This is a genomic window from Rhizobium ecuadorense (assembly GCF_001187535.1).
GTDB lineage: Bacteria > Pseudomonadota > Alphaproteobacteria > Rhizobiales > Rhizobiaceae > Rhizobium > Rhizobium ecuadorense.
This window is the reverse complement of the sequence record NZ_LFIO01000637.1, coordinates 1-41572: the sequence shown is the minus strand read 5'-3', so window position 1 is coordinate 41572 and position 41572 is coordinate 1. Positions and strand designations below refer to the sequence as shown.

The following is a 41572-nucleotide window of genomic DNA, read 5'->3' as shown; positions in this document are numbered from 1 at the left end:
TGCGGCTCGCTACGTCACCTCACATTCGATTCATCGATCGCAGGACCTGCTCTAGCAGCGGTAACCTGTGCTGCCGAACATCCGCCAGCCAGAGGCCCGCTGCCGCGAGAATACCTGGGATGACCGACACGGCGATGAAGACGAGGTCAAGTGAAGCGGGTGCTCCGAAATCGTCGTCTACGTAAAGCGCCCGGCCAAACTCCATCACCACAGGCATGAAGGCCGCAAACGCGATAGACAGGATCAGCACACAGATAATGCGAATACGCACGGGTCCGTTCCCAAGCTACCGAGCTTCGACAATTGCGGCAATCATACGATCAATTGGCTTCGCTGCCATGGGCTTGCACGCCGAGTTAATTTCGAAGTTAATAATCCATCTATCGAGCTGCAGGACCGTTTGGCCCTGACCTGCTGCTCGCCGGCGAAATCGAGCGGCCAGGCGAGCTTGCCCTGGAGATGATCGTAGGCCGTGCCCGACACCACCACCCCGCCCGGCTCGGCCAAATGCTCCGGCCGCGCGGCGACATTCACCCCGTCCCCATAGACATCGCCATCCACCAAGGCGACATCGCCCAGATTGATCCCGACGCGGAATATGGTTGGTCCGGAGGGAGCGTCCACCATCCCTTAAAAGCCGGGCTTCTAGGGCAGCCAGAAGATACGATGTCCCCTCTTTTTACGTCTTCTGCATTGCACACGATAACCGGGCAGCCACCAGACATGAGTATCCATTTCGCGGACGGAAGTGTCGACGTCTAAAAATCTCGATACGAATGGGAGATACGAAAGGTGCCCTAGCAGGAGGCGTTTCCTGAGATCAAGGCATTGCAAACTAAGGGCTCTGCGGGCAGTCAGTGAAACACGTTGTCCTGACCTCAACGTACCACCCTCATACAAGCATGCTGCAATACGGTATGGGTTGCCTGAATCCTCGTAACATCCTACTTTACAACGGAAAAGAGGGTGATCAATAATGAGTCTCCCTAAGCCCCCGTGATTGGTCGTATCCCGCTTTGAGGCTCAGCAGTGGCACGAATTAACCTAAGAAAATTTATTGCAGAGCATTACAAGGGCGGTGTCACGGCTAGGGATGTAATTCGGGAAGCAGTCACAAACTCAATCCATGCAGGTGGAACAGAAATCACCGTTGATCTTCGTTTTTCAGACAGGCAAGCTGAAATGTTCAGCGAAAGTTCAGAGCGTGTGGTTTTGGAGGGAATATCCATCACGGATAACGGGGAAGGCTTTACGACCGAGAACCTAAATTACTTTGACGAAATTTGCACCGGCCACAAGGACCACCTCGGAGGCAAGGGTGTAGGGCGGTTATCTTTTTTGAAATATGCAAAGCAGGTGAGCGTTCGCAGCCAACTGGAAGGTGAGCTTGTTCAGTTCTTTTACACGCCCGACTTCAAGCTTTCAGACGTCAACCGGGATGCGATCAGCGGAAGAAGGGAAACCGTCATCGCGCTCAGCGAACTGCGAGAGCAAATCAATAGCCAAGTACGAAATCTTATCACGTCTCTTTGCGATGATCTTCGATTGCTTGTGTTTCTTAAGCACCAAGGCGGTCAAAGTATAACCCTTACGTTTCATCACAACTCTGGGCAACCATTTGAGGAAACCTTCAAATTGGTTGGTTCAGATATTAAGACAGAGAAAGAGCAAAGTTTTCAGATAAATTCTGAAATTTTTGACTGCTATCTTTTCAAAGATGCTCCGCCATCAAAGGGTATTGTGGCGATGCTTTGTGCTGATGAGCTCTGTATTGAAGAATATACTATAAGCAAAAGATTCGACAGCTGCCGCTATCAAATCTCGGTTACATCGAAATATTTCAACATGCGGTCAAATATTGAGAGAAAGAGACTCGAGATTCCTAAGACGGACGAGGAAGTCGATTTGGCGTCCCCAATCAGCCGCGATAATCTTCTGCGACGCATCCATGAGGAATGCATGGCTATGATTAACGCAGCCGATGAAGGCGAGGTCGATGCATTTAAGAATGGAAATATTGAAAAGTTAAAGCGGTACTATCCGTTCATCGACGTTTCGTCGCTCGGTGGAAACGCCGCGCTCCTTGACGCAGATGAAATTGTGAGGACCTACCGCGCTCAGCAATCGCGCAGAGAAGATCAACTTGTTGATGCGCTGCAACACGGGAAGGCCGTGTCGTGGGATGATGTTTCCCATCTCGCCAGCGACGACCTCGCTCGATTTATTGTGCACCGTGCGTTGGTAATCGACTCTTTAGCGAAGATGCCAAGCAACGAGGCGGAAAATGCTATTCACAACGCTATTTTACCTAAAAGGAGCGATGGCAGGGATATTAGAGAAAACAACATCTGGCTTGTCGATGACAAATTTCTCTCTTACTCAAGTGTCTTTAGTGACAACACGCTTTCGAGAATAATTGGTGAAGTAAATCAGAGCGTCGAACGCAATCAGAATCGAAAGCCAGACGTAGCGGCGTTCTTTTCTAAAGACAACAATAATCGGCCGAACAAGCTTGTTATTATTGAGTTCAAGAAGCCTGGTGCTGATTTGTTTGATAACAATAAAGCACTAGTTCAATGCAGGCTTTATGCAAATGAGCTTGTTGCTAAGATTGAAACGGTTCGGGAGGTATTCGCGTTCTCAATAGTTGATATAGACGACGAATTCTATCGCGATATGAAGCAGACCGGTTTCAAGGACGTATTTTCGCTGAGTGATCGGGTTGTATACAATGATTTTGTGGCGGGGAGTGGCAGCGGCGTTCCACTTCATATGTATGTAATGCCCGCGTCTGCCCTCATTAAAGATGCAAAGGCTCGAAACAAAGTATTCGAAGAAGTGTTGCGTTTTAGTGTCGAAGAAATGATGAAGGAGGCGTCGTAGGCCCCCTCAGCAGAAGGTGTAAGAGTTACCGTATGCGTATACTGACCCAGTTCCGTCCGTGTTGAGCTGTAGGGAATTAACAGAACATGGTTTTAACTCGGAGAGATAGGCGCCCGTTTTTCATGCAGAATCTAATCCGAGTTCAAGCTTCTGTTCGCCGGACAACCCATGAAGAATTTTGCCCTTAGCCGCCTTCGAGAAGGAGTGCCAAAATTCTTGCGCCACGGTACATAGAAACAGACGCTTTACTATCTCCATCACCTCAGTAAAAACCACTATAGCCTCATCGCAAACTTTCTGATTGTACGAGATATCAGAAACCGCCGTGTACGTTACCCATTTTCCAGGGATCTGGCCATGTATTACGGCTGAAAGTTGACTGTAGGTAGTCTCGAGTCTGCTGATGACGCCTAATTTTCTTTCTCTCACTACAAAATTTGGAGTATGCTCCTTATGAAAAACAAGAATTTCTTTCTTTTCTACATAAAATCCTTCTTCCCTTGCAAGGGTAGCTAACTCCACGTGATGAGAGCGAAAGTAGGTGTAATACATTGAGCCCTCTAAAATCGCGCGCATAGAGGCTGCCGCTGGCTTATACAAACCCAGTGGTATTAACACTGCTGTGTTGTGCGCGGCATTTTGCATCTCTCTGATAAAGCACAAAGCAGGGTTCCGCTCGTCAGTCTGCTCTAGTTGTTTCGACCAAATCGCCAAATGCAAGGTCGCCGCTGTAATGGTCTCCTGCCGCTCGCTAGCTGCCATCATGGTTGAGATGTTTTGCTCCCAATCTACCTGAGCTAGGGCAGCAGAAAGCTTGCTGGTGGACACTGAAAGGCCCTCACTTTCGATTCATGATACCTGAGAGATAGGGATCTTCACTGTCGTTTCCGTTGAGCAATGAGTAAAGCATTTGAATCTGAGAAGGCTCCGCCAACTCTAAAAAATGCATAATCATTTCCCTCGTTGTCATATCTGTAGATACACCCCCGTACCTAAATCCATCAACTTGGTGCATCCGCTCAAAAAGAGCTTTCTTGGTCATCCTTTTGCGTTGCACGAGTTCAAACAAATCGTCGTCTTGAGGCTCCGCGGTTTTAAATTCTTCCTGCCGGCTAAGCTGATGGTAAAATCCTTCCAGAAGATAATTGAGGTCCTCACCGAGGCTGCCGAATCTTATATCGTAGCCGATGTCGCGCAAGTCTGACGGAGAGAAGTCGGAAGCAATCAACTGGGAAGCTATCAATCGGAGTGCTTTTTGTCTTACTCTAGCCTTCATATCAGCCTCCAATTCTTGTAAATAATTCTCTGGAAACCCTGACCAGGTTGTTTAAAGCCTCGGTGCTATATGCTTTGCCACTTGACCAAACGAAATTTTTTCCAGCTTCAGGTTCGGTAAAAGCTTTAAATTTTTTGAGGGTATTGGTCATGCAGTGCGCCGCAAATTTTTTATCCGCTCGGATCGTCGCTTCTTCGGAGGAGACACCGATTCGAGGGACATTGTTGAAAAGAATGTGGGGCGTCGCAGGTTGTTTTCCTACACTTTTAGCCCCGATAAATTCCATCATCAGACCGATACCGCGAACTGAATATCTTTGCGGAACAACAGGTATGACAACATGATCGGAATGTCGAAGCGACGTTTGAGTGAATATCGATCCTGCTGGGTGGCAGTCAATTAATATTATATCGTAGAGGCTCCGCGCCTCTTCTATAAATTTAGTGAATCGCTCCTCGATTGGCTTTACGTTCAAATTTGCCTCTCCTAGCGCGACGTACATCAAATCCAAGGTGGAGGCGATCAAGTCGAGCCCACCGCCTTTTTTGCTGCCGTTAAAAATTGGAGTTGATAAACTACCGACGCTGGGCGGTTTCAAGTTTCCGGGGACCTGTATCTTAAACGGATCAAGATCGCTTTCGTCCTCAACTAATACGGAAAGCACTGTCTTATTCTGTTTCTCGAGCGCAAAATAATCTTTGGCTGGAAGAAGTGCTTGAGATAGATTGAATTGTGGATCGTAGTCTATTGCCAGCACCTTCGTTGGCTTTGAGCCGTAAGCGTGCCACCTTCCAAGAACGCCTGCTAGATGCATTGTAACCGTAGTTTTTCCAACGCCACCTTTCATATTCATAACCGTCACAACTTTAGCCACTATTCACCCTACCCATGGTTGCTTTGGCGCATTCAGCTACATTAAGCTGGGTAAATCAAGCTGCTCCAGCATGTATTCAAGCTTATTGCTGTCCATTTACGCGTATCCTTTTTAGAAATCTTTACGAAAATTTTGGCGAAGGGTATTCAAGCCCATCCATGCTGCCGTTTCCCCCGCGCGATGCGGGCTGTATGGCGGCATTAAACCGTGCCCACCGCCGTGTACGGTCTCTCCGATCCAGCCTTTCGCCAAAAAAATTTGAGCACATAAGGGGGTGGTCTGTCCGAAGGAGTTTGCGCACATCAGGCTTATCCCGTTTGCGTATCCCACCGGGTTAAATGCTCAATTGGACAATCGGCATACGATTGGGCCGCGGCGGGATCGAGTTGGCGGTGTAATATGCCGCCATCTCGGCGCGGGTGACGGCCTTCGCCTGCATGCAGAAGGATTTATCGATCTTCACCGCGCCGTTGGCAACGCCGAGCATGCCGCCGAGTCCCTTCATCGAGGCGGTCATCAGCCATCTCCAGCGAATAACTCCCCGCCGGCACGGTCTCGAAGGCAAGGGTCGGCGAAACCGGGCAGAAGCCGCGCGCCGAGAGCGCCTCGAGATCGGCGAGGATCGGCTTGTAGGCGACGACTGCGAGCTTATAGGCCTCCGCGCTGTAACGACCGTCGGCCTCGACCATCACTAGCCAAACCGTTCCACCAGGAAATCGATCACCGTCCGCAACATCGCTGTCGGCCGGCGGTTCGGCGCGTAGACGAGGGACATCGGAACAGGCTTGTAGGACCATTCCGGCAGCACCTGTTCAAGCCGTCCTTCGGCAATATCAGCGGCGAGCAGCAGTTCCGGCTGCAGCACAATTCCGGCACCGCTGAGCGCTGCCATGCGAAGGGCTGCCCCCTGGTTGGTGGAGAATTTTCCGGAAATCAACACATCCCGCATTTCGCCTCTCGGCCCGACCAGGTGCCAGCGATCCTGCATGCGCCAATAGGAGTGGCCGAGACAGAGATGGTTCGTCAGAGCCTCAGGCGAGGCCGGCCGGCCATGGCGGGCGAGATAATCAGGCGAGGCAGCGAGAATCCGCCGGTAGGGCGTCAGCGGGCGCGCGACCAGGCTGTCGTCGGATAGCGGGCCGATGTGGATACCGAGTTCGAACCCCTCGCCGACGAGGTCATGGACATTATTGTCGAGCGATAGCTCGATGCTGACGTCGGGATAGGCGTTCTGGTAATCGATCAGCGCCGGCACCAGGACCTGCGTCCCGAAGCTGACGGGTGCCACCACGCGAAGCCGGCCGCGCGGCGCCGATTGCAGCTCGTTCGCCGAAGCCTCGGCCAGCGCCACTTCGGAAAGCGCGCGTTTGCAGCGCTCGTAATAGAGCTGGCCAACCTCCGTCAGCTGATGGCGTCGCGTGGTGCGATGGATCAGCTTCGCCCCGAGCCGGGTCTCGATGGTCTTGATGTGCTTGGCAACCATGGCAGGCGACACTTGCGCGATCTCCGCGGCCGCCGCGAAACTGCCATTGTCGATGACCCTGACGAACATCGCCATGCCGGCCAGCTTGTCCATGATTGCCTACCTCTTGGTTTTGAATGACGATACCGGGAGCTTATTTATCAACCGCAGCATTTACAACACAGTGGTCACGTCCGCGCCAGGCGACGGATATTGCCAACATGACCAAGGAGAAAACATGCCTATTCTTCACCTGCAGATGCATCCCGGCCGCACCGACGATCGGAAGCGCGCCTTCGCCCGCGAAGCGACCAAGGCCGCCGTCGAAACGCTGGCGTGCCCGCCGGAATCGGTGGAAATCCTGATCACCGAGATCGCCAAGGATGCCTGGGCGGTCGGCGGCAAGCTGAAATCCGAGGCCTGAGAAAACGCCCCGCAGGCGATGGAAGGAGCGAAGGGCGATAGCGAAAGTCGTGCCCTGCGGCCCCCTCATCCGACCCTGCGGGCCACCTTCTCCCCGCTGGGCTATGGCATTCACACATTTAGAATTGCCTATGGAATTGGGTTCTGATTCTCTTGCTGCAAGCAGGAGAATTGAGCGATGGGTGATTTGAGCCTGGGGCGGTTTGGCGACCGTCGCCTGGAAAAAGGGGGGCGTTCTTGCTGGAGCGCCTTGTCGCGACGGCCGGCCAGGGAATGCGGGTGCGCAAGCTCGGCGGCAATCGGGCCGGAGAGATCCGCTTGACCCGGTTTTTGCGCAATGGAGCGGTCGATCCGCAGGCGATGATCGATGAGGCGGCCTTGCGCACGGCCGGCCGCTGCGCGGATCGGCATATCCTGGCCATTCAGGATACGACGGTGGTCCGCTCCAGCGGCGGTGGCGGCCTTTATCTGCATGCGATGATCGGGGTCGACGCCGACGATGGCGCGATCGTCGGGGCGATCCACGGGCAGTTTCTAAGCCGGGACCAGGGCAAGCGCGGCACCCAGCGCGCGCGTCCGATCGAGGAGAAGGAGAGCTATCGCTGGCTGGAGGGCGCCGACCGGGCGGCAGAAGTTTGCGCCGCCGCGCGCCACATCACCGTCATTGCCGACCGCGAAAGCGATATCTATGAGGCCTTCACCCGAAGGCCTGCCAATGTCGACCTTGTCGTGCGCGCCGCCAAAGACCGCAGTTTCGGCAAAGACCAGCCGTCGCTGTTTGCCATGGCCGATGCCTTGCCGGTTGCGGCAAACCTTGCCTTCACCCTGCCGGCCAAGCCGGGCCGCAAGGAGCGCGACACGCAATTGGCGATCCGCTTCAGCGCGGTGACATTGCCGCACCCGAAGAACGGCATCTACAAGAAGACCCCGGATGAGGTGCGCCTTTATCTGGTGGATGTGCGCGAGACCGTCACACCACCGGGCGAGGCACCGATCCATTGGCGGCTGCTGACGACCTACGCGGTGTCGGATGTGGACCAAGCGGCGGCTGTCATCGCCCTTTATCGCCGCCGCTGGACGATCGAGCAATTGTTCCGCACCCTGAAGACCCAGGGCTTCGATATCGAAGGCCTGGGCATCGAGGACGAGGGGGCACTGAGCAATCTGGTGACGGCCGCCTTCGTCGCGTTGTCATCGTGCAGCAACTGGTTCATGCCCGCGACGGCGCTCCGCCCGGCGACACCTTGCGTCCCATCGAAGACGCCTTCGAGCCGAGCGACCGGCCGCTGCTGGAAGCCTTCTGCGCCAAGCTCGAGGGCAACACCGCCAAACAGAAGAACCCGCATCCCAAAGGGTCGCTGGCCTACGCCGCCTGGGTCTGCGCCCGCCTCGGCGGCTGGACCGGCTACTATGGCAAGCCTGGGCCAATCGTCATGCTCGACGGATGGCAGCAGTTCCAGGCGGCCAAACGCGGCGTAGGCCTCCTCTTATCCGCTTTCGACAATGTGTGAATCTGATAGCCCCGCTGGGGAGAAGAGGGAGGCTCCCGGTTCGCCAACGACTCCATTGAAGGAAGTGCCTTTGGAGAGGTAGGTTCGTTTGGGCAGTGTCGGTGCGTCTTGCTCCCTCTTCTCCCCTCGGGGAGAAGGTGGCCCGCAGGGTCGGATGAGGGGGCCGCAGGCACGGCACCAACGACGGTTAGTCTGTCCATGGATGTCTGCTACTGGTGCGAACAGGCCAAGGCGAGACCGAACTGGCGCAGTGATGCGGCCCTTATCCACGTCGGTCTGATCTTCAGCCGGCGGTCGCGCCCCAGACCGGCCTGATATTGCCTCGCCGATGACAATAATCTTGTGAAAAATTCAATATTAGGGCACAATTTTTGAACGCATCGGAAGTTGCGGCGCAATCTCACACCCGGCCGTTTGGCGCCGGGTGACAGTTGGCGCCGGAGGGTCGGCGTCGATGGATCAGGGGTTCTTTCTTCTGTTCGCTACGGTGTCCGTGATCACCGCCTTGACGCTGGTCATGGCGCGCAATCCGGTTCACAGCGCATTGGCGTTGATGGCGTGCTTCCTGCAGATATCGGCAATCTTCGTCCTGCTCGAGGCGCCGCTGCTCGCGGTCATCCAGATCTTCGTCTATGTCGGCGCGATCATGGTCCTGTTCGTCTTCGTGATCATGATGATCGATGTGCGCGAAGCGGTCTTGCAACGCTTCTTGCCGGGCGGCAACATGCCGGCTCTGGTGCTGCTTGTCCTGCTTGGGATCGAGATGCTTGCGCTGGTGCTCTGGAGCGGCCGCTTTTCTCTGACGGAGCCTGTCACCGTCAGCGGTGGCGATCAGGTCAGGCAGCTCGGCACAACACTGTTCGCCGACTATCTCCTGCCGTTCGAAGTTGCGTCCGTCATCCTGCTGGCCGCGCTCGTCGGGGCCATCGTGCTGGCGCAGAAGGAGCAGGGATGATGGTTCCGCTCTGGTGGTACATTTTGCTCGGAGTGGCGCTGTTCGTGATCGGAGCGGCGGGCGTGCTGCTCCGGCGCAATATTCTGGTCGTGCTGATGTCGCTGGAGCTGATGCTCAACTCGGTCAACGTCAATTTCATCGCTTTCGGACGTTACCACGCCGATTTCCGCGGGCAGATTTTCGCGATCTTCGTCATCGCAATCACCGCTGCGGAGGTTGCCGTCGCCCTCGGCATCCTGGTCGCCCTCGTGAGGAACAAATCCACCCTCAAGGTCGACGACGTGACCATGATGAAAGGATAGTGGCTTGGACCCGGTGATATCGATCCGGCCGCTGCTTGCCGTCGCCGTCGCCGGCCTGGCGGTCCTTGCCGTTCTGCTTCTGAACAAGCGCGAGAAACTCCGCGATATCGTCTCGCCGTTGGCGGCAATCGCCATGTTCGCAATTGTCGTGTCGATGGCACCAACGGTGCTGGCGGGCGGGACGGTCGAATTGCGCCTGTTTGCGGTTCTGCCGGGGATCGACTTCGCTTTCCGGGTCGATGCGCTCGGCATGGTGTTTGCCACCGTCTCGTCGCTGCTGTGGATTGTCGCGGCGATCTATTCCATCGGCTACATGCGGCACTTGAACGAGCACGCGCAGACCCGGTTCTTCGCCTGCTTTGCCGCCAGTCTCGCGGCGGCGGTCGGCGGCGCCTTCGCCGCCAATCTGTTCACGCTGGTGATCTTCTACGAGATGCTCACCCTCGTGACCTATCCGCTCGTTTACCACCACGAAGACGAAGAGGGATGGACGGGCAGCCGCAAGTACCTCGTCTATTTGATGGGGGCGTCAAAAAGCGTGCTTCTCGCCGCGCTGGCGCTGACCTACCACATTGCGGGATCGCTCGACTTTGTGCCGGGCGGCCTGCTGGCAGGCAGCGATGCTTCGGCGGCGCTGCTGACAGTCGTCTATTTCTGCTACCTGTTCGGCTTCGCCAAGGCTGCGGTGATGCCAATGCACGCATGGCTGCCTGCCGCGATGGTGGCGCCGACGCCGGTCAGTGCGCTCCTGCATGCGGTGGCCGTGGTCAAGATGGGCGTGTTCTGCGTGCTGCGGCTGGTGTTCCATGTCTTCGGCACGGGGCTGGTGGACGGGCTGGGACTTGGCATCGCCACGGCCTATCTGGTCTCGTTCACGATCCTGATGGCGTCGGTCTACGCCCTGACGCGGGACGACCTGAAGGCGCGGCTCGCCTATTCGACGGTCAGCCAGCTCTCCTACATCGTGCTGGGCGCGGTTCTGCTCTCGCCGGTCGCGATGGTCGGCGGGATCATCCACATCGCGGCGCACGCATTCTCGAAGATCACCCTGTTTTTCTGCGCCGGCTCGATCTATTGCGCGTCCGGCAAGCGCAACATCAGCGACATGGCCGGTATCGGCCGCAGGCTGCCCTGGACGATGGGGGCGTTCTTCGTCGGCTCACTCAGCATGATCGGCGTGCCGCCGACGGCGGGGTTCGTCAGCAAGTGGTATCTGGCGCGAGGCGCGGTGGAGGCGGGGGAAATCGCGTTCCTGATCGTGCTCCTGGCGAGTTCGGTCCTCAACGCCGCCTATTTCCTGCCGGTCAGCTATGTCGCCTTTTTCGGGACGGAGGCGCAAGGCAGCCCGGCGACGATCCGTGAAATTCCGATGATGACGATCCCGCTGGTTGCGACCGCCATCCTGTCGGTGGCGATGGGCATCTTCCCCGACTATTTCGTCGCCTTGGCGGAAGGAGTTGTCAGATGATAAAGCGCGTGGTCGATTTCTTCGGCGACGGAAACCATGCGACCGAACGGCGTCGGCTGTTCTATCTGGTGCTCGTGCTGATCGTCATCGCCGACTTCCTGGTGCCGCGCGAACACGCCGAATACCTGTGGGACCGCCTGCCGGGCTGGTCGGCCGTCTACGGCTTCTTCTCCTGCGTGCTGCTGATCTTCGTTTCCAAGTTCCTCGGTCATCGGGCCGGGCTCATGCGGCGCGAGGACTATTATGACTGACTTCGTCCACCCCGCCCTGCTGTTCATTCTCGGCGCCCTGCCGATCCCCTTTCTGAACGGGTCGATCCGCAAGGCCTATCTGCTGCTGATCCCGATACTGGCGATCCTCACCGTGTTGACGATGCAGCCGGGCAGCTACGGCGCGGCATCGTTCATCGGGCAGGAAATCCTCATCGCGAAGGTCGACAAGCTGAGCATCGTCTTCGCAACGGTTTTCACCATCATGGCGCTGATCGGAACGGTCTACGCTCTGCACCTGACGCGCCCCGGCCAGCATGTCGCTGCGTTCGTCTATGTCGGCAGCGCGCTTGGCGTGGTTTTCGCCGGCGACTACCTGACCCTCTACCTGTTCTGGGAAGGCATGGCGTTCGCCTCTGCCTATCTGGTCTTCGCCCAGGGCGGCCGGCAGGCGGTTGCCGCCGGTTTCCGCTATCTCATGGTCCACATCACCGGCGGCGTCGTTCTGCTCGGTGGTCTCATTCTCCACGGGCTCGCCACGGGTTCGCTGCTCGTCGGCCCGATCGAGGGGGGGATGGGCGCCGGCGCCTACCTGATCCTTGCCGGCTTCATGCTCAACGCCGCAGTGCCGCCGCTGAACGCCTGGCTGACCGATGCTTACCCGGAGGCGACTGTCACCGGGGCGGTGTTCATGAGCGCCTTCACCACCAAGACCGCCGTCTATGTCCTGGCGCGGACGTTTCCGGGGACCGAGCTTCTGGTCTGGCTCGGCACCGCAATGGCGCTTTACGGTGTCATCTACGCGGTGCTGGAGAACGACTGCCGGCGGCTGCTCGCCTATCATATCGTCAGCCAGGTGGGTTACATGGTGGCGGGTATCGGCATCGGCACCGAGATGGCCGTGAACGGCGCCTCCAGCCACGCCTTCGCGCATATCCTCTACAAGGCACTGCTGTTCATGGGCGCAGGAGCGGTGATCCACGTCACCGGCCGCCGTAAGCTCACCGAGCTTGGCGGGCTCTACAGGACCATGCCGATAACGGTGGCGCTCTATATGGTCGGCGCCCTGGCAATCTCGGCGTTTCCGTTCTTCTCCGGCTTTGTCACCAAATCGATGGTGATTGCCGCCGCCGGACAGGATCATCGGGCGCTGGTGGTGCTGGCGCTGACGATGGCGTCGTCGGGGACGTTCCTGCACACCGGCCTGAAGCTCCCCTATTACATGTTTTTCGGCGTGGACCGGAAACTGGAGGCGCGGGAGCCGCCGCGCAACATGCTGGTTGCGATGGGCATGGCGGCGGTGCTCTGCATTGCGATCGGGGTATTCCCGCAGCCGCTTTACGCGCTTCTCCCTTATCCGGTCGACTTCGAACCCTATACGGGCGTCCATCTCACCGAGAGCCTTAGCTTGTTGATGTTCACCGCACTGGGATTCGTGATCTTCCTCCGGGCGCTCGACCCCGAGAACACGATCAGCATCGACACCGACTGGTTCTACCGCAAGGGGGCGCGGCTCTTCATGTGGTTCGCCGAAAAACCGCTGGCGCGCTATGAGAAGGCGGTCAGCAACGTGTCCGAGACAGCCGCCCTACCCTTTCTGCACGGGACGGCACGGGCGGGATTGTGGATCGATCTCACCGGCGTGGACGCCGTCGTGAACGGCGTCGCCCGCTCGATCCTGCGCGGTGGCGGGCGGCTCCGGCGGCTCCAGACCGGCGTCGTGACCCATTATGCGCTGGCGATGATCGCGGGTGTGATCGCAGCCACCGTGGTCTTCGCCGTGGTATGGCGGTAGGGGGCGCGATGGGATTGCCGCTGCTCAGCCTCATCATTTTCACGCCCGTCGCCGGGGCAGCGGTTCTGATGTTTCTGCGCGGCGACGATGCGGTGCGCTGGACGGCGCTTGCTGTCACCATCCTCGACCTCGCCCTCTGCATCGCCATGCTGGCCGGATTCGACACCACGACCCACGCGATGCAGTTCACGGAGAAGCGCCCCTGGGTGCCGGCGCTCGGGATCACTTATGCGCTTGGCATCGACGGGATAAGCGCGCTCTTCGTGTTCCTGACCGCGTTGCTGGGTTCGATCTGCGTGCTCGCCTCGTGGGTTGCGATCGACCGCAAGGTGAAGACGTTCATGGTCAGTCTGCTCTCCATGCAGGCGCTGATGCTGGGGGTGTTCTGCGCGCTCGACCTGTTCCTGTTCTACGTCTTCTGGGAAGCGATGCTGATCCCGATGTACCTGATCATCGGCGTCTGGGGCGGCGACGGCCGGGTCTATGCGGCGTTCAAGTTCTTCCTCTACACTCTGGCGGGCAGCGTGCTGTTCCTGGTCGGTGTCATCGTGCTCTATTTCAACGGCGGCGAGACCTTCGACATCCTCGCCCTCACCGCCCAGGATTTGCCGTTCCGGGTCCAATCCTGGCTGTTCTTCGCCTTCCTGATCGCCTTCGCGGTCAAGGTGCCGATGGTCCCGGTCCATACCTGGCTGCCGGACGCCCATGTACAGGCGCCGACCGCAGGCAGCATCATCCTCGCGGGCGTGCTGCTGAAGATGGGCGCCTATGGGTTCCTGCGGTTCTCGCTGCCGATGCTGCCAGAGGCGTCGCTATATTATTCGACACTGATGCTTTCGCTTTCAGCGCTGGCGATCGTCTATGGCGGGTTGCTGGCGCTGGCACAGGACGATCTGAAAAAGCTGGTGGCCTATTCCAGCATCAGCCACATGGGCTTCGTGACCATGGGGATTTTTGCGCTGAACCTCCGCGGGCTCCAGGGAGGCATCCTGCAAATGTTCAATCATGGCGTGACGACGGGCGCCCTGTTCCTGTTCGTCGGCCTGATCTACGAGCGGACCCATAGCCGCAGCATCGCTGATTATGGCGGGCTGATGAAGTCGGCACCCGTCTATACCGCGTTTCTTGCGCTGTTCACCCTGGCGTCGATGGCGCTGCCGGGAACGAATTCGTTCGTCGGCGAATTGCTGGTCCTGTCGGGCGGGTTTGCGGCCAACCTGGCCGTCGGCGCGGCCGCCGTTTTCGGCGCGTTGCTGGGCGCGGCCTATCTGCTTAACATGTATGGGAAAGTCGCGCTTGGTCCGGCCAGCGTCGGCGTCCGGTTCAAGATACGCGACCTGAACGCCCGCGAGCTGGCAGCGACCCTGCCGCTGGCCGTCTTCGTGCTGTGGGTCGGGCTCTATCCGAAGCCCTTTCTCGCTATCATCGACGCTTCGGTGGAACATCTGCTGGTGCAGGTGCACGCCAAGGGGAGCGGCCAATGACCGCCGCCGCACTTTTCCAGTCGGCTCTCGCAAGCCTGCCCGAGATCGTGGTGGTCACCGGAGCCTGCATCCTGCTGATCCTGGGACAGTTTTTGCGCAAGGGGCAGGCGTATTTGCTTGTCTGGGCTTCCGTCGCGGTCGTGCTGATTGCCGCCTTGGCGACACTCATGCTGGCGGGAGACGTGCGGCCGGCCTATACGGGCATGTTCATCGCCGACCGCTTCGCGGTCTTCTTCAAGTTGGTGTTCTACCTCGCCACCATTCTGACATTCCTGCTTTCGCGGAAATATGCCGAAATCGAAGGGATCGGCAGCAGCGAATACTATGTCCTGCTGCTTTTTTCCCTTTCGGGAATGATGATCATGGCCTCGGCGACCGATCTCCTGTCGATCTACGTGGGCCTCGAGCTGATGGTGCTTTGCACCTACGTGCTGACCGGCTTTCTCAGGCGTGAGCGGCGGTCGAACGAAGCGGCGCTGAAATACGTCATCCTTGGTGCGGTCTCCACCGGAATTTTCCTCTACGGCGTTTCGCTGATCTACGGGCTCACCGGCACGACGCAATTGGCCGCGATGGCTGCGGCCGTGACCGGCGATCCGCGCGATCCCGGCTTGCTGCTGGCGGTGGTCTTCATCGTCGCGGGGCTGGTCTTCAAGGTCGGCGCGGTGCCGTTCCACATGTGGGTGCCTGATGTCTATGAAGGCGCGCCGACGACGATCACCGCCTTCATGTCGGTGGGGCCCAAGGCGGCGGGGTTCGCGGTGATCCTGCGGGTGTTCCTCAACCCTCTGGTCGCAACCTCCAATGTCTGGATCATCGTCGCGGTCATTGCCGTGGTGACGATGGCGCTAGGGAGTTTCGTTGCGCTGGTGCAGGATAATTTCAAGCGCCTGCTGGCCTATTCCAGCATCGCCCATGCCGGGTTCGCTCTGTTCGGCGTGGTGGCCGGCGGCGCGGACGGCATCGCCAGCGTGATGATCTATCTGCTGATCTACTCGCTGATGAATCTCGGCATTTTCGGCATCGTCATCCTGATGCGGAACGGCGATTTTTCCGGCGAGGTGATCGAAGATTATGCGGGTCTCGCCAAGTCGCATCCGGGGCTGGCATTGCTGATGCTGCTCTATCTGTTCTCGCTGGCCGGCATTCCGCCAACGGCCGGGTTCTTCGCCAAGTTCTACGTGCTGGTCGCGCTGGTCGAGCGAGGGTTCGTCATGCTGGCGGTGATCGCAGTGCTGCTGAGTGCGGTTGCCGCCTATTTTTATATCCGCATCGTCATGGTGATCTACATGCGCGAGCCGGAAAGGACGTTCGACCCGGCGCTGACGCCCCTGGTGCGCGCGACGCTCGCCTTCACGGCTGCCGGCACCATCGGCATCGGCCTGTTTCCCGCGTGGTTTCTGAGACTTGCCCAGCATTCCGTGTTTGGCGGCTGAGCGATTGAATTTGCAATGATCTGTCCGACGGACTAAACTCGAAGCTCGAGAAAGGATTGCCCAAGTCGCTTCCCGGGCGACCGCATGACGGCCCTGAACAGGACGGTCGCGGCCTGAGGAAAGCGCTCAGTGGGCAACCGGTGCAGTGCGATATGGCTGCAATGGAATTCCTGCCGGTTCTTTTTATGATCGCCGGAGTCGCTCTGGTGACGGGGGCGACGCTTTTTGTCTCCTCGCTGCTGCGCCCGTCCAATCCCTATCCCGAAAAGAACATGCCCTATGAGTGCGGCATGGACGCGGCCGGCGAGGCCGCCGGGGGTCGCATGAGGGTGCAGTTCTTTGTCCTTGCGATCCTGCTGGTCGTCTTCGATGTCGAGACGATGTTCCTCTTTCCCTGGGCCGTCGTCCTGAAAGACATCGGGCTGGTCGGCTTTGTCGAGATGTTCGTCTTCATCGTGCTGCTTCTCGTGGGCTTCGCCTACGCCTGGCTGAAGGGAGCGTTGGAATGGGAGGCGTAAACAACGCGATCCGCGACAGCGTGCTGTTCACCACGGCCGAGAGCGTTATCAACTGGAGCCGAAGCTCGGCGCTGTGGCCCGAAACGTTCGGAATTGCCTGCTGCGCCATCGAGATGATCTCGGCCGGTTGCGCCCGCTATGATCTCGACCGGTTCGGCGTGGTGTTCCGGCCATCGCCCCGCCAGTCCGATGTGATGATCATCGCCGGCACGGTAACGCGGAAGTTCGCGCCCGTGGTGCGCCGGCTCTATGACCAGATGCCGGAGCCCCGCTGGGTCATCGCCATGGGCACCTGCGCTATCTCGGGCGGGGTCTACAACACCTATGCGGTGGTGCAGGGATCGGAAACCTTCGTGCCGGTGGATGTGCATGTGCCCGGCTGCCCGCCGCGGCCCGAGGCGCTGATGCACGGCTTCCTGCTGCTTCAAGAAAAGATCAAGCGGTCCCGCGCGCTGGCCGGGACGCCGCTGGATCGGGTTGCCGTGCCATGAGTGCGGAGCCGTCTCTCTATCGCGCTCTGATCATCGAGCGTTTCGGGGAAGCAATCGAGGACCTCGGCGCCGCGCACGGCATTCACGCCTTTGCTGTTCCGCCTGAGAAGATCGTCGCGTTCTGCCGGTTTCTGAAAGAGCATCCGGCGCTGCAGTTCAATTTCCTGTCGGACATCTGCGGCGTTGATCATTACCCCGAAACGCCGCGCTACGAGGCGGTGTACCACCTCTATTCGCTGCCGAACAAATGGCGCATCCGTATCAAGTGCCGGCTTGGCGATCCCCCGCAGGTTCCCTCGGTCACGGAGGTCTGGCGCACCGCCAACTGGCATGAGCGCGAGGCCTTTGACATGTATGGCATCCGGTTCGACGGGCATCCCGATCTGCGCCGGATCTACATGTGGGAAGGCTTCGAGGGCTTTCCCCAGCGCAAGGATTTTCCATTGCGGGGCTACAAGGACGAGTTGAATCCCTTCGGTGCCGAAGGTCCGCCGCCAACACGGCCCGATCTTGCCACTAAAGATATCCCGGGAGGCCGTTCTACGCTGGAAAGTTGAGATGACCGAAGTCACCGAACTCTGCAGGCCAGAGAGCGAAGCGCTCAATACCAAGGACGTGCTTCTCAACCTCGGCCCACAGCACCCCAGTACGCATGGGGTTCTTCGGCTCGTCCTTGAGCTGGACGGCGAATACGTCAAGCGCGTCGACCCGCATATCGGCTACCTGCACCGCGGCACCGAAAAGCTGGCGGAGAGCTTCACCTATACCCAGATTTTCCCGCTGACGGACCGGCTCGACTATCTCTGTCCGCCGTCGAACAACCTGGCCTTCGCGCTGGCGGTGGAGAAACTCCTCGGCATAGAAGCGCCGATCCGCGCGCAATATATCCGCGTGCTGATGGCCGAGCTGGCGCGAATCTCCGGCCATGTCCTGATTACCGGCGCGCTGCCGATGGACCTCGGCGCCATGACCGCCCTGCTCTACGTCATGCGGGAGCGCGAAATGATCATGGACCTGCTGGAGATGATCAGCGGGGCGAGGATGCACACGTCCTTCTGCCGGGTCGGCGGTGTGCGCGAGGATCTGCCCGACGGGTTCCTCCCCAAGATCCGGGAGTTCTGCGACATCTTCCCCAACCGGATCCGCGACTACGAGCGATTGCTCGAAAACAACCGGGTGTTCCTGAAGCGCACACAGGGGATCGGCGTGATCTCCGCCGAGGACGCCATCGATCTCGGACTGAGCGGCCCGAACCTGCGCGCCTCGGGCGTCGACTGGGACATCCGCCGCGACGAGCCCTATGAGATTTACGACCGGCTCGACTTCAACGTCGTCACCCGCGACGAGGGCGACTGCTATGCGCGCTGGCAATGCCGCGTCGAGGAGATGCGCGAGAGCATCCGGATCATCGAGCAATGCCTCGACCAGATGCCCGAAGGGCCGTTCCAGATCGACATGCCGACGATCGCCTTTCCGGTGGACAAGCATCGGGTGCATTGCTCGATGGAGGCGCTGATCCAGCATTTCGACCTCTCAGCCTATGGCTTCGACGTGCCGAAGGGCGAGGTCTATTCGGCGATCGAGGCGCCCAAGGGCGAGCTCGGCTTCTACATCATCAGCGACGGGTCGCCAAAACCGTTTCGCATGAAGGTGCGGGCCCCCTCGTTCGTCAACCTTCAGGGGCTGTTCGGGGTCACCAACGCCCGCTATCTGGCGGACATGATCGCCGTGCTCGGCAGCCTCGACCCGGTGATGGCCGAGGTGGACAAATAGCGGGAGATTTGGACGCGATGACCATGCGCGAAAAGATCGAAGAGGCAGCAGCACGCTATCCCGACCAGCGCTCGGCGATCATGCCGGCACTTCTGATCGCGCAGAGGGAGCATGGCCATCTGCCGGGTCCGGTGCTGGAAGAGGTCGCCGACATTCTCCGGGTCGAACGGATCTGGGTTTACGAGCTGGCGACCTTCTACACGCTCTTCCATACCGAGCCGGTCGGCACGTTCCACCTGCAGCTCTGCGACAATGTTTCCTGCATGCTCTGCGGAGCCGAGACCCTGCTGAAGCATCTGGAAACGGCGCTGGGGATCAGCAAGGGCGAGACCACGCCGGACAGGCTGTTCACGCTTTCGACCGTGGAGTGCCTCGGTGCCTGCGAGATGGCTCCGGTGATGCAGGTCGGCGACGATTACCACGGCGCCCTTGATGTCGCGCGTATCGACGCGCTTCTGGACAGGCTGCGGACCGAGGCGGGGCAAGCGACCGGTGCCGATCTCGCCGCCGCCGCACCGCCCGGAGCGTAGCGCCATGTTCGAGCCGGTTCTTCTCAAGAATATCGACGTGCCGGGCGGTCATTTGCTGTCGACCTACGAAGCCGGCGGAGGCTACCGGGCGCTGGCGAAGGTGCTGCGCGAATACACGCCCGACGAGGTCATCGAGCTCGTCAAACGGTCCAATCTGCGCGGTCGAGGCGGCGCCGGATTCCCGACGGGCATGAAATGGAGTTTCGTGCCGAAGCAGACGGGCAAGCCGAAATATCTCTGCTGCAACGCCGATGAGGGCGAGCCGGGCACCTTCAAGGACCGGATCCTCATGGAGCGCGATCCGCACCAGCTCATCGAGGGGCTGGCGGTAAGCGCTTACGCGATCGGGGCCGAAACCGCCTATGTCTACATCCGTGGAGAATATGTGGCGGCGATCCGTCACCTTGAGCAGGCGATCGCCGCGGCTCACGCAAAGGGTTATCTGGGATCGCGCATTCTAGGCTCGGATTTCAATTTCACCGTCCACATCCATTGCGGCGCCGGCGCCTATATCTGTGGCGAGGAGACCGCGATGCTCGAGTCGCTCGAGGGCAAGCGGGCGCAGCCGCGATTGAAGCCGCCCTTTCCGGCCGTGGCCGGGCTCTACGCCAGCCCCACAGTGATCAACAATGTCGAGACGCTCGCTTGTGTGCCGCATATCGTTGTGCGGGGGCCGGACTGGTTTCGCGACATCGGCCCGGAGAAGAGCCCCGGCCCGAAGCTCTACTGCGTCAGCGGGCAGGTGCGCAAACCCGGCCTCTACGAGTTGCCGATGGGAATACCGCTGCACGAACTGGTCGATCACGCCGGCGGCCCCCCCTTGGGGCGCAGGATCAAAGCGGTGATCCCCGGCGGTGTATCGGCACCGGTCATCCCGGAGCACGGGCTGGACGTGGGTATGGATTTCGACTCGCTGGCTGCTGCCGGCTCGATGCTCGGTTCGGCCGGCGTTATCGTGATCGACAACTCCACCTGCATGGTCAAGGTCGCCACCCGGATCATCGAGTTCTTCCACCATGAGTCCTGCGGCAAGTGCACGCCCTGCCGGGAAGGATTGAACTGGGTCGTGAAGATCTTGCGCCGGATCGAGGCCGGGGAAGGTGCCGCCGGCGATCTGGAGCAGTTGGACATGCTCTGCAAAGGCATTTTCGGCAATACGTTTTGTGCTTTGGGTGACGGCGCCGCGATGGGATTGCGGGCCGCCCTCAAGCATTTCCGCGAAGAGTTCGTCGCCCATATCGAGGAACGAAGGTGTCCGTTTCACTGAAGGATTGCGTGGCACAGACTGCGAGGAAGCATGGTTAGCGTTACGATCGATGGGCAAATACTGGAAGTCGAGCCCGGTTCGACGGTGCTGCAGGCTGCCCAGCGTTTGAGTATCGATATCCCGACCTTCTGCTATATGAAGCGCCTGCCGGCGCTGGCCTCCTGCCGCATGTGTCTGGTCGAGATCGAGGGGCTGCGGCGGTTGCAGCCGTCCTGCGCCACCGCGGTCACCGACGGTATGGTGGTGCGGACGAACACGCCTCAGATCGAGGAAACGCGCTCTTCCATGCTCGACATGCTGCTCGCCAACCACCCCCTCGACTGCCCGATCTGCGACAAGGGCGGCGAATGCGAGCTTCAGGACATGGTGATGGCCTACGGACCCCGCACAAGCCAGTTCCACGACCCCAAGCGTGTCTTCCACTCGCAGGACATCCGTCTCAGCCCCGTCATCATCATGAACGTCAACCGCTGCATCCAATGCCAGCGCTGTGTGCGGATGTGCGAGGAGGTCGTCGGCGCGGTGGCGCTGGGCACCGTCGAAAAAGGCATGGATACCGCCGTCACCGGCTTCGAGGGCAGTCTCGCAAGTTGCGATCAGTGCGGCAACTGCGTCGAGGTCTGCCCGGTCGGCGCGCTGATGAGCTTCCCCTATCGCTACAAGGCACGCCCCTGGGATCTCACCGAGACCGACACGGTCTGCCCGCATTGTGGCACCGGTTGCCAGCTGACGGTGGGCACGCGCAAGGGTGAGTTCATGCGGGTGCACTCGAAGTGGGACGAGGGTGTGAACCGCGAAACGCTCTGCGTACGGGGACGCTTCGGTCTCGATTTCGTCACCAGCCGGGACCGGATCAAGCGGCCGATGATCCGTCGTGACGGCGCCCTGGTGCCGGTTTCCTGGGACGAAGCCGGCGACTATCTGCGCCGGCGGCTATCGGCCGTCGAGGGCAAGGCAGCCGGCGGGCTGGCCTCGCCGCGACTGCCCAACGAGGTGCTCTATCAGTTCCAGAAGCTGTTGCGGACGGTGTTCCGGACCAACAACATCGATTGCTCTTCTCGCTGGTCCGCGCCCTTCGATACGCTCGGCCCGCTGCTCGGAGGGTTTTACAGCCGCGCACCGCTTGGCGAGGTGATCGGCAACGACTGTATACTCATCGTCGGCGGAAACGTGACCGAGGAGAACCCGGTCACCGAATACCTGTTGCGGGACGCTGCGCGGCGGCGCCAGGCCGGATTGCTCATGCTCTCGGCGCGGCCATCCCGTCTGGACGCCGATGCCAGAATGGTGGTTCGCGCACCGCCGGGCGGAGAGGCGGCGAGTATTGCGGCGGTGGTCGCCGGGCTCGCGACAGCGGCCGGTCAGGCCTTGCCTGGCAACGCGCTTGCGGCCATCGAAGCGACAATCGGGAGGTCAGCGGCGGATGCCGGCAGCGATGGGCCGGGTCGTCTGGCGACCGCGCTCAAGGAGGCCGGCAGCGTCACCGTGCTTGTCAGCGTCGATCTCCTGAGATCACCCGACGCGCGCATGACGCTGCAGCAGATCAACAACCTGCTGCAGCTTCTCCGCCTGCTCGGCAAAGGCCCGGCGATGCAGTTCCTCTTCGACCGGGCCAACCAGATGGGCGCCTGGGACATGGGGGGTCTGCCGGCGGCTCTGCCGGGGCTGCGGCCGGTCGCCGATGATGCGGCGCGCGCAACTCTTGCACGGAACTGGGGCGTCGAAATCCCGTCTGAACCGGGCGCGGGTCTCGATGCCATGCTGGAACTTTGCGTCGGCGGGCGGATGGGTGCGCTCTACATTGCCGGAACCGACCCCCTGATCAGCTATCCCGACCGGGCGTTCGTACAGCGGGCGCTTGGCGCCGCCGATCTCCTGATCGTCCAGGACGCCTTTCTTACCGACACGGCCGGGCTGGCCGAGGTCGTCCTGCCCGCGGCGGCTTACGGCGAAGAGCCCGGCACGTTCACCAACAACGAGGGCCGGATCCAGAAGGTGCGCAAATTCCGGGAGCTGGTTTTCGAGGCGCGAGGCAATCTGGCGATCTTCGACTTCATCGCAGCGCTCCGCAATCAGGGGCTGCAGCCTTCGACGCAAGGCGAAATTTTCGATGAGATTGCCCGACTGGTTCCGCTCTGTCAGGGATTGACTGAGGACGGGCTTGGCGCCGACGGCGCATTCACCAAGGCAGTGCCAACAGCACCGACCGGCCTGTTCCCTGCGCCGCCGCCCGTCCCGACAGCCGCCGACCGGCTCATGCTGATCACCGGCGACTGCCTGTTCCACAACGGATATCTTTCCGAACGGTCGGACATCCTGAACACGGTCGCCAACGATCCCTATGTCGCGATGAGCGCAGAGGATGCCGCAGAGCTTGGCCTTTCGGATGGCGATCAGGTGATCGTGCGTTCAGCCCAGGGCGAACTGACGGCACAGCTCAAGGTCGACAGGCGGTTTCCCAAAGGCCTCGTCTTCGTTCCGGAAAACTACAGAGTCTTGCGTCTCAACAGCCTGATGCGGCGGGGCGAATACCCATGCCCGGTGGAGATCCAGAAGGATCATACCGCTCTTGAGATCGACCGCACGGACCGGATCTGGCGTGGGGTCTGAAGATTTCCATCGCAAGGCTCCCGGCAAGCCGCCGTGTCCCGGTGTCTTACATCGATCTGGCGACGTCAGTGATACCTGGTCCCGCAGATGTAATCCTGCAGATCCTGCTCTGTGCGCTGCGCTTCCTCGAGCCTGTGTTTAACCACGTCGCCGATACTGACCACGCCGGCAACGTCGCCTCCGTCCATGACCAGCACATGACGCGTCCGTCGATTGGTCATGATCCCCATCGCCACCGGTAGCAAATCGTGGGTCGAACAGGTCGCCACACTGCGGTTCATGACATCAGCGGCCCGCATCATCGCCGCCTCGGCCCCGTATTCCGCCACCGCATTGCAGCAATCCCGCTCCGACAGCGTTCCCAGGTAGTCGTCGTTCGACTGGCTGACAACGACGAAGCCGATATTGTTGTCTCGAAACAACCTCAGAACTTCCACCATCGTCTGATCGGGAGCGACCGTGATGACACCGACACCTTTGTTTTTCATTATATCGCCGACAAACATCTAAACCTCCTGTCCGAGCGCTTCTGTCTGACAGCTGGCGCGCGCTCACGTTCTGCGGATATTCCGCCACCAGTTGTAGCCTTGCGTTACTTTCGTTTCGACGAGCACGTCCTTCTTCGTATTCAGGCGCGCGGCAACCACGCCGCCGCCGGTTGCCGCCTTCCCAGGCTTGGCGAGCAGATCGTCTCGTCCGATCACCAGGTCGGCTGAGGAAAAACTCGAGAATTCGTACTGCTGGCCAAGCGCGATTGCATCCGCCGGGCAAGCGTCCTCGCACAGGCCGCAGAACAGGCAGCGAGCCGTGTCGATCTCGAACTTGGCCGGGTGCCGGTTGCCCTTCTCGTCCTCGTAGGGAACGACTTCAATGCAGTCGCAGGGACAGATCCGCGCGCAGAGTTCGCAGGCCACGCATTTGATCTCACCCTCTTCGTCACGCGTCAGGAAGTGGTGCCCGCGATAGCGGGAATAGGGCAACCACTTTTCCTTGTCCGGATACTGCATGGTGACCGGCTTAGAGAGCATGTAGCCGAATGTCAGAGCCAAGCCGTTCGCCAGATCGGCGAAGAACGCCCAGCCAATCCATGTTCCAACTTTGTCCTGTGCGCGCGACATCGCCGCCTCGCTACGGAGCCGCCATGGCCCCTAAAAGTACACCGGTTACAATTATGTTCGCCATCGACAGAGGAAGCAAGACTTTCCATCCGATCGCCATCAGTTGGTCGTAGCGGTAGCGGGGGAAAGTGAAGCGGAACCAGATAAACACATAGACGAAGAACGCGACCTTGAGCAGAAACCACAGCAACGGTGGCAAGGGGATCAGAACTCCGTTCCAGCCGCCGAAGAACAGGATCACCACCAGGACCGACACAAGGAGGACGATGGCATATTCGCTGACCATGAAGAAAGCGAAGCGGATACCGCTGTATTCGGTATGGAACCCGGCCCCCAGATCGCCTTCCGCCTCCGCCAGGTCGAAGGGAATGCGCTGCGCTTCCGCCAGTCCGGCGACGAAGAACACGAAGAAGCCGACCGGCTGGTAGACGACGTTCCAGACATCGGCTTGCGCCCGCACGATGTCGAGCAAGCTCATGGATTGCGCCAGCATGACCACGCCGATGACCGCAAACCCCATCGGGATCTCATAGCTGATCATCTGCGCGCAGGTCCTCAGGCTGCCGAGGACCGCGTATTTGCTGTTGGCGGCCCAGCCGCCGAAGATGACGCCGTAGACTTCGATCCCGATCACCGCGAAGACGAAAAGCAGCGCCACATTCATGTTCGAGGCGTAAAGCGTGATCTCCGCGCCCGGCACCGAGACGGTTTCGCCGAAAGGGATTGCGACGAACACCACAAAGGGCGGGGCAAGCGCCAGGATCGGCGCCAGTTTGAACAGGAAGCGGTCGGCCTCGGCCGGGATGTGGTCCTCTTTGGTCAGGAGTTTGATCCCGTCCGCCACCGGCTGCAGCAGCCCGTGCCACCCCACGCGCATCGGTCCCATCCGCTGCTGGATATGCCCGGCGATCTTGCGCTCCAGCCAAGTGAGCGGCAAGGGCAACAGCAGCAGGATCGCGATCAGCAACGCGACCTTGAAGACGATCAGCCCAAGAGTGACAATAAGCTCCATGATCCGCGGCTACTTCACCGGTGAAACGCGCGGCCGAACGTTGGCTCTGGCTATACTTGAACATTCTGCGCGCGTGTTATCCCCACATGGTACAACGGCGACACACCTTGCACAATGCCGGCATCGGCGCTCCACATACATGAAGGAAAACGGTAGCGTCGCCTTAACTTGGGTTGGGCAGAGATGCCTACGATGGGGCCGCTTCATGCGGCCGTCGACAAGGCGATTTCGCTCCACACCGCCATAGCGGCAGCATGAATATCGCGGTGATCGGCGGCTGTCAGATGTTTATGGCGATGACGGAAAGGTCGGTCGTCTTGAAAACAGACTTGCGAATCAGATAAGTGTGTGCTTATGTATTGGCATGATCGAGCATGACTTTTTCCGAGCTTTGGCAGACCCGACCCGCCGCGCGATCTTTGAGAAGCTGGCGGCAGGCAGCATGAACGCCAGCGCCTTGCGTGAAGGCATGGAGATCAGCCAGCCGGCAATGTCGCAGCACCTTGCGGTTCTGCGCAGTGCAAAGCTCGTGAGGGAAGAACGACAGGGGCGTTTCGTGAATTACGAAGTCGATCCCGATGGGTTGGCTCTCATCGCCCAGTGGCTCGCAAAATACCGCGCCTATTGGCCGGAGCGTATCGCAGCACTCAAAGTCTTGCTGAAGGATATGGATCAATGAACGAAGCGAAGACCAAGGAGAGGGATAGCGGCGTCGAGCTGGAGTTTGAGCTGGGCGATCCGCCGCAAAAGGTCTGGCGTGCCATCACCGTTCCCGAACTTCGGGAAAGGTGGTTGCCGAAGGAGGCATTGGCCGATCCCGATGCGATCACCGTCACCCCCGGCCATGAAGTCCGCTACAAGCTGCGCGACGACAGCCCGCCATTCCTCGAAAGCACCGTGACGTTCACGATCACACCGAACGCGACGGGCGGAACCTGCCTTCGGATCGTCCACGAACTGACGGATGTAAGAACCGACCGAATGGCGAGGGCGGCGGCGAACAGCAACAGCCCGCTCCTCATGCTCGCCGCCTGACGCGGCGAGCCTACCCCTAACATGCTGAGAGTTTGGAGGTCGCCGATGCGCGAAGCGATGCAACTCGTCCCCATGGTCGTAGAGCAGTCCAGTCGGGGAGAACGATCATTCGATATTTATTCCCGGCTTCTGCGCGAGCGGATTGTCTTCCTCAATGGCGAGGTGAACGACACCGTTTCGGCCCTCGTCTGCGCCCAGCTGCTGTTTCTGGAAGCAGAAAACCCCAAAAAACCCATCTACCTCTATATCAATTCGCCGGGCGGCGTCGTGACCAGCGGCCTCGCCATGTATGACACCATGCGCTACATCCGCGCGCCGGTTCACACGCTCTGCATGGGCACGGCCCGCTCTATGGGATCGTTTCTACTGATGGCGGGCGAGCCGGGCGAGCGGGCCGCCCTGCCAAATGCAAGCATGCTGATCCACCAGCCGTCAGGCGGCTTTCAGGGGCAGGCGTCCGATATGCAAATTCACGCCGAGGAAATCCTGAAAACAAAGCAGCGTATGACACGGCTCTACGCGGAACATTGCGGGCGCTCCTATGAGGATTTTGAACGCGCTATGGACCGCGACCGCTTCATGACGTCGCAAGAAGCATTGGAATGGGGCTTGATCGACAAGATCATGCAGGTCCGCGAAGCCCCTGCCGATGAGTAAGGGATATGGCCCCGTTGTGGCAAAATCCCGATTAACGCAACGTTGTGCGTTGTCTCGGAAGTAAATGGCCTTCAGGTTTTCGCCTTTTCATAGGCCATGAGTAGATCGGTTACGAGAACGCCATTGATCCGCATCCCAGTCAAATCGGCATCGTTGATGTCTGAATCTGCCAACGTAACGCCGCTTATGGTCAATCGCGATAGATTTGCATTGGTGATGGCGGCTCCAGACAGGTTGACGTTGTTAAAGCGCGCATCCGCAAGGCTGATATCGTCAAAAACCGCTTCACTTAAATTGCTGTCGGTGAATTTTGCCTTAGTCAATACAGCGTAAAACTGTGCGTCTGCGAGGTTTACGCCATCGAAATTAGCGCCTGACAAATCGGCCCGCTCGTAATGCATTCCTTGCATCTGAGGGCCATCAAATGGGTTGTGCTCTTGGTGGTCGCTCATTGTCGTTTCCTCCGCGATGCCGGCAATGATCGCTTGTGGCGCAAACCTGCGTTAGCGTCTCGAAATTGGGACTATCTTTGCGCCTTCGACGGCAGGTCCGGTTGTCGCGCTGCCACGCCCTGCGGGACGAGACAGAGAGCGGCGATACCGGCCTCTTCAGCCGCACGCAGAAGCGCTTCCCGGAATTGTTCCGGGGCAATTTTTCCGCTGATGGCGTCGACGCAGGCTTTGACGGCAGCCACATATTCTTCGCCGTCATCGAAAGGCCAGTCGTTCATCAGGAGACGCGCCGCGTCTCCAAGCGTCCATACGATCTTGCGAGATGCCGGACCTCGCAAAGCAAAACCGACCGGCGTGAATGCTGCTGATGTATTCCAGCACATTGTCCTCGACCCCTCAAGGCGGGGATACTCAGTCCCCATCTCTAATATACCGCATTTTATGAAAGTTGGAATTGAAATTTGGTGAGGCGTACCGCCTCAGCGCGAGGTTGCCGAATCAGGAAAAAAGGCGCTCTACGACCTTTTGACGAGGCGCGCCCTGCCCTGCGTCGACAAGGGTTGCATCGGTTGCGGCATACGGGCTTTGTGACAAATTGCCCTGCCCGTGACGCGCGGCAGACCGCTTTGCTTTTCGGTCTCCACCCTTTCGATCATTCACCGCAATTCGGCGGTCACCCGGAAGATGCCGCCGGCCGAAGCGTCGGAGCAGACGACGAAGGTCGAGCCCTCCTGCGCCATGAAGGCGACGTTGCCGCCGGCCTCGCAAGGCGTGGCGCTCCATTGCAGGATGATGTCGCCATTGTCGGGCAGTTTTTCCGTGGCGATCTGCGTCGCGCTTGCCATCCATTCGGTTGCCGACGGCAGGTGGACGGGGGCGTTCAGCTGTTTCGACAGCCAGGCGGTATAGTTCTGTGCCACGGCCAGCGGCACGTCGTCGGCCGGCAGCTCGGGATTGTCGCTGTATGCCTGGGCGCTAGCGGGATCGGAGTTGGCGGCGTAATAGGCCGCCATTTCGGCGCGGGTGACGGCCTTTGCCTGCATGCAGAAGGATTTTTCGACCTTCACGGCGCCATTGGCGACGCCGAGCATGCCGCCGAGCTCCTTCATCGAGGCGGTCATCAGCCGGACATTCTCCAGCGAATAACTTCCCGCCGGCACGGTCTCGAAGGCGAGCGTCGGTGAAACCGGGCAGAAGCCGCGGGCCGACAGCGCCTCGAGATCGGCAAGGATCGGTTTGTACGCAACCACCGCCAGCTTATAGGCCTCGGCGCTGTAGCGGCCATCGGCCTCGCCGATTTTCGGCGCGAGTGCGGCAAGCGTCGGATCGGCGGCGCCGGCGCGGGTGGCGATCGAGGCGTTGAGATCGGCGACCTTCTGCTTCAGGCCCGTCGCCTCGTCCTTCGACGCCATGACGTCGGCGATGATGGCGTCGAAAAGTTTGGCGGCGTCGCCATAGCCCGATGTCGCCGCCGGCATCTGCCATTGCTCGGCCTTGGTTTTGGCCTCCGCCATCAGGCCGCTCGCCTTGGCGACGTCGGGGCTGTCGCCGGCGCCGATGCGGTTGACCGTTTCGCGCTTTTCCACCGCGTTCTTTTCGGCCGCCGTCAGCGCGGTCAGCGCCTTGGCGAGATCGTCGAAAGCGGTTTTCGATGCGTCGTAATTGTCGACGGCGCCGTGCATCTGCTTGGCGGCGGCGCTGTCGGCGGCAGCCTTCATCTTGGCGTCTGCCTCGGCGAAGCTCGGCGCCTTGTCGCCGCCGGCAGCCGAAGCTGACGCTTTCGCCTTTTCGGCATTTTCCTTCGAGATGGCGATCAGCGCATTGCCGAGATTGATGGCGGCGGACTGGTAGCCCGGAAGGGCCTTTTCGTAGTCTTCGTCCTTGAGCAGCGCATCGGCGGAGGTCAGCGCCGCCGCACCCGTGTCATAGGAAAGCTTGGCCTGGTCACTGGCCGGGCGCTCCGGCGCCTTGGCGGCGATCGCCTTCTGTTTGCGGCTTTCGGCCTCCTTCTTCCAGGTGCCGACATCGGCGACGAGTTTCGGATCCGGGCGGAGCAGTTTTGGGATGGTGACGACGCCGACGCCGATGCAGATCAACAGCAGCGCTGCGATCATCGAGATTTTGACGGGCGTCCACTTTTTCGGTTTCGCCGCCTCCGGCTGCTGCGGCATGCCGCCGCGCGGATCCCAGGACATCGGCTGAATGCCTGTCGTTACCCTGGTGTATTCGCCGAGCGCATCGGCGCCGGTGCGCGGGCGCTGGGCCGGGTCGCGGCTCAGCATCCGCTCGATCAGGCTTGCCAGCCCCTCGGGAAAACCGGGGATCAGCACGTCGAGGCGGGGAAAGACGTTGGAGGGATCGAGATGGATATTCTTCCAGCTCTGCTCCCGCTGGTGCTCGTCTTCCCAGACCATGACGCTGTCGAAGACGCTGTTATAGGTCTGCCGCGGCAGGAACAGCTTGTAGGCGATCATGCCCATGGCGTAGATATCGAGGGCAGCGGAGGCCGAGAAGGTGCCGCTGGCATAGATCTCCGGCGCGCCGAATTCCGGCACATAGGGCGGGATGATGTGCTCGCCGATCTTCGAGATCAGATGCAGATTGCCGATCCGGACCGACAGGCCGGAATAATCCTCGGAGACGTAGATGCACTGGTCGGTCAGGGCATTGTGGGCGTAACCGGCGCCGTGCAGCGTCGCCAGGCCTTCGAGGATGTGGCGGCCGATCTCGGCGGCGCGCTCATAGGCCACCATCTCGGTTTCGTCGAGATACTGGTGCAGCGTCTTCGACGGCCGCTTTTCGACGATATAGAAATTATCGTCTTCCGGCGATGGCGGGATCAGGTCCTCGATTTCGACGAAGCGCCGGGCGGTCAGCGATTTCGCCTCGTTGATCGAGGTCCAGACCCGCTCGAAACGCGCCTTGTCCAGTTTCAGCGCCACATCGGGGGCGACGATGAAGACCGCATGGTCCATCCGCTTGTCCTGGGCGGGATAGACGATGAACTCGTTCTCATAGACCGGCTCGCCGATCGTGTAGCGGGCGATCAGATCACTTCTCATGCACATGTCCCCCTGCAATCATTGGCATTTCTATTCGCCGGCCAGAAGTGGATCGCCGACAAGGCCTGCGGCCAGCACCAGGCCGGTTCTGGTATCTCTGAGCGCGAAGGCAAAACGGGCATCGGCGACGACGCGAACGAGCTTGGGATCGATGCTGCGTTCGGTGATCGCTGCCGTGGCTGCCGCCGCCTCCGTGCCGTTTTCGTCAACCTTGATCATCGTCTTCTGAAGAACGCGCGACAAGCGAATGTTTTCCTTGGTAAAACCAGGGAAGGCCGAATGCTTGACCTTTTCGGGTGTCAGTCCGATCGCGTTCAGCACCGGCATCAAATCACGCCCGTCGCTCAGGGAAAAGCGGGGCAGGAAGATTTCGCCCTTGGCAGGTTCGAATTTTTCCCCCTGCAGCCAGGAGGTGAGCGCCTTCAGGTCGGCGGCGGCGACACCCTTGCCGGAGCGCGCCGCCACCACGACCATGCTGTAGCTTTCGCCTGTATAGGCAAGGTCGACGGCGGCGAATTTCTCGTCGAAGCGGAATTTCTGTCCCTCGCCTGTGAGGTGCATCATCGGCACCAAAATTGTCGAACCATCAGGCCGCTGAAAGGAGGCCGGAGGGCTTTCTTTCTCGAAGGAGGTCTTCCAGCGCTCCTTGAAGGACAGCGCGCCCAGGCTGACGAAGCCGCCGCCGGGCGGCGCGTCGAGCATAACGGGAATGGCGCCCCGCGTCGTCTGCTTGACCCAGAGGTTGATATGCTCGACCGACTCAGGCCCGTCGAGATCCTCAATCGACGGTTTGATCCGGTGGGTGGCGAGCATGGAAAGCGCGTCGGGCGCGAGCGCCAGCTTGTCGTCGAAGACGATCGCAACCGCCGTCGCCAAGGGCGTATCCGCGGCTGCCGGCTTTTCCGGGGTCATTGCGTCAAGCACCGTCTGCGGCCCCTTCACCTCGCTGCCGAAGCCGAGGCCCTTGGCGATTGCGGCCTTGCCTTCGGCGGAGGCGCCGAGGCTGGCAAGGCCAAGGGCTGCGGCAAGGCTTGCCGGCGACACCATGATATTGGCAGCACCCTCCTTTGCCAGCGTGCGGTCGATCAGTTCGGCCGCGAGCCCGGCCTGCGCGGCGAGCATCGATTTGCCGTCGCCGGCATGAGCTGGAGCAAGCGTCAGCAGGGAAGCGGCAAGGCCGGCCAGCAGAGTGGATTTCAGCATGCTTCCCTCCTCTTCAGCGGATGCGGTAAAATTTGGAATCGAACGACCATTTGCCCTGGGCACCGGTCTCGTCGTCGCCGACGATCCTCAAAGTTCGGGCGAGATCGTAGACATAGTTGAAGGCGGCGCGCTGGCCGACGAGCGGCGTCGGCACATCCGGCAGGTCGAGCACCTCGATCGGCTTGTCGCTGAGGATGGCGACGACCATGCCGACGCCGGCCGGCCCCTCCACCACATATTCGAAACCGGTATAGGGATTGCGCGCATCGGGCACGACGACCGGCCGGGCCGGGTCGAGCCGGTTGTCGCCGCTTTTCGCGGTCGGTTTCAGGCCCATCGAGCGCTTGTTCGGGTAAAGCTGGGTCAGCTTGCCGGAGGCATCGATATCGACGAGGATCAGGTAGCCTGATTTTTTGGTCGAGACCCGCATCGCCACCTTGTCGCCGATGCCGACCGAGGTGCCGGGCAGCACGTCGACGGCAACACCGGCCTCATTGTCCGTCTTCAGCGTGTTCTCGACGGCGGCGACCGGGGTTTTCGCTTCCTCGCCGGTGACGACATCGCGGCCGAGCGCATCCGGCTGGCCGTAGAATTGCGGCACCGGCGTGAAGCGGCAATCCTGCGCATGCGTCCGGCAATATTCGTCGGATTTGCGGCGGACATAATCGAGCAGGGCGGCATTGCTGACATTCGGCTTGTCGGCGGCGCGCGCCACGCCATCCTCTACGCCTTCGATGAAGCGGCGGGTGAAGACGCCGGCCGGCGGCTTGGCCTCGCGGTCGACCAGCGCCCATTGGCCTGAATTGACGGCCGACCAGACCATGGCGTTCTCGCCGCCGAAGGAGAATTTCGCTTCCTTGCCCGACTTGTTCGGCGGTTCGAGCGCGGCCAGCGCCGGACCGAGGCAACGGACATTGCCGGAGGGGGCGGCCACCGCGCTGCGGCTGCCCGGCCCGACATGGCAGGCATCGATCAGCAGCGTGACGCGGCGGTCCTTGAGGCTGTTCAGCCGCGCGGCGATTTCCGTTTCGCGGATCTGGTTGGTGACCGTGACCTTGCCTGCCTCGCGCACCAGCTTAGCGTCGGCCGCGACAAGCGTCGGGCTGGTCGTCTCCTCGGCGCCCATTTCCTCTGAACCCTGGCCGCTGAAATAGAGGAAGACCCGGCTGCCGGGCGTCGACTGGCGTACCAGCCAGTCGTCGATCTCAGCAAGGATCGCCTCGCGGCTCGCCTTGCGGTTGGTCAGCGTGTGGATCTGCTCCGGGCGGTAGGCGAGCGTCTTCACCAGGAAGAGCTGCATCGCCTTCACATCGGTGGCGGAGCCGGTGAGTTTTGCCTCGCGCATCTCGTAGTCGTCGATGCCGATCAGCAGCACACGGTCGCCGGGTGAGCTTTGGATCCCGGGCGTTTGGCCATAAGGGGCCTGGACAGTAGGTGTCTCGACAGCGGGCGGCTGGACGGCGGGTTCCTCGGCAGCCGGCTTGCCAGCCGGTGCGGAATCGTCGGCAGGCGTTTCGGTCGTGGCGGCAGGGGCGGTATCGCCGGCGGGCGGGGTGGTGATGGAGAGGTTGGCGAGTTTCTGACCGGATTGTCTCGGCTTCGTCCCGGCGCCGGTGGTGGTGGTCGAGGCGACCTGATCGCCGGCGGCCGGCGTTTCGACATTCGGTACGTCGCCATCGGTCTTGGCGGCGATCCAGTCGCGGAAGGCGGCGACGCGTGTATAGACGCCGTAATGTTCGGCCTCGGCGCAGCCCGCACCCCAGCTGACGATGCCGAGCTGAATCCAGCTCTTGTCGGGGCGCTGAGCGACCAGCGGGCCGCCGCTGTCGCCCTGGCAGGCATCCTTGCCGCCCTCGGCATAACCGGCGCAGACATTGCGCTCGTCGATCGGGTTCATCCGCATCGAGCTGTCGCGATAGGCGGCGCGGCAATCCTCGCGCGGGACGATCGGCAGCTCGACTTCCTGCAGCTCGGTCGGCAGGTATTTGTCGTCCCATCCGTGATCGGCCTTGGTGTAGCCCCAGCCCGTGACGACAGCCTTGTGGCCGGCGACCTCGACGTCTTCGTCCGAGGCCGAGGCGAGGACTGCCGGCCTGGAGACGGCAGGTTCGGCCAGCTTGATCAGGGCGATGTCGTTGGCAAAGACCTTGCGGTCGAAATCCTCGTGGATGACCACGTCTTCGACGGCAAGGCCGGGCTTATCCGGCCCGTCGACCGAAATGACCTTGTCGATCTTCGACTTGCCCTCGACGATCAACAGGTCGCGGGCGAAGAGATCCTGCTTGCCGGAGCGGCCGCTGGTGACGCAATGGGCGGCGGTCAGGATCCAGCGCGGCGCAATCAGCGAGCCGCCGCAATGGCCGCCGAAGCGGCCGCGCTGTTCGGGATCGGGCGCCAGGATTTTTACCTGCCAGGGCCATTCGCCCTTCTTCGCCGCCTGGCCGCCGATCACACGGCCGCCATCCTCGCCGGCAAAATCGGTATCCTGCTGCGCCAGCGCAGGGGCAGCCAGAAGCAGTACTACCGAGGCAATAGTGAGGATCCTGCTGATCGACGCGCTCATAGCTTGGCTCCGGCGGAGGTATAGAGGACCGTAAATCCGACGCGGGCGCCCTCGGGCAGGACGTCGCCGAGCCGCCTGGCGATATTGCCGGCGGTGCGGCGCCTGTCGTTCTGCTTGAGGAATTCGACGAGATCGGGCATCGGCTTTTCCGAGGTGACGGCGACGAGCAGATCGGTGCCGAACGGGGCGACGACGGAGAGATCGAGATCAAAACTCGCCGGCATCTCAGCATCGACCTCTTTCTCACCGGGATAGAGGAACTGCACGGTCCCGTCGCCGGTGATGTCGAAAAGCACGAGTTTGCGGCCGGACAGATCGGAAACCGCGACGCCGACACGTTCACCTTCGCGATGGACCGTATCAGACGGGGTGACGCGCACTGTCTGCGGGTTACCCTCCGACAGCCGCTTCAGCGTGTCGAGCGCGGCCATCCGGTCGACGACGAACGGCATGTCGCCGGCGCCGATGCCGGAGGCGACGACATCGCCGCCCGCAATCGCCTCGCGTTTTTCCGGATCGAAGACCAGTTCGGCATCCGCACCTTCCGTCAGCTTGAACGGCGTGACGGCCTGGTCGATGCCCTGCAGCACCGGCTCGGCGCCGAGGGCGGCAACGCTGATCGGCGCGGGCTCGGCCGGCGGCGGCGTGGATGATTTCGCTGCTTCTGCCGTCGTTCCCGCCCCTTCGTAATTATAGACGACCGCGCGGTCGAGATCGGTTCCCGGCGGGCTTTCGGTGAAGATGTTCTGCCGCTGGTCGGTGAACTGATAGACCGACTGCCGCACATATTCGAAGAGTTCGCGGCGGCTGACGGCGCCGTCGCCGTTGCGGTCGGCCGCCCCTTCGAAGGCGCGGGCGGTGGCATAGCTCAGCGCGCCGCGTTTCTGCGGAATGCCGGGAATGGAGATTTCGGGCGATTTGGTGTTGTCGTCGACGGCGGCGAGGAAGGTCAGCCGTTTGTAATCGAAGCCGGTGGAGAGTGCGTCCGCCGTCGTCGAGATCGGCGCGAGGTCGTCCTCCTCGATCGTATAGGAGGGCGCCTGGCGCCAGGTGATCTCGGCGCCGCGCGGATCGACATCGCGGGTCATGCCGCCGGCATGGCAGGTATCGGCGATGAAGAGCACATCGGCGCCCTTGGTCTCGAGATTGCGGATCAGCACCTTGAACTCGTCGCCGAAGATGCGCTCGCGCGATCCGGGCAGCCGTGTATCGAAGCCGGCAAGCACATAGACCTCGTCGCGGCCGCTCGGTTTCGAGCCCTTGACGCGCTCCGGCTCGCTCGAGCCGTGGCCGGCGATGCCGAGCACCACGAGATCGCCAGCCCCTGCCCGTTCCGTCACGGCTTCGATCGCATGGAAGATGCCCTCGCGGTCGGCAGCGCCGTTCTTCAGCAGCGTCATGTCCTCGACGCCGACCGAACGCAGGGAAAGCGAAAGGTCCTCGGCATCGGCGACGGCGCCGTGCAGCGGCGGAACGTTGCGGTAGAGATCGATGCCGATCAGCACGGCCCGGACGGCGCCGCGCTCCGGCGCCTCGATCGTCCTTGCCAGGCTTTCAGTGGCCGCCAGGCTGAGGAGGGCGAATGCGGCGGCCATGGAAACGGATGCGGACATGGCCAAACTCCCCTCGCCCCCACTATTCGCGGCGCCATTCGACGCGGCGGTTCAGCGCATCGACATCGTCTTCGGTGAGGTTTGCGGTTGCCGTTACATCGACCGGCTCGGAGGCGCCGCGGCCTTCGGCGTCGATCGAGGCATCGATGCCGTGGCTCTTGAGGAAATCGGCGACGGCCTGGGCGCGGCGCTCGGAGAGCTTCTGATTATAATCGTCGCCGCCGCGCCGGTCGGTATGGCCGATCAGGATGATGCGGCCGGGCTTCTGCTCCTTCAGCGCCTCCAGCAATTCCTCGGCGGCCTCGGTGCCGATCGAGGTGAAGCTCGATTTGTCGAAGTCGAAGGTGATCGGCACGGGAATGGAGACCGGCACGATGCCGCGGACATTTTCGGAATAGATGCCGCCGAGCACGCCGCTGCGGTGATCCTTCTCGGCCGGCACGAAGCTGCCTTGAGGATTGTCGCTCGTCGGATTGGCGGCCAGGATGCGGGCCTGGGCGGCGCGCTGGATGAGATCGGAGATCGTGTCGGCGGGGGGCGCCTTCGGCGTGCGGGTCTCGTTCTTGATGATCTCGATCGCCTGCTGATAATCGGCGGCGGCATCGGCGAAACGGCGGGCGGAGAAATAGATCTCGCCGAGTGTGGCGGAGGCCTGCCAGAGCACCTGCGGACTGTCGGCGGCGACCAGCAGCGGCTCGTAATCGGCGACCGGCTGGTTGGCGGCCATCATCTCCTGGGCGGCGGCGAGCCTAAGCGCTGCGACGCGGCGCTGGGCATTGACCTGGAACTGGCCGCATTCGGCGCTGACGGCAATCGCATCGGCCTCGGACGCGGCGGCTGTGATATCCTTGGCGGCAACGGCGGTGTTCAGCTTGTCGAGAAGGGCGGTGCAGGCAGGCGTGTCGGCATTCGCCACCTCGATTTCCTCGCCGGCCTGGCCAGGCTCGGCCGAACGGCCGAGGTTGAGCTGCGGCATCTTGATGCTGAAACCGCCGGGAAGCTTGAACTGCGGCATCTTGAGCTGCGGCATCGGCAGTTTCGGCATCTTGGTCTGGGATGACTGGGCCGGCTGCTTATATTGGGTCGGCCGGGTGGATGCGGTGGTGTCGGCAGGGCCGATCAATTGCAGTTCGTCGGCGGCAAGCTCCTGGCCGGGCGCCAGATTGGTGACGATCTTGTATTTCTTCGGCGGCTGCGTCGTCGCCTGCTCCACAGGCTTCGGCGCCACCTTTTTCGGGGCGACGGGCTTGGGTTTTTCCACCAACGTGTCCGGCTTCTTGGCGACTTCCTGCTTGATCACCGGCTTCGGCTTCGGCGCAACAGGCGGCTTGGCCGCCTGTTCGACCGGTTTGGCGGCGGGGGCGGCTGCGACAGGTGGGGCGGCTGCGGGCGGCAGGGCCGCCGGGCTGTCGACCGTCGTCAGCATCAGCGTCTTGCTGCTGATCTTGGTGCCGAGGCTGCGGGCCTCTTCCAGGCTGCGGGACACGGCATCCATGCCGCCGTCGACCGAGCGGAACATGCCGCTGCCGCTGCCGCCGAGATCGGCGAAGATGGTCAGCGGCTTGGAGGAATAGAAGACCTTGATCTGCTCCTGACCCACAGGGCCGGAGACCTGCAGCCGGGCGCCGCTGGCCGGATCCGGCACCTGCACGCGCTTGCCGGGCCCGACGAGGGCATCGGTCTGATATTTGTTCGGGAAAAGTTTGATGACGGAACCGTTCGGCGAGACGTTCAGCACCGTGACGTAGCTATTTTCGGTCGACTGGATGAACAGGCCGACGACTTCGCCGATGGCGTATTTGGCTTCGGCGCGATCGAAGGTGATGCTGACGGGGCCGGTCTGCGCCGGCGCTTCGGTCAGTGTGCGTTCGTTCTGCGCCTCGACGGCGGGAACCACCGCAAAGAACGAGAGAAAGGTAGCTGCGGCTAGGATGGCTTTGCGGTGCAACATGGAAAAACCTCCTCTTCGAACAATCTCACACTGTGTTGAAGATGAGAATAGCACTGACCGGCGAAATTGGGATGGCTTTGCCTGTCTTGCTTGAGGGAGGGTTACAAATTATTTGGAGCCAGGAAGAAACCGTCCCGGAAAAGACGTGATCAAGACTCTTGATCGGCAATATCCGCCGCCGGATCTAGTCTTTTCGACTTGCGAACGATGCTTAGTTCTTGGGTTTCTGCCCGGCTGATTTCAAAATCGAGATCAGGTCGCTCATGCCTTCGGGCGAGGAATTGTAGAGCCAGAGAATATCCGGATTATCGATCGTGAATTCCTTGCCGGGCGCTGAACCCATGTCGCGGCCGGGCGAGGTCGCATCCGGCAGCTTGTCGGCGCCGGGTGTCAGCCCCTTGGCGCGTTCGTGTTCGGCGATGATCGCGGTCGCTGCGGCAAAGGCCTTTTCGTCATGATGGCGCAGTGCGGCAAGCGAGGGGTTGCGCGCCGCAAGCGCGTCTTCGGCCGGGCCGGCATGGGCAAGCTGGGGTTCAAGCGCCAGCAGCAGGCAGATCGACAGGGGTATGAGCCGGGATTTCGTCATCGTCGTCACATCCGTCCTATGGGCGCCATTCGCGCGAAGTTGCTTAAAACAATAGGGAGAGGCCGAAAGGAAGGCAACGGCGCGCAGTGCCCATCGATTGGGAGGGCTGAAATCGGCTGGTTAGAGGATCTTCAATTGCTGCAGGCTGAGGCGCAGATCGCGCAGCATTTCGCCGAAAATCTCCTCGATCTTCCCCGTCGACCAGACGACCATGGTGCCATAGGGCGAGCGCTTGCGCTGCATGAAGCCCGCCGTCTCGAAATCGATCAGCGTCTTGCGGCAGGTCTCGCTCGACATCACCGCCACCAGGAAACGGGCGAGATTGGACTGGTCGATGGCGCCTGCTTTCTCCGCCCAGTTCTGGATCAGCCGCGGCTTGGTGTCGGCGGTGAACATCGAGGCGAGCGCCCGATCCTGCGACAGCCCGAGGCGCTGCAGCTTGGCCGGGTCGCGGGTCAGCGACACCACGTAATCATTGTGCAGATCGGCGAAGCGCTCGATATCCTCGGCCGTGTTGATGCCGAAGACCTTCATCGAATAGAGGAACTCGGCCATCAGATAGGTCGGCTCGGAGCGCAGCTGCGCCAGATGCTTGTCGTCGGCGCTTTGCGAGGCCGCGCAGACGCGATCGGAGAAGCCTATCCTTGCGGCGCGCACCTGCTCCAGCAGGCTGATGTCGAGCGCCAGTTCGTCACCGTTCCATTCCAGCATAAGCATTCCCTGCCCGCAAAACTTGGAGACCATGATCTTGTACTATTCCAGGCGCAGATCTCCAAATCGTTTGGAAAGCAACGGCTTGCTGACAAGGCGCATCTATCTTACCATTTCGAAGACTTGACGGTCATAGAGGGCCGAGCCGGCCTGACATCGTCCTGTTCGGGGGTCGAGGACATGCGTAGTCTTGGGTCGCATATTCTGTTTGCCGCGGCACTTGCGGCCGCCTCGCCGGTTCTCGCCAAAGACACTGTGATGATCGAGCTTCGCAGCGGGAATGGCGGCCGCTCGGTCGGCATCATTTCCGCCAATGAGGAAGTCGAGGCATCGGGGCCGGCGGCGATCACCGTCGGCGACGACGGCACCATCTATATCCTCGACCAGAACAATGGCCGCGTGCTCGCCATCGATGCCGAGCGCTCGCAGGCCGAGCCCGAAATCCTGCCGCTGCCGGAAAATGCCGCGCCCGAAGATCTCGCCGTCGTCCATAACGAACTCTATCTCTGGTCGGATGGCGTCGTGCCACTCGAGCGCGCCACCGAAGCCGATGGAAGGTCCCAGACGCTGCGCGCCGTCGATGGCGGCGATGCCGACGACTATACCCGCTCGGTCTTCGCCTCGATGGGCTCGGTGCCGCCGGGGCCGCTGAACAGCATCGTCGACGAGATCGGCCGCAGCACCAGCCGGCCGGCGGCCCGCCCGCCGGTCATTCAATATGTGCCGAGCCGCGGGCTCGGCGATATCGTCGCCGAAGTCTCGGCGGCAAACGACAAGGCGGAAATCCTGCTGCGGCGCAGCAGCTCGGAGGAGAATTTCCTGTCGCTGCAGCTCTCCGCCGAGGGCCGCATCGGCACCGTCGAACTTCTCGACATCGACACGACCGGCCGGCCCTATGCGCTGGTCGAGCTGGTGCCGGCCGATCAGCCGGAGCGGACCGGCATGCTGGTGGTGCGCTTCACGCCGAACGGGGCGGTGGACCGGGTCTATGACCTGCCGATCGACCCCGGCACGGTCTTTTCCCGGCGCTTCGTGGCGATCGGCCCGCGCGGCGACGTGCTCTATTTGAGATCTCAGGAAAGCCGGGCGCAGGTGCTGCGGCTCGACGGCCGCGACCCTGGCCGAAAGCTTGCCGTCGCGCGACCCGCCAAGCCGCTCGTAGCCGGCAAGCCCGGCAAGGCGCCGAAGGTGGCGATCGTGCCGAAATCGCGCAGCGATGTCATCGAGCGGGCGATCGGCTTCGAGACGCTGAACTGGCTGGTGACGTCAACAGCCTATGGCAGGGACCCAGGCCCTGGCTGCATCAACATGAACCGGCTGCGCCGGCCGATCTACCTGATCGGCAAACGCGGTCAGACGGTGAAGGGCGTTCCCTATTGCTGGGGCTGCAAGACCCGGCTCGAGGATTTCATGGACGGCGTCGAAAAGGGCCAGACCGCCGGCAATGTCTGCACCAAGAGCGCGCCGCAAACCAATATCCTCGGCGTCGACTGCTCCGGTTTCGTCAGCGACGCCTGGGGCCTGAAGATGCATGTCTCGACGCGCGCCATCCCTGATATCACCAAGCGCGTCTCCGACCCCTGGTCGATGCGGCCGGGCGACGCGCTGAACAAGCCCGGCTCGCACGTGCTCTTATTCATGCGCTTCACCGACGACCGCAAGGTTGAGGTGATGGAGGCTTCGCCAAACGCCTGCAAGGGCCGCGTCTGCCGCAATACCTATTCACTCGGCAGCCTGCTGATGCGCGGCTACCAGCCGGTGCGATTCAAGGGGCTGGATGGGTGAAGGGTGGGTGCGTCATGCCGGCTGTCTGCTGCATAATTTAAAGTATTACAGCGGCCGCCGCAGCTCTCTGAGGCATGCGGACCACATTTCTGACGCGGGTGTCCACGCTATGATTTGCTACTTCCGCCACCTCGTCCTCCGTTATAGCAGGCCTTGAGCCGAGCATCCATACGGCACCCACCAGTAGCCGCGGCATGGGTCCTCGGGTCAAGCCCGAGGACGACGGAGAGTGGGGGACACGTTTCCGCCAAACTCACCCTCGCTTACTTTGCAGGTCTTTTCAGACGCGTGGCGCGGTCGGCGCCAGACACCGCTTCGCCATCGCCAGAAGCCCATGCACGGCGCTCAGCATGCTCGACCGCATTGCCGCCGTCGAGCTGCCATGGGTTCGCATGAAAGATTTCGTCAGGGCGACATGAACTGTATATAGCCATCACTATCTAGGAAGAATGCGAAGCTGGTCCGCTTCCCGTTTATGGTCACGTGATACTCGTGGCCTAGGTGTTTAGTCCCGGCATTTGATGGATCGGATCGATGATGAATCGATCTGGCTCCAA

38 protein-coding genes and 2 pseudogenes are annotated in these 41572 nt (G+C 61.0%); 21 read left to right on the top strand and 19 right to left on the bottom strand.

What is annotated here, in order from left to right; translation table 11 throughout:
- Nucleotides 1–19: 19 nt before the first annotated feature.
- On the bottom strand, nucleotides 20–271 hold the full coding sequence (locus AF337_RS12635; RefSeq protein WP_244471233.1) for a hypothetical protein: 252 nt from the start codon (nucleotides 269–271) through the stop codon (nucleotides 20–22).
- Nucleotides 272–405: 134 nt separating this feature from the next.
- Nucleotides 406–600: pseudogene (locus AF337_RS40275) on the bottom strand (adenylate/guanylate cyclase domain-containing protein); the annotation flags it as partial.
- A gap of 429 nt (nucleotides 601–1029) precedes the next feature.
- Between AF337_RS40275 and AF337_RS12625 the strand changes: the two are divergent.
- On the top strand, nucleotides 1030–2883 hold the full coding sequence (locus tag AF337_RS12625; RefSeq protein WP_082336794.1) for an ATP-binding protein: 1854 nt from the start codon (nucleotides 1030–1032) through the stop codon (nucleotides 2881–2883).
- A 120-nt stretch (nucleotides 2884–3003) separates the two neighbouring features.
- On the opposite strand, the gene AF337_RS12620 is transcribed toward AF337_RS12625, so the two are convergent.
- The 5 genes and pseudogenes from AF337_RS12620 to AF337_RS12600 all read right to left on the bottom strand — a co-directional run bounded on the left by AF337_RS12620 (nucleotide 3004) and on the right by AF337_RS12600 (nucleotide 6609).
- Nucleotides 3004–3711 carry a hypothetical protein gene (locus tag AF337_RS12620; protein ID WP_152971034.1) on the bottom strand — a complete coding sequence of 236 codons (708 nt, stop codon included), beginning with the start codon at nucleotides 3709–3711 and terminating at the stop codon, nucleotides 3004–3006.
- A 10-nt stretch (nucleotides 3712–3721) separates the two neighbouring features.
- Nucleotides 3722–4159: a hypothetical protein gene (locus AF337_RS12615; RefSeq protein WP_049732382.1), complete on the bottom strand. Its 438-nt coding sequence runs from the start codon at nucleotides 4157–4159 to the stop codon at nucleotides 3722–3724.
- A 1-nt stretch (nucleotide 4160) separates the two neighbouring features.
- Nucleotides 4161–5033 (bottom strand): ParA family protein, encoded by an 873-nt coding sequence (locus AF337_RS12610; RefSeq protein WP_152971033.1) that lies wholly within the window; start codon nucleotides 5031–5033, stop codon nucleotides 4161–4163.
- A gap of 347 nt (nucleotides 5034–5380) precedes the next feature.
- A pseudogene (locus AF337_RS42080) lies at nucleotides 5381–5716 on the bottom strand (protein kinase domain-containing protein); the annotation flags it as partial.
- 8 nt (nucleotides 5717–5724) lie between these two features.
- A complete protein-coding gene (locus AF337_RS12600; RefSeq protein WP_049732379.1) occupies nucleotides 5725–6609 on the bottom strand; it encodes a LysR family transcriptional regulator in 885 nt (294 codons plus the stop codon).
- Nucleotides 6610–6733: 124 nt separating this feature from the next.
- Here AF337_RS12600 and AF337_RS12595 point away from each other — a divergent pair, with 124 nt between their 5' ends.
- The 16 genes from AF337_RS12595 to nuoG all read left to right on the top strand — a co-directional run bounded on the left by AF337_RS12595 (nucleotide 6734) and on the right by nuoG (nucleotide 23267).
- A complete protein-coding gene (locus tag AF337_RS12595; RefSeq protein ID WP_049732378.1) occupies nucleotides 6734–6919 on the top strand; it encodes a 4-oxalocrotonate tautomerase in 186 nt (61 codons plus the stop codon).
- 236 nt (nucleotides 6920–7155) lie between these two features.
- Complete coding sequence (locus AF337_RS12590) at nucleotides 7156–8397, top strand: IS4 family transposase (protein ID WP_244471232.1); 1242 nt, start codon at nucleotides 7156–7158, stop codon at nucleotides 8395–8397.
- A 486-nt stretch (nucleotides 8398–8883) separates the two neighbouring features.
- A complete protein-coding gene (locus AF337_RS12585) occupies nucleotides 8884–9384 on the top strand; it encodes an NADH-quinone oxidoreductase subunit J (RefSeq protein ID WP_049732377.1) in 501 nt (166 codons plus the stop codon).
- Complete coding sequence (nuoK, locus tag AF337_RS12580) at nucleotides 9384–9686, top strand: NADH-quinone oxidoreductase subunit NuoK (RefSeq protein ID WP_049732376.1); 303 nt, start codon at nucleotides 9384–9386, stop codon at nucleotides 9684–9686. The genes AF337_RS12585 and nuoK overlap by 1 nt, the downstream gene beginning before the upstream one ends.
- A 4-nt stretch (nucleotides 9687–9690) precedes the next feature.
- Nucleotides 9691–11154 carry a monovalent cation/H+ antiporter subunit D family protein gene (locus AF337_RS12575; RefSeq protein ID WP_049732375.1) on the top strand — a complete coding sequence of 488 codons (1464 nt, stop codon included), beginning with the start codon at nucleotides 9691–9693 and terminating at the stop codon, nucleotides 11152–11154.
- Nucleotides 11151–11405: a hypothetical protein gene (locus AF337_RS12570; protein ID WP_049732374.1), complete on the top strand. Its 255-nt coding sequence runs from the start codon at nucleotides 11151–11153 to the stop codon at nucleotides 11403–11405. Before AF337_RS12575 ends, AF337_RS12570 begins: the two co-directional genes overlap by 4 nt.
- Nucleotides 11398–13158: a Na(+)/H(+) antiporter subunit D gene (locus AF337_RS12565; RefSeq protein WP_049732373.1), complete on the top strand. Its 1761-nt coding sequence runs from the start codon at nucleotides 11398–11400 to the stop codon at nucleotides 13156–13158. The genes AF337_RS12570 and AF337_RS12565 overlap by 8 nt, the downstream gene beginning before the upstream one ends.
- Nucleotides 13159–13166: 8 nt before the next feature.
- A complete protein-coding gene (locus AF337_RS12560) occupies nucleotides 13167–14642 on the top strand; it encodes an NADH-quinone oxidoreductase subunit M (RefSeq protein ID WP_049732372.1) in 1476 nt (491 codons plus the stop codon).
- A complete protein-coding gene (locus AF337_RS12555) occupies nucleotides 14639–16078 on the top strand; it encodes an NADH-quinone oxidoreductase subunit N (protein WP_049732371.1) in 1440 nt (479 codons plus the stop codon). Before AF337_RS12560 ends, AF337_RS12555 begins: the two co-directional genes overlap by 4 nt.
- A gap of 152 nt (nucleotides 16079–16230) precedes the next feature.
- Nucleotides 16231–16596, top strand: coding sequence for an NADH-quinone oxidoreductase subunit A (locus AF337_RS12550; protein WP_049732370.1), 366 nt, complete (start codon nucleotides 16231–16233; stop codon nucleotides 16594–16596).
- The gene (locus tag AF337_RS12545; RefSeq protein WP_049732369.1) at nucleotides 16584–17087 is read left to right on the top strand and encodes a NuoB/complex I 20 kDa subunit family protein; all 504 of its coding nucleotides are present in this window, start codon (nucleotides 16584–16586) and stop codon (nucleotides 17085–17087) included. Before AF337_RS12550 ends, AF337_RS12545 begins: the two co-directional genes overlap by 13 nt.
- A complete protein-coding gene (locus AF337_RS12540; RefSeq protein ID WP_049732368.1) occupies nucleotides 17084–17644 on the top strand; it encodes an NADH-quinone oxidoreductase subunit C in 561 nt (186 codons plus the stop codon). Before AF337_RS12545 ends, AF337_RS12540 begins: the two co-directional genes overlap by 4 nt.
- Before the next feature lies 1 nt (nucleotide 17645).
- Nucleotides 17646–18860 carry an NADH dehydrogenase (quinone) subunit D gene (gene nuoD, locus AF337_RS12535; RefSeq protein WP_049732367.1) on the top strand — a complete coding sequence of 405 codons (1215 nt, stop codon included), beginning with the start codon at nucleotides 17646–17648 and terminating at the stop codon, nucleotides 18858–18860.
- A gap of 17 nt (nucleotides 18861–18877) precedes the next feature.
- Nucleotides 18878–19390: an NADH-quinone oxidoreductase subunit NuoE gene (gene nuoE / locus AF337_RS12530; protein ID WP_049732366.1), complete on the top strand. Its 513-nt coding sequence runs from the start codon at nucleotides 18878–18880 to the stop codon at nucleotides 19388–19390.
- A 4-nt stretch (nucleotides 19391–19394) separates the two neighbouring features.
- Complete coding sequence (gene nuoF / locus AF337_RS12525; protein ID WP_049732365.1) at nucleotides 19395–20657, top strand: NADH-quinone oxidoreductase subunit NuoF; 1263 nt, start codon at nucleotides 19395–19397, stop codon at nucleotides 20655–20657.
- A gap of 30 nt (nucleotides 20658–20687) precedes the next feature.
- Nucleotides 20688–23267 (top strand): NADH-quinone oxidoreductase subunit NuoG, encoded by a 2580-nt coding sequence (gene nuoG / locus AF337_RS12520; protein WP_049732364.1) that lies wholly within the window; start codon nucleotides 20688–20690, stop codon nucleotides 23265–23267.
- 65 nt (nucleotides 23268–23332) lie between these two features.
- Here the strand turns inward: nuoG and AF337_RS12515 are convergent, their stop codons facing one another.
- Genes AF337_RS12515 through nuoH form a run of 3 tightly spaced genes read right to left on the bottom strand, consistent with a single transcriptional unit; the run spans nucleotide 23333 to nucleotide 25397 of the window.
- Nucleotides 23333–23773, bottom strand: coding sequence for a CBS domain-containing protein (locus AF337_RS12515; protein WP_049732363.1), 441 nt, complete (start codon nucleotides 23771–23773; stop codon nucleotides 23333–23335).
- A gap of 45 nt (nucleotides 23774–23818) precedes the next feature.
- Nucleotides 23819–24385: an NADH-quinone oxidoreductase subunit I gene (locus tag AF337_RS12510; protein ID WP_049732362.1), complete on the bottom strand. Its 567-nt coding sequence runs from the start codon at nucleotides 24383–24385 to the stop codon at nucleotides 23819–23821.
- 10 nt (nucleotides 24386–24395) lie between these two features.
- Nucleotides 24396–25397, bottom strand: a complete 1002-nt coding sequence (nuoH, locus tag AF337_RS12505; RefSeq protein WP_049732361.1) for an NADH-quinone oxidoreductase subunit NuoH — start codon at nucleotides 25395–25397, stop codon at nucleotides 24396–24398.
- 364 nt (nucleotides 25398–25761) lie between these two features.
- Here nuoH and AF337_RS12500 point away from each other — a divergent pair, with 364 nt between their 5' ends.
- The 3 genes from AF337_RS12500 to AF337_RS12490 are packed head-to-tail and all read left to right on the top strand — an operon-like array spanning nucleotide 25762 to nucleotide 27089.
- The gene (locus AF337_RS12500) at nucleotides 25762–26076 is read left to right on the top strand and encodes an ArsR/SmtB family transcription factor (RefSeq protein ID WP_049732360.1); all 315 of its coding nucleotides are present in this window, start codon (nucleotides 25762–25764) and stop codon (nucleotides 26074–26076) included.
- The gene (locus AF337_RS12495; protein WP_049732359.1) at nucleotides 26073–26432 is read left to right on the top strand and encodes an SRPBCC family protein; all 360 of its coding nucleotides are present in this window, start codon (nucleotides 26073–26075) and stop codon (nucleotides 26430–26432) included. Before AF337_RS12500 ends, AF337_RS12495 begins: the two co-directional genes overlap by 4 nt.
- A 45-nt stretch (nucleotides 26433–26477) precedes the next feature.
- A complete protein-coding gene (locus AF337_RS12490) occupies nucleotides 26478–27089 on the top strand; it encodes an ATP-dependent Clp protease proteolytic subunit (protein WP_049732358.1) in 612 nt (203 codons plus the stop codon).
- A 71-nt stretch (nucleotides 27090–27160) separates the two neighbouring features.
- Here AF337_RS12490 and AF337_RS12485 read toward each other — a convergent pair whose 3' ends face one another.
- The 9 genes from AF337_RS12485 to AF337_RS12445 all read right to left on the bottom strand — a co-directional run bounded on the left by AF337_RS12485 (nucleotide 27161) and on the right by AF337_RS12445 (nucleotide 39230).
- Nucleotides 27161–27541 (bottom strand): pentapeptide repeat-containing protein, encoded by a 381-nt coding sequence (locus AF337_RS12485; protein WP_049732357.1) that lies wholly within the window; start codon nucleotides 27539–27541, stop codon nucleotides 27161–27163.
- Between the two features lie 71 nt (nucleotides 27542–27612).
- Nucleotides 27613–27924 (bottom strand): DUF982 domain-containing protein, encoded by a 312-nt coding sequence (locus AF337_RS12480; protein ID WP_049732356.1) that lies wholly within the window; start codon nucleotides 27922–27924, stop codon nucleotides 27613–27615.
- A 273-nt stretch (nucleotides 27925–28197) separates the two neighbouring features.
- A complete protein-coding gene (locus AF337_RS12475) occupies nucleotides 28198–30603 on the bottom strand; it encodes a protein kinase domain-containing protein (RefSeq protein ID WP_049732355.1) in 2406 nt (801 codons plus the stop codon).
- A 30-nt stretch (nucleotides 30604–30633) separates the two neighbouring features.
- A complete protein-coding gene (locus AF337_RS12470; RefSeq protein ID WP_049732354.1) occupies nucleotides 30634–31806 on the bottom strand; it encodes a serpin family protein in 1173 nt (390 codons plus the stop codon).
- Between the two features lie 13 nt (nucleotides 31807–31819).
- On the bottom strand, nucleotides 31820–34369 hold the full coding sequence (locus AF337_RS12465; protein ID WP_049732353.1) for a trypsin-like serine protease: 2550 nt from the start codon (nucleotides 34367–34369) through the stop codon (nucleotides 31820–31822).
- Nucleotides 34366–35982 (bottom strand): caspase family protein, encoded by a 1617-nt coding sequence (locus AF337_RS12460; RefSeq protein ID WP_049732352.1) that lies wholly within the window; start codon nucleotides 35980–35982, stop codon nucleotides 34366–34368. The genes AF337_RS12465 and AF337_RS12460 overlap by 4 nt, the downstream gene beginning before the upstream one ends.
- A gap of 22 nt (nucleotides 35983–36004) precedes the next feature.
- Nucleotides 36005–37933, bottom strand: coding sequence for a DUF4384 domain-containing protein (locus AF337_RS12455; RefSeq protein WP_049732351.1), 1929 nt, complete (start codon nucleotides 37931–37933; stop codon nucleotides 36005–36007).
- A 211-nt stretch (nucleotides 37934–38144) separates the two neighbouring features.
- Nucleotides 38145–38519, bottom strand: a complete 375-nt coding sequence (locus tag AF337_RS12450) for a hypothetical protein (RefSeq protein WP_049732350.1) — start codon at nucleotides 38517–38519, stop codon at nucleotides 38145–38147.
- A 120-nt stretch (nucleotides 38520–38639) separates the two neighbouring features.
- Nucleotides 38640–39230 (bottom strand): hypothetical protein, encoded by a 591-nt coding sequence (locus AF337_RS12445; protein ID WP_049732386.1) that lies wholly within the window; start codon nucleotides 39228–39230, stop codon nucleotides 38640–38642.
- 180 nt (nucleotides 39231–39410) lie between these two features.
- Between AF337_RS12445 and AF337_RS12440 the strand changes: the two genes are divergently transcribed.
- The gene (locus AF337_RS12440; protein WP_049732349.1) at nucleotides 39411–41015 is read left to right on the top strand and encodes an NHL repeat-containing protein; all 1605 of its coding nucleotides are present in this window, start codon (nucleotides 39411–39413) and stop codon (nucleotides 41013–41015) included.
- Nucleotides 41016–41572 lie beyond the last annotated feature (557 nt).

Coding starts and splice junctions, on each gene's coding strand:
- AF337_RS12615 (WP_049732382.1), bottom strand. CDS start 4,159: ATGAAGGCTAGAGTAAGACAAAAAGCACTCCGATTGATAGCTTCCCAG.
- AF337_RS12600 (WP_049732379.1), bottom strand. CDS start 6,609: ATGGACAAGCTGGCCGGCATGGCGATGTTCGTCAGGGTCATCGACAAT.
- AF337_RS12595 (WP_049732378.1), top strand. CDS start 6,734: ATGCCTATTCTTCACCTGCAGATGCATCCCGGCCGCACCGACGATCGG.
- AF337_RS12585 (WP_049732377.1), top strand. CDS start 8,884: ATGGATCAGGGGTTCTTTCTTCTGTTCGCTACGGTGTCCGTGATCACC.
- nuoK (WP_049732376.1), top strand. CDS start 9,384: ATGGTTCCGCTCTGGTGGTACATTTTGCTCGGAGTGGCGCTGTTCGTG.
- AF337_RS12570 (WP_049732374.1), top strand. CDS start 11,151: ATGATAAAGCGCGTGGTCGATTTCTTCGGCGACGGAAACCATGCGACC.
- AF337_RS12565 (WP_049732373.1), top strand. CDS start 11,398: ATGACTGACTTCGTCCACCCCGCCCTGCTGTTCATTCTCGGCGCCCTG.
- AF337_RS12560 (WP_049732372.1), top strand. CDS start 13,167: ATGGGATTGCCGCTGCTCAGCCTCATCATTTTCACGCCCGTCGCCGGG.
- AF337_RS12555 (WP_049732371.1), top strand. CDS start 14,639: ATGACCGCCGCCGCACTTTTCCAGTCGGCTCTCGCAAGCCTGCCCGAG.
- AF337_RS12550 (WP_049732370.1), top strand. CDS start 16,231: ATGGCTGCAATGGAATTCCTGCCGGTTCTTTTTATGATCGCCGGAGTC.
- AF337_RS12545 (WP_049732369.1), top strand. CDS start 16,584: ATGGGAGGCGTAAACAACGCGATCCGCGACAGCGTGCTGTTCACCACG.
- AF337_RS12540 (WP_049732368.1), top strand. CDS start 17,084: ATGAGTGCGGAGCCGTCTCTCTATCGCGCTCTGATCATCGAGCGTTTC.
- nuoD (WP_049732367.1), top strand. CDS start 17,646: ATGACCGAAGTCACCGAACTCTGCAGGCCAGAGAGCGAAGCGCTCAAT.
- nuoE (WP_049732366.1), top strand. CDS start 18,878: ATGACCATGCGCGAAAAGATCGAAGAGGCAGCAGCACGCTATCCCGAC.
- nuoF (WP_049732365.1), top strand. CDS start 19,395: ATGTTCGAGCCGGTTCTTCTCAAGAATATCGACGTGCCGGGCGGTCAT.
- nuoG (WP_049732364.1), top strand. CDS start 20,688: ATGGTTAGCGTTACGATCGATGGGCAAATACTGGAAGTCGAGCCCGGT.
- AF337_RS12515 (WP_049732363.1), bottom strand. CDS start 23,773: ATGTTTGTCGGCGATATAATGAAAAACAAAGGTGTCGGTGTCATCACG.
- AF337_RS12510 (WP_049732362.1), bottom strand. CDS start 24,385: ATGTCGCGCGCACAGGACAAAGTTGGAACATGGATTGGCTGGGCGTTC.
- nuoH (WP_049732361.1), bottom strand. CDS start 25,397: ATGGAGCTTATTGTCACTCTTGGGCTGATCGTCTTCAAGGTCGCGTTG.
- AF337_RS12500 (WP_049732360.1), top strand. CDS start 25,762: ATGATCGAGCATGACTTTTTCCGAGCTTTGGCAGACCCGACCCGCCGC.
- AF337_RS12495 (WP_049732359.1), top strand. CDS start 26,073: ATGAACGAAGCGAAGACCAAGGAGAGGGATAGCGGCGTCGAGCTGGAG.
- AF337_RS12490 (WP_049732358.1), top strand. CDS start 26,478: ATGCGCGAAGCGATGCAACTCGTCCCCATGGTCGTAGAGCAGTCCAGT.
- AF337_RS12485 (WP_049732357.1), bottom strand. CDS start 27,541: ATGAGCGACCACCAAGAGCACAACCCATTTGATGGCCCTCAGATGCAA.
- AF337_RS12480 (WP_049732356.1), bottom strand. CDS start 27,924: ATGTGCTGGAATACATCAGCAGCATTCACGCCGGTCGGTTTTGCTTTG.
- AF337_RS12475 (WP_049732355.1), bottom strand. CDS start 30,603: ATGAGAAGTGATCTGATCGCCCGCTACACGATCGGCGAGCCGGTCTAT.
- AF337_RS12470 (WP_049732354.1), bottom strand. CDS start 31,806: ATGCTGAAATCCACTCTGCTGGCCGGCCTTGCCGCTTCCCTGCTGACG.
- AF337_RS12465 (WP_049732353.1), bottom strand. CDS start 34,369: ATGAGCGCGTCGATCAGCAGGATCCTCACTATTGCCTCGGTAGTACTG.
- AF337_RS12460 (WP_049732352.1), bottom strand. CDS start 35,982: ATGTCCGCATCCGTTTCCATGGCCGCCGCATTCGCCCTCCTCAGCCTG.
- AF337_RS12455 (WP_049732351.1), bottom strand. CDS start 37,933: ATGTTGCACCGCAAAGCCATCCTAGCCGCAGCTACCTTTCTCTCGTTC.
- AF337_RS12450 (WP_049732350.1), bottom strand. CDS start 38,519: ATGACGAAATCCCGGCTCATACCCCTGTCGATCTGCCTGCTGCTGGCG.
- AF337_RS12445 (WP_049732386.1), bottom strand. CDS start 39,230: ATGCTGGAATGGAACGGTGACGAACTGGCGCTCGACATCAGCCTGCTG.
- AF337_RS12440 (WP_049732349.1), top strand. CDS start 39,411: ATGCGTAGTCTTGGGTCGCATATTCTGTTTGCCGCGGCACTTGCGGCC.